Genomic DNA, 45,657 nt, shown 5'->3' on the forward strand with positions numbered 1-45,657 from the left:
GTCCCCACCCCAACTATTTACAAAGAGCCATAATATTTTTGCCTGTAATACATTAAAAAGTCGATTTCTAAGTCATGGAGAAGCGAGTTGTGATAAAGGAAGAGTGAGTTGTGATAAAGAAGCTGAGTTGTGATAAAGGAAGCCTGAGTTGTGATAAAGGAAGCCTGAGTTGTGATAAAGAGAGCCCGAGTTGTGATAAAGGAAGAGTGAGTTGTGATAAAGGNGAAGCTTGAGTTGTGATAAAAAGACACAGCTAATTGTAATAAACCCAGCAGAAACACCATCAACAATCCTTGCTGTTAAAACAAAACAAATACAATAATTTAAGAAAGCTTTCAATCTTGAATTACTCCCCACTTATAGAAGTCCACTTACTCATTGAGCTAGGCTCTTACACATTCCTTGAAGAGGGAGTCCTCTGTCGGAAAATGATAAAAAGTAATTTAAAAATGCATATAACAGTATTGACCTTTACGTTACGTCAATCTGTATATTGAAGGTATGGGGTGATTATATGGAATATACCATTCAGCAACTTGCTATACTTTCTGGAGTTACTACTAGGACTCTACGTTATTACGATCAAATTAATTTACTTAAACCATTAAGGTTTACTAAGTCGGGGTATCGTATATATGGAGAATACGAAGTGCAATTATTGCAACAAATTTTGTTGTATCGCGAACTAGGTTTGAAATTGGAAAAAATCAAAGAAATCGTAAATGAATCAAAATTTGATATAAAAAGTGCATTACAGGAACATCAAAAGAAATTACTAAAAGAACGATCAATAATCGAAAAAATGTTACTTAATGTTGAGAAGACAATTCAATCTTTGGAAGGAGAATATGAAATGAAAGATCATGAACGATTTGAAGGTTTAAAGGATAAAATGATTCAAGAAAATGAGAAATGTTATGGCGATGAAATTCGTGAAAAGTATGGTAATAATGTAGTAGATGAATCGAATAAAAAATTACTAGGAATGACCGAAGAAGTATTTGAAGAAAATCAAATTCTAGAAAAAAGAATAATTGATTTGTTAAAAGAGGCTATGATAAACGGTGATGTTCGGGATATAAAGGCACAGGAAGCTGTAAAATGTCACAAGGAATGGTTAACGCATTATTGGCCATCCTATTCTAAAGAAGCGCATAAGGGACTTGCGGATTTATATGTAGCAGACGAGAGATTTACGGCTTATTATGATCAACACCAAAAAGGTATGACCAAATTTTTACGAGATGCAATATATGCAAACGTTTAAAAAGAGAAAGGAACTCTGACTATAGAGTTCCTTTTTAATATACATATTCTTTCTTATTCAAATGTATTTCAATCATGAAAATAGATTATTCGTAAAAATATGTGCTTTGAAAAAAGAAATTTGGGGCATAAATAGTACAGAATGGAGGTTTAAGTTAATGACAGATCAACAATTACACACATTAAAAAAATTATTAACAGATGAACAAAAAAGGATTAAAGCAAGACCAGATAACGATGAAATATTTGAGTCGACAGAGTTATCTAATTATGATAATCATCCAGCCGACCAAGCTACTGACATGATGGATTCAGCAACTGAATTGGCGATGGACAAGTTTAACGAATTTCAATTAGATAATATTGAAAAAGCTCTAAAAGCAATAGATGATGGCACCTATGGACATTGCATAGTGTGTGGCATCGAAATCCCCTTTGAGCGGATGGAAGCAATGCCAACTACATTAACTTGTATAGAGCATTCCGAAAGAACTGCTGGTACACAAGAACGCCCTGTAGAAGAAGAAATTTTAAATGCGACAACTTCTGATCCAAGTAATTTAAAGGACTACCGAATAGATGGTGAAGATAGTTTCCTTGTAGTCGAGGAATATGGCTCTTCAGACACTCCATCTGATGTAGGATACGATTAAAGACAACCCATACATTTATTATAAAATTAGGTAAAGCCAACTGAAAGTAAATTTTCTGTTGGTTTTTCTTATGGATATCTAATATGTAGCTAGAAAGTTCTAATATAATAATATAAAAAAGTAGGTGCATATATGAAGATTATCGATTTACATTGTGATGTATTAGGTAAGTTAACGAAAGCTGACCCACCCATTAAATTTTCCTCTGCTATTCAACTACAAGCAAGTAAGGAAAAACTACAAGCAGGTCAGGTCGTGATACAAGATTTTGCTATCTTTATAGGAGAAGATGTTCCACAAGCCGATAAATTTACCGAGGCTATGCGACAAGTTGAGTTATTTTATACAAATGTATTACAGCCCAATCCTGATGTAATCCATATAACAGATTGGAAACAGGTATATACATTAAAAGAAGGACAAATAGGGGCAATATTAAGTTTAGAGGGCTGTGATGCAATTGGAGAAGACCTTTTAAAGTTGCAAACCCTTCTAGATGCAGGTGTAAAATTAGTTGGTCTAACATGGAATTTTGAAAATAGTGTGGCTTATGGGGCAGAAGAAAATCCGAATCAGGGACTGAAGCCATTCGGTAAAGAAGTCATTGAATTATTAAATGATAAAGATATTATTATTGATGTATCACATCTCAACGAAAAAAGTTTTTGGGATGTTTTGCCTTTATCAAAGCATTTGATAGCGAGTCATTCAAATGCAAGAGCCTTGTGTAATCATACTAGAAATTTATCAGATGAGCAGGCAATCGCATTAGTAAAACAAGGTGGTCATATTCACGTTGTATATTATCCACCGTTTATTAAAGAAGGTACAGACGATGTCACTATTGATGATTTGGTTAAACATGTGAAATATTTGGCTGAATTAGTGGGGATTGAGCATATAGGGTTAGGATCTGATTTTGATGGGATTGATAGAACGGTTATTGGTCTTGAAAATGCATCCAAATCGCAAAATTTAATCTTAACATTATTACAGCACTTTTCAGAAGATGAAGTGAAGATGATTGCAAATGAGAATTTTCTTCGATATATACAAAAACAGGGTATATAGAATTATCTATATGCCTTATTTATTTTGTAGAAATAAAAAGGTAAATAAGTGCTGAATTTTATAGAAAGATGTATGATAGTATAGGATAACGAAGGATGTACGAGTAGATAAGTATATCAATCTACTGACGGAGGGAATTTTCATGAATCGTAAGTTGTCGACAACAACCGGCGACCAAATTGAAACTGAGACAGAAAAGTCGACACTAAAATTTTTTACAGAAACAATTGAAGTGAATCGATTATCAGCGTTGGCATTTTTTGAAGCAGGGGAAGAGTCCTTTGCAAATCAGAGATATTATTGGCAAAATCGCGAGAAAACGTTTACATTAGTAGGTTTGGGTTATGCACATATTATAACAAGTCATTCAACAGACCAACGTTTTGATGATGTGGAACAACAATGGAAAAAGCTAACACAGCATATTGTAACAAATGACAAAGAGTTACAACCGATTCTGTTTGGCGGTTTTACCTTTGATCCTGAAAATGGTGTTTCAGGTGAATGGGAAGGCATGCCACCAGCATTTTTTGTAGTTGCTACATATCAACTAGTTATACGTAATGATCATGTTTATATTAGTACAAACTATATTGCAGAACAGGAAAATCCGCAAATATTAAACGAACTATGTAAAAAACGTGACGAACTTATGCATACGGCACAAGTAAAAGCATTGAAAACATATGCTAAACCAAAAGTGAAAAGTAGTTTTGAACCTTTTAAAGAAGAATATTTAGAATCTATTCATCAAGTGACTTCTTTAATTCGTCAAAAAGAAGCTGATAAAGTGGTAATCGCACGGTCACTTGCTTTAGAATTCGAAAAAGAAGTATCATCACCAAATGTTTTGTCTCAAATAATTTTAGAACAACCAGAAAGTTATTTGTTTGGGCTAGAACACAATGAAAAGTTGTTTTTTGGTGCTTCGCCTGAACGCTTAGTAAAAGTCGAAAATTCTTATGCTTACTCTTCGTGTGTTGCAGGTTCTGTAAAACGTGGTAAAACTGCAGAAGAAGATGAAGGCTTAGGACAAAGTTTGTTAAATGATGCAAAGAATCGTTCAGAACATCAATATGTTGTGGATATGATTGGACATACATTTAAAGAAAACTGCGCAAGCTATACTATTCCATCAGAGCCAAGACTTTTGAAGATAAGAGATATTCAACATTTATATACACCTGTAGAAGGACACTTAAAAAATGGTGCGACAATTTTACAATTAGTAAAAACATTGCATCCAACACCAGCATTAGGCGGTGTACCACGTATGAAAGCTATGGAAGTCATTCGTAAATATGAACCGATGAATCGTGGTTTGTATGCAGCACCGATTGGCTGGTTAGATGCAAATGGAAATGGAGAATTTGCAGTTGCAATTCGTTCTGCATTATTGCATCAAGATAAAGCTTATTTATATGCAGGTGGTGGAATTGTTGCAGATTCACAGCCGCAAAGTGAATATGAAGAAACACTTGTGAAATTCCGTCCGATGATTCGTGCTTTAGGAGGACAATTACATGAATAACAAAGAGATTCTAACAAGCTATGTATATAAGCTTGTTGCATCTTTATATCAAGCAGGGGTAAAGGATGTTGTAGTAAGTCCAGGTTCACGTTCAACACCTTTAGCATATGCTTTTGCACATACAAAAGAATTTAAAATGTACAGACAAGTTGACGAAAGATCAGCTGCATTTCTAGCTTTAGGGATAGCGAAAGTAAGTGCAAATCCAGTTGTTCTTATTTGTACATCAGGTACTGCAGCGGCTAATTATTTTCCAGCAATTGTAGAAGCGAAGTTAGCTAGAACACCTTTAATCGTATTAACCGCAGACAGACCTCATGAGCTTCGTGAGGTAGGAGCACCGCAAGCAATAACACAACCTAATTTATATGGCAATCAAGTAAAATGGTCAGTTGATTTTCCAATACCGGACGAGTCACCAAACACTTTGCCATTTATCGAACGTCATATTGCGCGAGCTGTTGCAATTGCGACAACAGCACCAGTAGGACCTGTACATGTCAACGTACCATTCAGAGAGCCTTTGTTAATAGACTTTCCTAAACAATTACCAACAGTGTCATTCATAGAAAGTATGCCACAAGAAATTCGTCCAAATGAGCATGCTATGAATATGTTGAAAACTATAATTGGACATGCCGAAAAAGGGATTCTAATTATGGGAGAAATGGCTCAAAATACAGATTTGAATATTATTTGGGACTTTATTCGCCATTTGAAATGGCCGGTTCTTGTAGAAAGTCTTTCTCATCTACGTGGAAATGTGCCAAATGATTGCGCAGATTTTGTCATTGACCAGTATGATGCTCTTTTGAAAAATTCAACATTTAAACAAGTAGCAGCTGCAGATACTGTAATACGTTTTGGTGCACAACCAGTTTCAAAACCGTTGATGCAATTTTTAAGTAATGTTCAGCCAAAAACTTACTTGGTTATTGATGAGGATCCAATGTTTAGGGACTCATTAGCTATTACGACACATCATATTCAAGCACAAATAGGCAGCTGGTTAAATGATGTTACGATCACCAATTTAAGCACTGATAGCGACTATGTACAAAACTGGTTGGAAGCCAATGAAATAGCCTCTCACCATGTGAAAGAATACATCCAAAGTGAATCTGATGAAGGCGCTTTAGCAGCAACGTTATTTGAGCATTTACCTGACCATTGTAATTTATTTGCAAGTAGTAGTATGCCAATCCGTGATGTAGATACGTTTTTCTATAAAACAAATAAAGATGTGCGTATTTATGCTAATCGCGGTGCAAACGGAATTGATGGCGTTGTTTCAACAGCAATTGGTACACAATTAGCAACAAATAGACATTCGTATTTATTAATAGGAGATTTAGCATTTTTACATGATTCAAATGGATTAATAGCTAGCCGTTATCAAAATTGTGATATCACAATTGTTGTGATGAATAATAATGGTGGTGGCATTTTCTCTTATCTTTCACAGGCAACTGTAGAAGATTATTATGAAGAGTTATTTGGTACCCCTTCTGATTTGCAATTTTCGGATTTAGCAAGAATGTACGATGCTCAATATGATGTCATTCACTCAAAAGAAAAGTTTGTACAGGTACTTGAATCCCCTAAAGTAAAACCTGTCCGTATTATCGAAGTGGTAACAAATCGATCAGTTAATGTCCAATCTCATCGAAATTTATGGGACTCTATTAGTAAGGAGTTAGATGAAAAATGGCAAGCGTAATGACATCTGTAAGAGATTTAAATGTACATTACCAAATTATAAATCCTCAAGCTGAAAAAACGCTTGTTTTCTTACATGGCTTCACAGGTAGTACAAAGACATGGGATGAGGTAATTGAGTCATTTGAAGAAACTTATCGTATTATTACTATAGATTTGATTGGTCATGGGTTATCGGATGCTCCATATATCGTCAAAAGATATTCGATGGAAGAACAAGTTGAATTATTGCATGACTTTTTTGAAGCAAGACGTATTCCGTCATTTACTCTAATTGGTTATTCAATGGGAGGACGTGTAGCGCTCGCTTTTACGATGAAATATGCGGAAATGGTTGACCAGCTAATTTTAGAAAGTTCTTCACCTGGACTTAAAACAGAAGAAGAACGTGAAGCGAGAAGAAAAAGTGATCGTGCATTAGCAGAAAAAATTGAAAAGTATGGACTAGATGCTTTTGTGGAACAATGGGAGAACATTCCTCTTTTTGAATCACAAAAAAAATTGTCAGAATCAAAACAACAAGCAATACGAGAAGAAAGATTAAGCCAACGTGTAGTTGGTTTAGCCAATAGTTTGCGTGGCATGGGAACTGGATCACAACCATCCTTTTGGGGTGATTTGCAGAACTTTACAAAGTCTGTACTATTGATAACAGGTGAATTAGATAAAAAATTCCAACAAAAGGCCAATGATATGAAGGAAAGATTCTTATATTGCAAAAATGTAATCGTATCAGGTGTTGGCCATGCAATACATGTGGAAAATCCACAAATCTTTGCTACAATAATAGAGAAACACCTAGAAACAATATAGGAGGATTTATAATGACTCGTGAATGGATAACAGAACATGTCTACGAAGATATCAAATATGAATCTTATAACGGCATTGCTAAAATTACTATTAACCGTCCAGAAGTAAGAAATGCATTTCGTCCAAAAACAACTGCAGAAATGATCGATGCATTTACTCGTGCTCGCGACGATGCAAAAATTGGTGCAATTATCTTAACTGGTGAAGGCGAAAAAGCATTCTGCTCAGGCGGAGACCAAAAAGTACGTGGTAACGGTGGTTATGTTGGTGAAGACAATATTCCTCGCCTAAATGTACTTGATCTACAAACTTTAATCCGTAAAATTCCAAAACCAGTAGTAGCAATGGTTGCAGGATATGCAATCGGCGGTGGACATGTACTGCATATCGTATGTGATTTAACAATCGCTGCTGAAAATGCTCGTTTTGGACAAACTGGACCAAAAGTAGGTTCATTTGACGCTGGTTACGGTGCAGGCTATTTAGCACGTATCGTTGGACATAAAAAAGCTCGTGAAATTTGGTATTTATGTCGTCAATACGACGCGCAAGAAGCATTAGACATGGGTCTTGTAAATACAGTAGTACCTTATGAAAAACTTGAAGATACTACAGTAGAATGGTGTGAAGAAATGCTTAAAAAATCACCAACTGCTCTACGTTTCTTAAAAGCTTCATTTAACGCAGATACAGATGGTCTTGCTGGTTTACAACAATTAGGTGGAGACGCTACTTTACTTTACTACACAACAGATGAAGCAAAAGAAGGTCGCGACGCATTTAAAGAAAAACGTGATCCAGACTTCGGTCAATTCCCACGTTTCCCATAATAGAATGAATTGTCTATAGAAAGCTACTCTCGTTTGAGAGTAGTTTTTTATTTACTGCTTAAATTGTAGCAATAATAGTAAAAGTAATATCCTTGCACGTATACCTTTGATACGAGCTTTTTCATTTTCTGTTACTATAATGATATGATTATCTTAATGATTTTTTTATAAGGGTGACAAAAAATGATTCCAAATTGGATTTTACAGCGTTCAACACTAACCCCGGAACAAGTAGCAGTAAGTTTCGAAGGTCAGTCTTGGACATATAAAGAGATAAATGATTTAGCATTACGATATGCTTCAAAACTAGAAGCACTAGGCATTAAAGCGCATGATCGTGTAGCTATTTTTGCAACATCTACACCACAAATTATTTTCATGATTTGTGGCTGTATGCATTTACAATGTGAAATGGTACTTCTCAATCTGCGTTTAAGTAAAACAGAATTAGCTTATCAAATTCAAGATTCAGAGGCAGTTGCAATATTAGTAGAAGATGAATTGCTAAATAAGTTGCCGGAAACAGCTTCACCAATTCATTCATTTTCTAAAGTCTCAGATGTATCTGCAATAGCATTTACACCAACAGATGAATGGGATGAAAATGATACAATGACGATTATGTATACATCTGGTACAACAGGTTTTCCAAAAGGGGTCCGTCAAACTGTGGGCAATCATGTATCAAGTGCAACATCCTCCCTCTATAATACAGGTCTTGTTGAAGATGATACATGGTTATGTACAGTTCCACTTTTTCATATTAGTGGGTTTTCTATGTTGTGTAAATGTTTACTGCATGGTGTACGCTTAGAACTTTTGAAAAAATTTGATGTTGAAAAGGTAGTCGATTTTCTAGTAGATGGTACTGTAACACGTATGTCTGTTGTAGCTTTCACATTAGAGCGCATATTAACAGAATTAGAGCATCGTGATGCATACGTATCTGATAAATTCCAAACAATGCTTGCAGGGGGCGGACCTGTACCAATCGATTATTTAAAACGCGCTATCAAACGACATATTCAAATTTCACAGACATATGGCATGACCGAAACATCCTCACAAACAGCAACTTTATCAAGTAAAGATGCATTGCGGAAAATTGGTTCTGCAGGAAAACCATTATTTTTTAATCAAATCCGAATAGAAAATGCAAAGGCAACATTTGAGCAAGGCGAAATATTAATACGAGGGAAACATGTAACACCTGGTTATGTGGGACGTTTTTCAGATAAACCTTCTCAACAAGATGGTTGGTTGCATAGTGGAGATATTGGTTATTTTGATGATGAAGGGTACTTATTTGTAGTGGATCGCCGGTCAGATTTAATCATTTCTGGTGGAGAAAATATATATCCCGCAGAAATAGAAAACGTCTTAACATCTCATCCATCTGTTCGAGAAGTAGGTGTTTGTGGAGTAGAAGATGACAAATGGGGACAAGTTCCAAATGCATTTGTGGTATTGAATAATAATGTAGAAGTGAACGAACTCCTGGTATACTGCAAAGAACATTTGGCGGGTTACAAAGTGCCAAATAAAATTTATATTGTTGATGAACTTCCTAGAAACGGTTCAAATAAACTATTACGTAGGAAATTGAAGGAATTAATATAAAAATATAGAATTGAATAATAAGCCCATAGATATGAAAAAGTCATCTATGGGCTTTTTTATATGAAATATGGACTAATCAAGCTAATGGGGGTTTTTGCTTTATATACATATTTCAAAATAAACACGAAAGGATTTTGAATATTATGGAAAAATTTCAACAACCAATTAAAATTCCTACAATAACAACATTTGATGGTAGAATGCTTTTACCATCTTTTCAATTACCATTAACTTCAGGTGAAATTGTAGGAATGCATTTAGATGTTTTTCAAATTGATTGTCTCCTAAAATATCTTCAACATTATTCTAATATGAATATATTCTTTCGACAGGAAGGACATTACGAAAGAATGACTATATTCGAAAGTCTGAAATTCGAGAAAAAATTATATAACTCTAATATTGAAATCGATGATGCTCTGAACATTACGGGATTATTAAAAGCGAAAAAATTGAAAATAAAAAATTTATCCTATTCACAATTGCAAAGAGTTAAACTTGCTAAATTACTTATTCATGAAAAGCCAATACATATTATTGAAGAGCCATATCAAAATTTAGATATTGAAACAAAGCGTATTGTAGAACGTACTTTGAATTTCTTGAAGGAGAAAGGATACACAATATGTCTTTTGTCTGCAAGTTTAGAAGACTTAATGATTTCGACAAATAGTGTATTTCGTATAGAAGATACAGGGTTAGAAAAGTTTGATTTGCAAGAGGAAAATTCGATTGATATGAAGGTAGATAAGCAAGCTATTAAATTAGAGAAGATTCCAACGAAGATCAAAGATAAATTGGTATTATTTAATCCACCTGAAATTGATTATATTGAAAGCGTCGAAGGAGAAGTGAATGTATTTGTTACTGGAGTAGCGTATCCGTGTTCCTTAACGTTAAGTGAGTTAGAAAGACGATTAATACACTTTGGCTTTTTTAGATGCCACCGTTCATATATTGTAAATCTGCAAAAAGTAAGAGAAGTTATAACATGGTCAAAAAACAGTTATAGCTTGGTTTTATCAGGTAAAGAAAGACTAAATGTACCACTTTCAAGATCTAAATTAGTCGAATTAAAGGAAATCATAGGAATATAAATATTTCTCAGGAAATAATTGTTGCTAATCACGGATTAAATGGTACTGTTCATCGACATATAATGCAATTCATCAATATTTTGATGTGTAATGATTAAATCTTATGTATGCTAATTTCAAGGACATATTAGGAGGTTTATAAAATGGGGGAAGTTATAAAAGTAAATCATTTACAAAAGAAGTTTAAAAGTGAGTACGCATTACAGGATGTTTCTTTTGAAATAGAAAAGGGAGAAATTTTTGGCTTTCTTGGTCCAAGTGGATCTGGAAAAACGACTACGATTAAAATTTTGACGGGGCAGTTATCACCGACAAATGGTGATGTAAAAGTCTTTAAGCAGGATATTTCTTTTTTAAAATCACCTGAAGCACGGCAACGATTGGGTATTTTATCAGATAATAGCGGTCTATATGATCGGTTAACTATTGAAGAAAATTTGGATTTATATAGAAAAATATATAACTTGAAGGAAAATTCTGTTAAAAAATCTCTTGAATTTGTGAATTTATATAGCGATAGAAAAAAACACATTAACAAGCTATCAAAAGGTATGAGACAGCGTGTACTGCTAGCTCGTACAATCTTGCATCAACCAGATCTATTATTTTTAGATGAGCCTACATCTGCTTTAGATCCTGTAAATAAGTTTCATATTTATGAAGGGCTAAGGAGATTAAATGCAGAAGGTACTACAGTTTTTTTAACAACTCATGATATGGCTGAAGCAGATACTCTTTGCAATCGAATTGCCTTTTTAAACAACGGTAAGATTTGTGCGATTGGAACACCGAAAGAGTTAAAAAAGCAATATGCCGATGATACCTTAACGGTTGAATTAAAAAATGGTCAACAAGAAACAATCAGTAAAGGGGCAACAGATGCTAATAAAATGTTCGACTGGATGCAAAAAAATCTGGTTGAAAGAGTGTCTACAAATGAACCTAGCTTAGGGGAAATATTCGTCCAAGTAACAGGGAGGAAATTAGTATGAATTTATCTATGAAAAGAATGCAAGCAATCTTAGTAAAAGATTATAAAGAATTCTCGCGAAATCTAGCTGTATCTTCAACAATTTTGGTACCTTTGGTCATTGCTCTTTTTTACTCGCGAATGGGTATTGATACAATCCAAGTGCATCTTATGGCTATTAATATGACTTTTTCTCTTGTTGCAACCTACATTCAATGTTGTTTAATCGCAGAAGAGAAAGAAAAAAACACATTAAGAAATTTGATGTTATCTCCTGCAACAATTCCTGAAATTTTAATAGGGAAAAGTATGTTAACATTTATCATTACGATTCTAATTTTAACAGGTTCAATCCTTTTAACGGGATATAATCCTGGAAATACGTTGATTATGATTATAGCGTTCCTATTATCAAGTATATTCTATATTACTATAGGAACATTACTAGGTTTGATTGCTAAAACTGTTATGGAATCTTCTGTTATTGTAATGCCTGTTTTCTTCCTATTTTCAATAGGACCTTTTGCAAGTGCATTTGTAGAAAAGTATCCGGTATTAAAAGTGATTGAATGGCTACCTAGTACACAACTAATCAATCTAGCAGAATCGCTCGAAAATAATTTTAAAGTCGGAGATTTAGTCCAACCATTTGGTCTTATAAGCTTGTGGATAATTATCGTGATGATCCTGACTGTTATTGTGTATAACAAGCGGATGAAGGATGATATATAGTGAGATTTTTAAGGGGCTTATTTATTTCAAGAATAAGCCTCTTAATTTAAGTATTATTATATGTGCCAATCCACGAATATCAGGGGTTAATCCACGCAAAATGATGAGTAATCCACGCTGTTCAGCATCCAATCCACGCAAATTGGAAATCAATCCACGCGTTATCAAATTGAATCCACGTTCCGAACAATTTAAGTGATTTTTGTCAGAATTGTGACAGCAACTATGTTTATCATGTTTCTTAACATATTTGTACATTATATGATTGCAAAATTAGTAGTTCAAAAAAATTAATAGTCATAGGATGATGGTTTGTCCCATACAACTATATTAATGGATGTTATATGGAAAAGTTTCTATATAGAATTGCTAATAGTCTTAGAAAAATACGTAATCATCATTGGAGGAGATACTATCATTAAAAAAATCTTACTTGAATTTCGAAATGAATTATCTGTAATCGTAACAGGTGTAGCTATTTTACTTTTCACATCTTTAAAAACGCATCAGATTCACCCAGAGATTATATTAGCAGCAATTTTTTTAATGATTGTACAATACATTTGTTTAATAATGGTGCAACCTAAAAGGGCTCGTATGGACATTGAAATACAAAGCTTCTTGACCATTTTTACATGGGTTTTATATATTCCGATATTCGTTACTTCTGCAGAATATTTAGTTAATCCAAGCTTGTTTTACTTTATTAGATTTTGTGCAATTGTTGAGTTGTCTTATGTACTTATAACGGTTTGCGTGATTGCTACCGTCAACTATCAATCAAAAAAACAAGCACCATCTAAAAAAGAAATCCTAGGTGAATAAGATAAAAAGGCGTGTCTGATTTTAGATACGTCTTTTGTTACAATAATGGAGCAAATACTTATAGCAGGAAAGTCGTTATCAAAGGAAGGTTGCCCTTTAAGCTTTTCTAAGTACGGGACACCCCTGGACATAAGCCCTTTTATGCATGTTAATAATTTTCTTGAACCCAATCTTGTAAAAAAGGAATGAATTTTTTAGTCGATGGGGAGAGATTATTTACAGTTGAGGTCGTTAGAATACCGAGTGTCCGAACATAATTCCCCTCAATCGGCTTAGCGCAAAGCTCTGGTAGATGTTCTTTTATCAATAATTCGGAAAGTAAACTAATACCTAAACCCTTTTTTACCATGGCAATAATTGCTTCATCACCACGAATTTGATACGCAATATGGGGAGTGATTTTAGCTTGCTTGAAGATAAATTGCACATCATGATGGGAATCTTCATAAGGCATGATGCAAGGTTCTTCTGAAAAAGCTTTAAGTGGAATGGAATCACATGTAGCTAACCGATGATCTTTAGGTAGAATGGCAAGCATTCGATCCTGCATTAAAGGGATAAAATGAGGATGTTCGTCGATTTGTGTTGTTCCAATTGCAAAGTCAATCTTCCCGCTCTCTAACCATAGTTTAATCTCTTGAGAATTTCCTTCGTATAATTGAACTTCAATTTTGGGGTATTTTGTATTGAATAAATTTAAAACCGTTGGCATCCAGTGTACACAAACACTTGTATATGCCCCAATTTGAATTTTCCCACTATCTAAGCCGTTAATATCATTGACCATTTCGTTTAGAAGTTGTGAACCTTTCAGTATTTCGTGCATGATTGGCAACAGCGCTTTTCCGTTTTCTGTAGGTTTGACTCCATTTTTCCCTCTTATTAAAAGTGAAAATCCATAGTCCATTTCCAAACTGCTAATCATATGACTAATACTAGGTTGTGTGTAATCAAGTTGTTCGGCAGCTTTTGTTAAGCTTCCATATTCGACTGCAGTTACGAATGCTTTTATTTTATTGATCGACATGATATCACCATCTATAAATTTTTTCTATACTTATCATTCAAAACATTAAGTTTACTTATGAAAAAAATAACATTACAATGGCAACAAATCAATAATAGTTGTTAGGAGTAATAGTCGTGGGATATGTAATACAATTTATCATCGGTGGCACTGTCATGATGCTTGCTGCTATGTTAAGCAAATCGAAATTCTTGTTTTTATCAGGCATCATAACACTTTTACCGATCATGACCTTAATGAACCTAAATTTACAAGTGCATAATATGACGCCAAAAGCTTTTCATATTACACAACGCAATGGGATTGTTGGAGCAGTAGGTATGGTTGTTTTAGTAGTTGGAATCTATTTATTGACTAATTGGTTTAAACCAGGTCAATCTGTATTAATCGGTTGTGCTGTATATATCTTGTTTATGGTCGGATCGAAATTTTTAATAGCATAAGGGGAAAAGGATTAAGAAGATTTTAGCTTCTAAATCCTTTTTTTACATTCATTATAATTTGGAGAGCAAAAAATTTATCCCTGCATATGATGAGTTGAGTGCGTTACAAATAGGGAGGATTCTATGCATTGGATTACGATTATTTTAGTTGGAATTGCTGCAAATTTAGATAATTTAGGTATAGGTCTTGCTTATGGTGTCAAAAAGACGAAAATACCTTTTGCGTCTAATCTGACAATTGCAGTAGTATCAATGATTGTTACTTATTTATCGGTTTTGCTTGGGAGTGTGTTGATAGAATTTATCTCACAAGAAAAAGCGAATATTGTAGGATGTATTTTGTTGTGTGTAATTGGTTTATATACGATTGTCTCGAATAATTTTGCATGTGCAAAATCAGAGGAGAATTTAGAAAAAATTGATAAGGATCAAAATAATATTATCTCGATTAGAGAAGCAATTGTTTTAGGTCTAATTTTATCAATAAATTGTATTGGTGGAGGAATAGGAATAGGTGCGAATGGTATTTCAGCTATCTTTACAGTGATATCTATAGGATTCTTTTCGCTTTTGACATTTGCAATTGGAGGACATTTTGGACTTATTCTCTCAAAGACGTTTATTGGCAAAAATTCTACATTAATATCAGGAGTAATCTTAATCGGCATTGGAATTTTTGAAATGTTTATATAAAACTTTTCTTAAATGTGTTGTAAGAGACGAGTTGTTGTTACTAATAATTAGAATTATTTCTTTTTGATTTCTTATGTTTAGCTTCCGAATATTAGTGGAATATTAAATAAGAAATTAAAAAAGAAATAGGAGTGTTTTAATGATGTCTGAATTACAGCTTCAACTAAACCAACTCGTTGCATCGTGGTCTGTACTGTATACAAAGCTTCATAATTTCCATTGGTATGTAAAAGGACCTTCTTTTTTCACATTACATGAAAAATTTGAGGAATTGTACAATGAAGCGTCAAGTCATCTGGATGATATTGCAGAGCGCATATTAGCTTTAGGAGGACAACCCGTTGCCACTTTAAAAGAGCATCTCGAAATTTCAGAGATAAAAGAGGTATCAGGAAGTGAAACTGCTGAACAAATGGTCAAGATTTTGATTCAAGATTTTGAAATTATGATGAAGAATCTTAAAAAGGGAATGTCTGAAGCAGCAAATGAAAATGATGACATGACTGAGGATTTGTTAAATTCGATTAATCAGAGCTTAGAAAAGCATGTGTGGATGTTGAAAGCATTTGTATCTTAAAGTCATTTTTCAATGAGGATGGTAGAATCTTGATTCGACCACCGAAGAAGTAATACACATAAAAATTTATATAAAAATAGGGGCAGCCACGTAAGTTTTTGACTTATTGGACGCCCCTTTTCTATATTATTTCTCCAAAGCTTTCTTAAATGTTTCGATATTTTGATGCATTATTGTAAAATAGTCTTCCTTGTTTTTAATGTTATCGGTTGTAAGTACGCTTAAATTATTTAATGTAAGCGGCTCAGCACCAATATCTTTTTCAATAACTTTTGCTAAATTAGATGAGACATTTTGTTCGAATAATACATAGTGAATATCTTCTTTTTTGGCTTGGTCGACGATTTTAGTAAGTTCTTTTTGTGATGGTTCGTCTTGTGAATTTAAACCAGCTACTGAGATTTGGCTAAGGCCATATGTTCCAGCAATATAACCAAAGGCTGCATGTGAGACAAAGAATGTCTTTCTCTTTGCTTGATCTGACATAGCTTTAAAGTCTTTATCTAATGCTTTTAAGTCTTTTACAAGTGAATCATAGTTTTTTTCGAAATCTGCTTTGTTATCTGGTTGAGCTTTTACTAGTTCATCTTTAATAGAAAGAGCAAGGTCTTGGCTAATAATGGGCGATAGCCAGACATGTGGATCGACTTGGTCATTGCCATGATGATGTTCTTCAGTAGCATGATCCTCATCTTCATGACCGGTACTTACAGCTAGTTTATCCTTAGATACATTTGCAGCTGTTTCTACAAATTGAACATTTTCACTTTTTAAAGATTTTTGTGCGTTTTCTACGAATCCTTCAAGTCCTAGTCCGATATAGAAAAAGTAGTCTGCATCGGCGATATTCATCATATCTCTTTGTGTAGGCTCAAAAGTATGCTCGTTTGATCCTGGTGGGTAAATAGAAGATACTTCTACATGATTGCCACCAATACGTTTTGCGAAGTATTCTAGTGGATATACGGTTGTATAAATTTTCAGTTTGCCATTTTGGTCTTTTGTAGTATTAGCTTTTTTGTCTGCTCCGCATGCAGCAGTGAAAACAGCTAATAGGGCAATTAAAAAAATGGAAAAGAATTTTTTCATTTTCACACCTCGTAAATAGTAATGATTACGGTTTATTTTTAGAACAATTACTACTATACAAGATTTCTAGTAAAAAGACAATAGAAAAACCTCCAAAATTATTTCTTTTTTGGAGGCCATTCTTCAGGTACCGGATCATATCCACCTTTACAAAATGGTTGGCAGCGTAAAATCCTATTGATTGTTAAATATCCGCCTTTCAATACACCATGTTTTTCAATAGCTTCAATTCCGTAATTGGAACATGTTGGATAGAAGCGACAGCTTGGTGGTTTCAAAGGTGAAATCACCTTTTGATAAAAGCGAATTGGTAATATAAATAGCTTTTTCACTTCAACTCTTCTTTCTTCGAATAGTTATTGAAATTCTCAGCTGGTTTCGGATCAATTGTTTTATGGGAATTTTTTTTATTGTTTTTGGCTATAAAGTATATTAATACGCTAGCCAATACCACTGTCAGTACGACAACTGGCATAATTGCAATCCACGCAACAGACATTATGATCACTCCATTTTTAATTCATCTTTATTTTACTAAAATTTTAAATATAGTTATAGTATAGTGCTTAGTGAATGATATGAACTGTGAACGTTTCATGAAAGCTAACTGAAAATTTTACTTACTGAAGATTATTTTTAGATAATATAGTGAAATGTGAGATTGCATACAATTATTTCAAAAAGTAAAATGGATAATATAAATACTATATAAAGAAATTAGAGGCGGATTTTGTGAAAATAATGACATTACTGATTGCAGGTTGTTTAAGTTTTACACTATTAATGGGAGGAGTTGAGTCGGGAGTGATTTCTTCAACAACAGCAGAGGCAGCAACAATACAAAAAGTAGAAAAAACTTTAAAAGCAACAGCGCAATTGAATATTCGTAAAGGTGCTGGGGTAAAATATTCGAAGATTGGTCAAATAGATCAAGGCGTTTTCGTTAAAGCAACGCAGTATTATAAAGGTTGGTACAAGGTAACTTATAATGGAAAAACAGGTTGGGCCTCTGCAAAATATTTAAAAAATGCGCCGGCCGATTATAAAGAAGCTGGATTAGTGGAGTTAACTGAAAAAGATGGTTTTGTTATTGACCTACACTATGCGACGAAGAGTAATTTTATGGGATACCGATTATATCCAAAAAAAGCGAAGGCACTAATGACAAAATCTACAGCAAAAAAATTAAAAAAAGCTAACAAGCTGGCAAATAAAAAAGGGTATAAGATTAAAATTTGGGATGCATATCGTCCCTTAAGTGTGCAGTGGGAAATGTGGTATAAGATTCAAAATCATATGTATGTAGCTTACCCATTATTGGATTCAAAACACAGTAAGGGAGTAAGTGTTGATGTAACATTGGTTGATAAAAAGGGCAGAGAACTAACTATGCCAACTAAATTTGATTCATTTTCAAAAAAGGCTGGTCGTACATATAAAAAGAATTCTAAAAAGGCACAGAAAAATATGAATTTCTTAACAAGAATCATGACTGAAGTTGGTTTTACAACAATTAGTTCTGAATGGTGGCATTACAATGACAAAAATGTTAATCATCCTACACTTGATGTACCCGTAAAATAATACAACAGTCCGCATAATATCTACATTTTAAAAGCGATGTTTAATTTCACGGAAACGGGGAATACATAAGCAGAGTCGAAAGAAAGGAAGTCGATATTATGTTTAGTTTCATTTGGTATTTAATTATTGGCGGTATTTTAGGCTGGTTAGCTGGCCTTATGTTAGGTAAAGATATTCCAGGCGGCATTATAGGAAACATAATTGCAGGTATTATTGGTGCTTGGATCGGTAGTTTAATATTTGGCTCATGGGGACCAAAAATAAGCGATTTCTATATAATACCAGCTTTAATAGGAGCAATTATATTAATTTTTGTTGTTAGCTTCATTTTTAAAGCGATGCGGAAATAGTTAGGTAGCGCGAATTCTAAGTTGGAATTCGCGTTTTATTGTTGTTTTAAGTTATTACCTGTCATTTAGTTTGTACGGAATTTATGTAGAGTAATGAAAGGCTGGGTTTTATTTTCTCAATACATTCGTATAAATTGTTTTTAAAGGGTCATTATAAAAAAGAATTATCAAAATGTCCAATGTGACGTTATGCTTCACTAGGAGTGAATAGATCATGAAACTAAATGCCCTATTAGAACGCATAGAAGAAAATGTTAATGACTCTATGGGTGATTTGGACATCGATGGGATTTCTACTAATTCCGCTGAAATCCAACCCAATGAAATCTTTGTTGCAATCAACGGTTATCGTGTAGATGGACATGATTTTATACAAAATGCAATTGATGCAGGTGCTAAAATTGTTATTGGAGAGAAAAATTTAACAGGATTACCCGTCCCGTATATTAAGGTAGATAATAGTCGCTTTGCACTTGCACAGTTAGCCTGTGAATTTTATGGGAATCCATCGAAAAATAAGAAGATGATCGGTATTACTGGTACAAACGGGAAAACCACCACTTCTTATATGCTTAAACATATTTTAGAATCAGCTGGTAAAAAATGCTCTCTGTTTGGTACGGTTAAAAATGTGATTAATGGAAAAGCTGCTCCTTCATCTAATACTACCCCTGATGCCCTCGAATTAAACAAACAACTTTCTTTAAGTGAAGATGAATATATCATTATGGAAATTTCTTCACATGGCCTTTCGCAATATCGTGTCAATGGTGTTGAATTTGATTTTTGCTTATTTACAAATTTAGACCAAGATCATTTAGATTATCATCGAGATATGGATGAATATTTCTCTGTAAAGGCAAGTCTCTTTGATCAATTGAAGCCTGAAGGTAAAGCAATTATTAATCAATATTGCAATTGGGGTCAAAAACTAGCTGAACAACTAATGGCTAACAATCGTACAATCCATGTAATTGGCGATCAAAATCATCATGATTTACAAATTAATCTTCTAAAATCCGGAAATTCCATCATTACATTTGAAAATACACCTAATATCAATTTAAAGCTCAATATTTTGGGGAAACACAATATATTAAATGCTGCAATGGCTTTTCTAACAGCAAGTAAAATAGGTATTTCACCAGAAGAGATATTACAAGCATTAGAATTATTCCCTGGAGTTCCAGGACGGTTTGAAATGTTTCAACACCCTAAAGGGGCAACAATTGTTGTGGATTATGCACATACGGCAGATGCCTTCAATCATTGTTTACAAACAGCCAAAGAAGAAGGTGCAAATCGCATTTTCCATATCTTTGGCTTCAGGGGAAATCGTGATATTTCCAAAAGAGGTGGAATGGTCAATGTATCGAAAGAAATTAGTGATGTCCATATTCTCACATTTGATGATCTAAATGACGTTAGTTATGAAGAAATGGAAGAAGCATTGAATGTTCTAAGTCAGGGAGGCTATATCATTCCTGATAGAACTTTAGCCATTAAGCAGGTGTTCGAGGATGCTAGCTCAGGTGATTGGGTATGTATAACCGGAAAAGGTGCAGAAAAGTATCAACAAGAGTTCGAAATACCAACAACTTCTGATATAGAAACGGTCCAATTTTTGATCGGACAAATGGAAGGATAATCATGTATACATCTCTAAGCATTTATAAAATGCCGGAGATTTTATATAAATGCCCTACAAAATAAACATTTTGTAGGGTTTTTAATGATGTTTATAAGTATAAAATTTCTGATTTATAAGAAGTAAACAATATAAAAGGTAGAAGTGACCAGAATAACTGCAATATATACATACTTTCTCCAAGAAGATTGAATTCCCGCTAAAGCTAAGGATAAAGCTGTTAGATATATACCTAGGCTGATAAACCCAATCGAATTCCCGATTGTATTACCTATTAAAAGGCTAATTATAAATAAAATAATCGCAATGATGAAGATGACAGTAATTCTGTTATTATGTTTCGTATTCACGAAACATAAATTAGTTAACCCATCTAAAACAAGTCCTAAGAGCAGTCCAGTAAAGAACATATGAGAATACAGATACATGAATCCTCACCACTTTCGAAATTTTCTAACTTCTATAAAGTAATATATGAGAAGTTGACAAGGCGTTTCTAATGAAAACGCCTAGAGGTGAAAAATCCATATATTTGTCTACATTAATTTTAAAAATTTTTATATGTCTTTACTTCAGAAAAAATAAAATTTGTTTTTGTATGAGCTAATGGTTGTAATTCATCTATTGTTTTTTCTGCATCTTCAAAAGTGGTGAAATTCATCTTCAACATAAAACAGGCATCTCCCGCAATTCTATAACAAAAGTCTACATGATTATATGTTTGAATAAGTTCTTTAAAATCGTTATAACGATTATTTTTGATAGTGGCTTCGATAATACACTGTATAGAGTAACCTAAACATTTATCATTAATTTTGACTGTGTATGTTTCGATAACTCCTTTTTCCTCAAGTTGCTTTACTCTTTCTTTAACAGCGGGTGCAGATAAATGAATGCGACGACCTAATTCACTCATTGAGAAACGACTGTCATTAGAAAGCTCTTTTAATATCGATTTATCGATTAAATCTATCATGTGTTTTTACCTTCTTTCTTAAAAGTATTTTTGAAAAATACCTTTAATGTATAATGTGAAATTTCTATTATTAATCTTACAATATTTTATAGGAGGGATACAAAATGACATTAATTTCATATTCAAAAATAGGCTCTACACCATTTCAAAAATTGTTAGGGCATAATACAAGGATTATGGAAAAGTGGAATAATTTAAGCGAAGAATTAGAGAAGGATGGTTTTCTATCTGCAATGTTAAAGGAGCAAGTAAGAAGAACGCTTGCACAGGAAAATGGTTGTGAATATTGTAAAGCAAAGGGGAAACCTGATAACAAATACTATGATGAGAAAATAACGGTGAGTGTTGGATTTGCACAAGCTTTTCTTACTTACAAAGGGAAAACCCCCTCTGCTATTGTCAATATTTTAAAGGATTGTCTTTGTGATGAGGAAATAAGTGAACTTATTGCTTTCATATGTTTTACAACAGCATCACAATACTTTGGCGCATTGATGCAATTAGAGGCTTGAGATGAAATATTGTTTAGAATGAGATTGTTTCTAAAATATTAGCAGACAGAAAAGGAACAACGAGATCATCGTTGTTCCTTTTCTTTCAAACTATACTTTACTCCATCATTGGATGATCTAATGTATATAACCTTCGATATCGAGCATTACTTGAAAGTAATTGTTGATGTGTGCCTTCTAAGTAAACTGAACCATCTTCTATGAACATAACTCGATCCATATGATCGACACCGGCTAAGTGGTGCGTTATCCAAATAATTGTTTTTCCTTGTAAGGCTTTAAAAATAGTATCGATTAGCTTTTGTTCAGTAATTGCATCAAGACCTACTGTCGGTTCGTCAAGAATTACAATGGGGGTATCTTGTAACAAAATTCGTGCTAATGCAATACGTTGGCGTTCTCCTCCTGAAAAGCGTTCTCCAAGTTCTTGCATGCGAGTATTGTAGCCATCTGGAAGCGATTCGATATAACTATGCATTTGTACTTTTTTAGCCGCTTCCATAACCTCTTCATCAGTAGCATGTATATTTCCTAAACGAATATTATTCATCACAGTAGAGTCAAATAAGTGTGGCTTTTGTTCGAGAACCCCAACGTAAGTAGCTATGTCCTCCTGAATTGAAGATGAATTTTGACCATTCAGTTGTACTGTGCCATCAGATGGAGGAATGACGCCCAATATAAGTTTTGCAATTGTACTTTTACCAGATCCTGTTTTCCCTAAAATAGCGATTTTCTCACCTTGCTTAAATTGTAGATTAAGCTTCTTTAAGACGGCACTCTGTTCTTTGTCATATTTAAATGAAACATCGTTAAATGTGATGTTAATAGGTTGCCCTTTCATAGTATTGACATGTTCTTTTGTGCCAACATTAGCTGCTTCAATCTTATTTAATCGGTGTAGAGAAGTCTCGTAACTAGGAATATGGCTTATAGCATCTGGAACAGGTGAAAAAGCTTCTGCTAAAGGGAATACTACTAATACGAATGCAGCAATCCAAATATGAGCAAAGTCACCTGCATTTGCATTCGTTGCAGCAAAACAAATCATTACTAATGTCATGAGTACAACTATTACTTGAAATAACAAATTACGTCGACGATTAAAAGTGTCCATTTGATATTCTAAAATATCTTGTTTCTCTTCAATTTTTTCATAATCCGTTAAAAAGATTTGCTGTTTTCCACTAATCTTCCAATCGCTTAATCCCATTACTGCATCAGTAAGCGAAGCATATAATTCACTACGAATTACTTTCATCTGCATTAATCGTTTACGATTGGCTAACAACGATACAAGTGGAATGACGATTAATAGTACAAATAATAATAATGCTATTAATAACGCAAAGGGAATAGAGAAAAAACCTAACGCTACAACAGAAATGAAAAACAAAACAGTCGCAAATACACTAGGAAAAATAGTTTTCAAATAAAAGTTTTGCAAATGTTCGATATCATCAGCTAGAACACCAAGTAAATTACCCGTAGAAAAACGATTTGATAGTGTTAAAGCTTGTGATTCTAAATTTTTATATAATCGTACACGCATGTTTGACACGATTTTCAAGACAAATGAGTGGCTTGTCAGCTGATTTAAATAATTAAATACAGGACGAAAAATCCCAAATGTCCGTACGAGTACAATGGGTACGTATACTAGTAGAATGTTTTCTGGGCGTGTAGCAGATTTTGAAATCAAATACCCGGATGTGAACATGAGCGCGCTTGCGCATATAAATGTCATTGTTCCTAGGAAAAAGACTAGCAATAAATGTTTTTTATTTTGCTTTAAATAAGGCTTTACCCATGTATGTTTGAGGATATTTTGTTGTTTTGTCGTCATAACATTAAGCCTCCGTTCCATGGGATTGTTGTTTTACCAATTGATAGTAATACCCTTTTTTGGCTATAAGTTCTTTATGGGTACCTTGTTCAACAATTTCACCATGATCCATCACAAGTATTAAGTCCATATCCATCATCCAGTGTAGTCGGTGCGTAGCAAAGAAGACTAACCGATTTTTAAATAATGGTAACATCCTTTGTTTAATTTCCCATTCAGTTTCAATATCTAGATGAGCTGTTGGTTCGTCAAATAGTAAAATTTTGCGAGAATCATCCAAGAAGGCACGAGCTAGTGCAATTCGTTGTTCTTGGCCACCACTTAAAGTACGACCAGTTTCACCAATCATTTCATCATAGCCATTTGGTAGCGAAGCAATAACATCACTTAAACCGGCTCTTTCACAGGCATTCTCAATTTGTTTATTTGTTGAGTTTTTCGTGTAAAAAGCCACATTATTTCGAATTGTATTATGAAAAATATAGGGATGTTGAGGGATATAGTAAATTTGGTTTTGCCAATTTTTATTGTTAAAAGAACTAATGGTTTCACCGTTTAGTAAGATATCTGTATTTTTTGTTTCAACAAATCCGCTTAATGCATTGATTAACGTAGATTTACCAGAACCACTTGCACCAATAATTCCTACATTTTGAAAACCTCTAATCGTAAATTTTACATCATGTAATGAAGGCTGATTTGCCTCTTCATGCTGCACTGTTAAGTTTTTAATATTTAGGGTAGATTGTGCATCCCATTTCGTAATTTCTTTCTGGTCTTGTTTATATAAGGGCTTCGCTAATATAGATGAAATGGCTGTAAATGCATTTTTTCCATCTAATGTTGCGTGATAATCTGCTCCAAACTCCCGTATCGGAGCAAAGTATTCGGGTGCTAAAATTAGAATGATTAAGGATGGAAGAAGAACTAATGTACCTTTGATCAACCCCAATCCTAAAAATAGAGCCACAATAGCAATCGAAATGCTTGTAAAGAATTCTAATGCAAATGTGGAGAGAAAAGCGATGGCTAAAGTTCCCATTGTAGCTTTTCGATATTGTTCACTTACCTTCTTTATATTCCGATCGTATTTTTTACTTAGTCCTAAAAAGCGTAGTGTTTTTAATCCGCGAAGTGAGTCAACAAAATGGTTTGATAAAATTTGATACGATTCATATTGTTTATCAGCTTTTACGCGTGCAGCAATGCCTAATAAAATTAAGAAAAAGATGAGAACAGGAAGAACAAGTAAAAGTATTAGAGCTGACGTTGTATCAAGTGTTAACGTATAAATGAATATCAAAATAGGAATGACGCTCATATTAACTACTTTAGGTAAGAATAATTGAACATATTGTTCAACATTTGAGATACCTTCTAAATTTAAAGTGACCATATTTCCTGTACCTTCAGTAGCTGTAATATTCGGACCAAGATTAAATAATTTTGTATTTAGTTCCTTCCTTAAATCAGAACCTATCTTCATCGAAAAACGTTTCATATATTTTTCTCTAAAGTATATGATAGTTTGTTTTAACATGAAAAAGATAAAAAATAACGACATAGGGAGCAGCTGATTAGCCAGCTGCTCCTTATGGAATAGATTTGTAATTGTCATCGCTAGATAAATGGCTTGGAGTATAGTGAATACACCTTGCAAAGTGGCCATCACAAACAAGAAACCAATTGTTCTTTTAAAACCATTTAGTTTAAATAGCGCTTTGTCAATCATTTATGTCACCTATTTCTTAGGGCTAATACGTTTACGGAATACGTAGTAGCTCCAAATTTGGTAGCCTAAAACAAATGGTAATAATGTGAAGGCTACTTTTGTCATAACAGATAACGTGTAATGCCCACTTGCTGCATTTTCAATTGTTAGATTGAATGCAGGGTCAATTGAGCTGATCATAACACGAGGGAATAAGCCGATAAATAACATTGCTACTACAAAAGCAATGGCAAGTCCCGAAGACGTAAAAGCAATTTTTTCGTCTCTCTTATTGGCAAACAGCCAGCCCAGTATTGTAGCAATAACTGTTAATGCTAGTAATGCTGGAGTTGCGATTGGACGAACTGTGAATAAATCTGTTTGTAAATAAGTTAATACAGCAAAAACGATTTCTCCAACGAACAATAGAATATAAACTTTGTTTAATAATGAGATAGCTCTAGTATGAACATCACCAGTTGTACGTAAACCAATAAATGTTAAGCCGTGGACAAGTGAAAGTAGAACAACAGCAAGTCCACCAATAAGTGAGTAAATATTTACAAAATCACTAAATGAACCAAATAGATGCATGTCTTGGTTAATAGGCATTCCTTTAACAAGACTTGTAAATAACATTCCTAATAAGAATGGTGCACCGATACTACCGATAAAGAATAACCAATGCCAAATATTTTTTGCTTTGTCGGTTTTAACATGGTGACTATACTCAATTCCCACCCCACGAATAATTAGGACAAGTAGGAGGAGGACAAATAATGTATAGTATCCAGAGAACATCGTAGCGTACCAGTTTGGGAAGGCGGCAAAGAGCGCACCACCCGCTGTAATAAGCCATACTTCGTTTGCATCCCAGAATGGCCCTATAGTGTCCATTAATTGTTCACGTTCATGTTTATTTCTGGCAAGTAAGCGTGTTGACATCCCTACACCAAAGTCAAATCCTTCTAAGAAAAAGAATCCGATGAAGAGGACCGCGATTAATACGAACCATAGTTCTTCTAAAGTCATTCTTCAAACGCCTCCTTGTCCATTAAATCTACTTTTGAGTCGGATTTTTTATTAATAATCATATCTGGTCCTTGTTTGGCAATTCTAGCTACTAGGATGATTAAAACAATTGCAAGAATGACATACAAGGTACTAAAAGAAATTGTTGAGAATAGAATTTGTCCTTTCGATACGTTAGGTGAAATCGATTGGGCTGTAGTGTAATAGCCGAATACTGTCCAAGGTTGGCGACCAATTTCTGTCATGATCCAACCCGCAGTGTTCGCGATAAATGGTAAAGCAATTGATACTAATAAAACTTGTAAAAACCATTTTTTATCTTCTAATGTTTTACGGTTTGCAAACCATAAACCTAATAATGAAATAACGATCATTAAACCACCAAATCCAGCCATAATACGGAAACTCCAGAAAACGGTTTTGACAGGTGGAATATAGTTAATATTCTCTCCATATAATTTTTCATATTTTGCTTGGAGTGTTTTCATGCCTTCAACAGAACCATCAAATTCACTGTAAGCAAGATAACTTAATAGATAAGGAATATTTACCTCCCACTTATTTTCTTTGTTTTCTGTATAAATTCCTCCAACTATAGTCCAAGCTGCAGGATCACCGGAATCTTCCCATAATGCTTCAGAAGCAGCCATTTTCATCGGTTGTGATGACATTAAATGTTGGGCTTGTGTATGACCAGAAAGAGCAATCCCGATGCCGGCGATACAAGCGATTACCATTGCATAATTAAATGTTTTTTTGAAAAATTCTGTATTTCGTTTTTTTAATAAGTTATATGCGCAAATGCCGGCAACGACGAATGTACCTGTAGCAAGTGCACCAAAAATAGTATGTGGAAATTCGACTAATAATTGTGGGTTAGTTAATAACGCCATAAAGTCTGTTAAAACAGCTTTTCCATTTTCAATCTTGAATCCAACTGGCTCTTGCATGAAGGAATTAGCTGCTAAAATCCAAAGTGCAGATAATGTTGTTCCAAAAGTAACAAGCCATGCTGAAAGTGCAATAACCCACTTAGGCAATTTGTTTCGTCCAAACATCCAAACGCCTATAAAAGTAGATTCCATAAAGAATGCAAGTAAGGCTTCAACTGCTAATGGTGCTCCAAAAACGTCTCCCATGAAGCGAGAGTATTCTGACCAGTTCATCCCAAATTGGAATTCTTGCAAAATACCTGTGACAACCCCAATTGCAAAAGATATAAGGAAAATCTTCCCCCAATATAAAGACATGTCTAAGTAAATTTTCTTCTTCTTCCATACATACATAGTTTCAAATATAGATACTAGGAATATCATAGAAATTGAAAATGGAACGAAGAAAAAGTGGAAAATGGTTGTGATTGCATATTGAATTCTAGCTAAAATCAAAACATCCATTTAAACTTCCTCCTAAGAAAACTGTTATTTTAACTTCACTTACAGTATAAAACTTGTTTTTCTTAAAAGAAGAGGCGAATTAGTCCAAAGTGTAACGATATTGTGGTAAAAATGTGTCATTTTCTATTAGTTATTTTGAAATGATGGGTTTTAGTGATTATTACTCAAATTCTTCATATTTTCTTCATACTTATTTCATATTTTTGTTATTTCTTGTATGAAAGTGATAGTTTATCCAGATTTACAATAAACAATTAAGTGCTACTAATTGAGTAGATTAATGATCAATAATGTGTAGTATACTTACAATACTTCATAATAATAGAAGGGTGGTAGCTATGTTGTTTGAAAAGTTAAAACAAGGAGATACAATCGGTATTTTTTCATCATCTTCACCCGTCACTGTAACTTCAAAGGTTAGATATGAGCGTAGTAAACGATTTTTAGAAGAAAAGGGATTCTACATAAAAGAGGGAAGTTTGACAGGAAAACAAGATTATTATCGTAGTGGCACTCCAAAAGAACGCGCTGAGGAACTAAATGAGTTGTTGCGAGATCCTAAAGTAAAGATGGTTATGTCAACGATAGGTGGTACGAATTCAAATAGTCTATTGCCTTATATAGATTATGAAGCATTTCGATGTTCACCAAAGTTGATCATTGGTTATTCTGATGCAACCGCTATTCTCCTAGCGTTATATGCAAAAACCAATATACCTGTATTCTATGGACCAGCTATAGTTCCTTCATTTGGTGAATTTGAACCACTCGTATCTGATACTTACCAGTATTTTGAAAATTTATTTGTAGCTAAAAAATCCCTTCCTTACAGTATTCCTACTCCTGACAAATGGTCTGATGAGTGTGTTAACTGGTTGGAAAAAACACAAGAAAAAACGTTATATAATAACGAATGGATTTGTGTTAATGGAGGTGTAGCAGAAGGCCGCCTTATTGGTGGTAATGTAAATACGATGTATGGATTTATAGGTACAGAATATTTTCCTGAGATCAAGAAAGGAGATATTCTGCTAATTGAAGATAGTGCGAAAGATGCTGCAACAGTGGAAAAGAATTTTGCAATGCTAAAATTACATGGTGTTTTTGATAAAGTGGCTGGTATTATTCTAGGAAAACATGAACTTTTTGATGATCTTGGCACAGGCAGAAGACCTTTTGAAATACTTGTGGAGCAAATTGATCAACTACATATTCCAATTTTAGCTGAGTTTGACTGTGCACATACGCATCCTATGCATGCTATGCCGATTGGAAGAAAGATTAAATTAGATACAAATAGAAAAGAAGTTTTACTAGTAGAAGATTGGCTATAGCAAGAGTTTAAAAAATGGTTTTATAAATAACTGAATAGTTAGAAATAATTCATTTTAAATGAAACATTATTCAGATACATATCGTTTATTCCTGTGATTGGTGTAGAAAACAACTTACGCTGATTGATTTTCGCTTTATTTTAGAGAGGGAAAGGGGAAATCATATGGGATATGTATCGGAATTAAGAGCGCTAGTAGGTAGTCGTCCACTAATACTTCCAGGAGCAAATGTGATTTTATTAAACTCTGATCACCAATTATTGTTGCAGTTAAGACAAGACAATAATTGTTGGGGATTGCCGGGTGGTGCATTAGAACCGGGCGAAACACTAGAACAAGCGGCAAAAAGGGAATTGTATGAAGAAACAGGATTAAAGGCAAAATCACTTAACTTGTTTAATATATTTTCTGGGGAAAACTTTTACTATCAATATCCACATGGCGATGAAGTTTATAATGTGATCACTTCATTCATATGTACCGACTATGATGGAGAACTCAAATTAGATATAGAAGAAGTAAAAGAACTTCGATTTTTTGATATAAAGCAATTACCTGAAAAGATAAGTCCTCCGGAATTGCCGATTATAATGAAGTTCCTTGAACAAATAGATGATGAAAAATCAATCAAAAAATGTAGATAGATTATTTTCTCCCGATATAAATACTATAAAGGGGGAATTGAAAATTGGAATTGAATTCAATTATGAATACACAACTTTTAGAACTACAACAAACAGTTCAAATGAGTGTTTTGCAAAATGCCATGAATATGGAAACAACTTCAGCAGTTCAATTGTTAGAACAAATGCCAGAACAACCAGCAGTTCATCCGTACAAAGGTTCCGTTATAGATATTCAAGTATAAATGACTTCAAACGTAAAGCTTAGTGGACATCCTATTTCGATTATAGGATGTCTTTTTTGTATAAAAATATTTTAAATAAACCAAGCTATGAAAAAAGGAGAATTCAAATGTCTAATAATGTTGATGTTTATATATCTGTCATGCACAAATATTATAATTTTGCACCACAACTTGCCCCATATGAATTTCACATAAATGTAGATCCATCTATGTTAAGAATTTTTGATGTATTGTTCGAACAAATGACTAGTTGGGATAATGATGGAATGTGGAGAGCCCAACTTCCTGCTGTTCCGTATCATTTTGATGAGCAAAATGATGAGGTAGATTTCCGTTTGATGAAGATATATGCTCTTATTCATGAGTTTGGAGATAAAGAAACGAAAAAATTCATTGAACAAATGCCTTACTATAGTTGATAGTTGATGGCTCCTTCGCTACACTAAAGGTAATAAGGAGTGAGCGAAGGTATGTTTACATATACAGATTTAAATGGTAATGGCTGTGAATTGTCATTTAAGAAAAATGCATTTTCTATTGCACCAAAACATGTGCTTGTATTAGCAAAGTATGAAGGAAAATGGTTACTTACAGATCATCCAAAACGCGGGTATGAATTTCCTGGTGGTAAAGTAGAACAAGGTGAAACTATAGAGGATGCTGCAAAAAGGGAAGTATTTGAGGAAACGGGAGCTTCAATTGGACAATTAGAGTGGTTAGCGACTTATATGGTTCAAGAGGAAATGCCTTTTACAAAAGCAGTTTTTACTGCATCTGTAGAAACGATTGATCGAAACCATCCAAATGTAGAAACAAGAGGCGTCATATTAATGACTGAAGAAGAATTATTAGCAAATGAGCATTTAAGTTTCTACATGAAAGATTTGGGCATGAAGAAGATTCTTGAAAAGGTGAGTGAACGTGAAGATAAATGGGAAAATTGAAAGCTTAAGGGATTATCCATCGCCTAATCCACGTGTTACATTAAAAGAAATAACATATTGGTCTGATGGTTTACGTGTAAAAGGCTTACTTGCTACTCCTGTTACTCATGCAAATTATGAAGGTATACTTTATTTGCGCGGTGGTATGCAGGGAGTAGGTATGGTGCGTCCTGCTAGAATCACTCAACTTGCTTCACATGGTTTCACTGTATTTGCACCATACTACAGAGGAACACGTGGTGGTGAAGGACGAGATGAATTCGGTGGTAAAGACCGATTAGATGCAGTTAATGCAGTGGAGGTTTTAAAGGAGTTTTGTAAAAAGGATCGTATTCATCTTTTCGCTTTCTCAAGAGGTGGTATTATGGCGCTATGGACGGGAATATTGCGCGATGATATTACTTCAATCGTGACATGGGGTGGCGTATCAAATGTAACCTATACGTACGAAGAAAGAACAGATATGCGAAGAATGATGAAAAGAGTATTTGGCGGTTCACCTCGGACAAATCCAATAGCATACGAAGAACGTACACCAATTGTCCATTTAAAAGACCTACATGCTTCAGTATTAATCATACATGGAATGCATGATGAGAATGTTGGATTCAAACATGCGCAGTTGTTAGAAAAAAATTTGAAAAATTTAAATAAACATGTAGAGACTTGGTATTATCCCGAATATACGCATTTTTTCCCGAGCGATATTAATCGGAGAGTTGTAGATGATGCCTGTCAGTGGATGAAGTTACAACATTCATAGGGGTGGCGAATTGTGGGCTATATTAAAGCGAGGGTGGACCCTGAAAAGCTAAAAAATAATAAATTGAAGTTTGAAGAAAAGTATCCTTATTGGGAAGAATTGTGGACCAATTACACAGAACCTTATTCTGAAGTTCAAATTCAAAATTGGAAAGAAGAAAAACAAGCAATCGAAGAATTAGAACAAATTAGTTATGTTTCAAGAAGTGAAGGACTTGTGAAAATCCAACTGGTTGTGTTGGAAGAAGATACACGAAATTACTTTAAAAATAAGCCACATATTGAGGGTAAGCTCAAATGGTTTTCCATTCTCTTTCATGATGATGAAATGAGAGAGGGTATAGAGATCCGTAATTATGGAGAAGAAGTTTTCTTTAACCAAGTAACAAAGGATGAAGCTGAAGGAATTGTCCATATGTTTGAAGAGTTTAAATTGATCGTCGAATTTGTACCAGATGATACAGATTAATGAAAACATTACACATTTGTTGTAATGTTTTTTTGTTGTGCAGAAATGTGGGGGAGATTTTATGACGTAAATTGCTTAGAGAGCGGATAAAATTTGAATTCGAGCGGATAAATGGATCACAGGAGCGGATAAAACCGTCTCAGGAGCGAATAAAACTATCTCAAGAGCGGATAAACCAATCACAGGAGCGGATAAACGGACCACCAGAGCGTATAAACCCATCCCAGGAGAAAATAAATTCATTTCACCATAAACGCTAAAGTCTCTCCAGATAAAAAATGCACAAAAAAACGAGCAGTTGAATATACTGCTCGTTTTTCATACGATTTTGGATTTACTTATAGGTTTTTAAATAATTTTTAGTTAAGCGAGTGGTGCACCATTTTTAGTGATTTCTTCTGCTGCTGCACCGAATTTTTTAAAGTTTTCATGGAACATACCAGCTAATTCTGTTGCTTTTTTATCATAAGCTTCTTTATTAGCCCAAGCATTACGTGGATTTAAAAGATTTGTTGGTACACCTTCGATTGCAGTTGGCATTGCAAGACCGAAGATAGGGTCTTTGTCAGTAAATACATCATTAAGTTTACCGTCGATAGCATCGCGTACCATTTTACGAGTGTAAGAAAGTTTCATACGACTACCTTCACCATAACTTCCGCCAGTCCAACCAGTGTTTACTAAGAATACATTTACTTGGTGTTCATCAATTTTCTTCCCTAACATTTCTGCATAAACAGTAGCGTGTAATGGGAAGAAAGGAGCTCCGAAGCAAGTTGAAAATACAGGTTCAGGTTCTACAACACCACGTTCTGTACCAGGTGTTTTTGAAGTGAAACCTGATAAGAAGTGATACATTGCCTGTTCTTTCGTTAACTTACTAATAGGAGGTAAAACTCCAAAAGCATCTGCTGTTAAGAAAATAACAGTTTTTGGATGACCTGCAATAGAAGGATCAACGATATTTTCGATGTTTTGGATTGGGTATGCAACACGAGTATTTTGTGTTAGTGTCTCATCATCGTAGTCAGGAATTCGAGTTTCGGAATCTACGATAACATTTTCAAGCACTGTACCGAATGTGATAGCATTATAAATTTCAGGTTCTTTTTCAGCTGAAAGGTTGATTGTTTTTGCATAGCAACCACCTTCAATATTGAACACGCCGTTATCAGACCAACCATGTTCATCGTCACCGATTAGTTTACGATTACCATCAGCTGATAACGTTGTTTTACCAGTACCTGATAAACCAAAGAATAGAGCAACGTCACCTTGTTCGCCTACATTTGCAGAACAATGCATTGGCAGGATTCCGTTTTGTGGTAATAAGTAATTCATAATACCGAAGATAGATTTTTTCATTTCCCCAGCGTATTCAGTGCCGCCGATTAAAATAATACGTTTTTCTAAAGATACGATGATGAAAGTTTCTGAAGCTGTACCATCAACTTTTGGGTCCGCTTTAAAAGTAGGAGCGGATAAAATAGTGAAATCAGCTTCATGTGCATTTAGTTCTTCATCAGTAGGACGGATGAATAGTTGGTGAGCAAATAGATTATGCCAAGCGTATTCATTAACAACGCGGATTGCTAAGCGAGAATCTTTGTCTGCACCTGCAAAGCCTTTAAACACAAAAACTTCTTCTTTTTGTTTTAAATAGTTAACAACTTTGTTATATAATGAATCAAATACTTCTGCAGAAATTGGTTGGTTAATCTTACCCCAATCAATTTGATCTTTAGAAGATTCTTCGACTACCATAAATTTATCTTTAGGTGAACGACCTGTATATTTGCCTGTTACTGCACGAACAGCGCCATCTACTGTTAAGATTGCTTCACCGCGGGAAGTTGCTTTTTCCACTAATTGTGGGACTGAAATTTGTTCTGAAATGTTATTTCCTTGTAATAAACCCTTCAGTTCATTCGCAATTTCTACTGAATTCATCTTTGTTCGTACCTTCCTTTTTATGTTATTACCCTTTAAAAGGGTTTCTATTCTTCATCTCGAGAATTAGTATAACACATTGAAATGAATAGTCTATACTAATAGGGATTTATTTTTATGATTTTGATTTTTTTGTTACTATAAGAAAATAAGTTTGACTTTCATAGTAATATCACTTACTATATGCATTAGAACGGATACTCTTATCCCGAGCTGGTGGAGGGTCAGGCCCTATGAAGCCCGGCAACCTGCATTATCTTTCACGTGATGCGTTGGTGCTAATCTGATGCAAGGAAGATTCCTTGAACGATAAGAGTGAAAGGTGCTTACGAAACATATCCTTTCCTCATTGATTTTCGATGAGTGAAAGGTTTTTTTTTTTCAAAAAATAGAAGCAAATCTGATTTGTTTCATTATTATATGCGATTTGTTGCATTCTATTTATATTATGGCACTTTCTATATCCTCGTGTTAAAAAAGCAGCTTATAGCTGGCTTGACGTTTAGAACTTAAACGGACATGGGTAATGAGTACCGTATCTTTTTTTCGAGAGGATCTCGTTGATAATAGGAGGAAACCAAATGACAAACAGAAGATTATTTACTTCAGAAAGCGTAACAGAAGGACACCCAGATAAAATTTGTGACCAAATTTCAGATGCAATTTTGGATGCTGTTTTAGCAAAAGATCCAAATGCACGTGTAGCATGTGAAACAACGGTTACAACAGGTCTAGTACTTGTAACAGGTGAGTTAACAACTACTACGTATGTAGATATGAAAGGTATTGTTCGCGATACAGTAGCGGAAATTGGCTACACTCGTGGTAAATACGGTTTTGATGCAGAAAACCTAGCAGTACTTGTTGCTGTAGGTGAACAATCACCTGATATCGCACAAGGTGTTGACAAAGCATTAGAAGCACGTGAAGGATCTATGACAGATGCAGACATTGAAGCAATTGGTGCAGGGGACCAAGGTTTAATGTTCGGCTATGCTTGCAACGAAACACCTGAGTTAATGCCACTTCCAATTAGCTTGGCACATAAATTAGCTCGTCGTTTAACAGAAGTTCGTAAATCAGGCCAATTAGATTACTTACGTCCTGATGGTAAAACACAAGTAACCATCGAGTATGATGAAAATAACCATCCAGTTAGAGTAGACACAATTGTTATTTCTACTCAACACGATGAAGAAGTATCTTTAGACCAAATTAAAAAAGATTTAAAAGCAGAAGTTATTGCCAAAGTTGTACCGGCAGAACTTCTAGATGACAACACAAAATACTTCATCAATCCAACAGGCCGTTTCGTAATTGGTGGCCCTAAAGGTGATGCAGGTCTTACTGGTCGTAAAATCATCGTCGATACTTACGGTGGATATGCTCGTCATGGTGGCGGTGCTTTCTCTGGGAAAGATGCTACAAAAGTTGACCGTTCTGGTGCATATGCAGCTCGTTATGTTGCGAAAAATATTGTTGCCGCAGGTCTTGCAGAACGTGCAGAAGTACAACTTGCATATGCAATCGGTGTTGCACAACCAGTATCAATCGCAGTCGATACTTTCGGTACTGGGAAAGTTAAAGAGAGTGATCTAGTAGAAGCAGTTCGAGAATTCTTTGACTTACGTCCAGCAGGAATTATAAAAATGCTTGACCTACGTCGCCCAATTTACAAACAAACAGCAGCTTACGGTCACTTTGGTCGTACAGACTTGAATGTGCCTTGGGAAAATACAGACAAAGCAGCAGCATTAAAAGCTAAATTTGCTGTTTCTCCAAAATAAAAGTGAAGTTTTAACAAAATAAAAAAGTCGTTCACAAAAAAGTGATCGACTTTTTTATTTTTCATTAATCTTTTCAACAACATCAATTGCCTCATCAATTGTTGCTACATCAAAAATTTGAATATTACTATTAATCGCCTTTCGTATCTTAATAGCTTCTTTTTTATTTTCGCTTGGAATAATCATATAAGAAATGCCTGAAATACTAGCGATTTGGATTTTTTCTTTTAACGCACCAATTGGTTTTACGTCTCCATTTTTGTCAATTGATCCAGTTATGGCAATAGGGTGTTCGTTTTGCAAATCTCCATTTTTAACCTTTCCAGATAATACAAGTGCTAAACCTCCGCTATCTCCACCAATACGTTCTCTATTTAGAAATGCATCTATTTTTTGATTAGTTTTTTGATCAGTTTGATTTAAATAGTAACTAACATTTTTCTTCATTTGTTCAGTAGTGTCTTCTTTAAGATGAAGCCAGCTTAAAAGTTGTCTATTTTTACTAGCATAGCGATCTTTATTATCACCTTCAACGATAGCAAGTGGCTTGACATGTTGTCTTTCTAAGATTTTCGAAACATCTAATTTATTTTTTGTTAAAGAGAATTCTACACTATTCACACCAAGTAAATAGATATTAGTCCCTTCGATAATTTCCTCAGGTGGCTGATAAAGAAGTGCCACATGTGTTGTAGCATCATAAAAAATTAGCGGAAGCTCATAACAAAATAATATAAAAAGTATACAAACTGCATAGCTGATTTTTCTTTTGTATACTTTTTTCCTTTTTAAAATATGAACAGTTGTTAGAATAATTAGGCTAAGTAAAAAGAAAAGAATAAAAGATGAACCACTAATTTTGTTTTGAAGATATAGTAGTAGAAATATGGGATAAAATAAAATGCACAAAAAGCTAACTAAAAGAAAAGACATATTCTTTTTATTTCTAAAAATGAGAAATTCACTCCTTATATTACTTGATATGCCTATCTGGATTTTAATATTGAAACTGGAACATAATAGTATATAAAACTATTTATACTATTATGTTGGATGATAGAACGTAAAATAACATTCAAACTGTTTCAGATTCAACAGACATTAACGGGTAGTAAGAATAGCAAGCAAAATAAAAAGAAGATGAAGAAGAGTGATTCCTAGGAAAGAAGGCTGAATAAACACAGAATTACTGTTTAAAGTTTAATCCATAATAATTTCATTTTTAGGATCATGTTTTTTGAGTAAAATAACAAACAGACTGCCTAATGCACAAAATACCCCTGAAAGTATAAATGCCCATGTGTAAGAATCAAAGATATTGTAGATAAGTCCACCACCATAAGCAGCAACTGCTGCACCAACTTGATGAAATGCGACCATCCAACCGTACATCATAGCACTTTTCTTCATACCGAACTCGCGTCTTGCAAGGCCAATAGTAGGAGGTACTGTTGCAATCCAATCAAGGCCATAGAAAACTGAGAAAATAACAAGTAGAGTAATAGAGCCGTTATTTAATGCAAAAGGTAAAAACAATAGGGAAAGGCCCCGAAGCCCATAATAAGAAAATAATAGCCAACGATTATCAATTTTATCACTAAGCCAACCGGATAAAGTTGTACCAACCAGATCGAATATTCCCATAAAACTTAACATCGAAGCAGCAAGAACCATCGGAATACCATAACTCATGCAATATCCTACAAAATGAGTACCAATTAGACCAGTAGTTGAAAGACCACAAATAAAGAAACTGCCAGCTAAAAGCCAAAATGCTTTGCTTTTACTTCCCTCCATTAAAGAGATCCATACAATTTTAAAAGGGTTTTCATTTGAAGTAGTATTGGTACTGATTTTAAACTCATCCTTAACAGCTCCTAATGCTGTGATTCCAAGCTGTTTGGGCCAATCCTTCATGAAGAGTACTATTATTAAGAGCATAATAGTACTTAGACCAAAGATTAATGCAATAGCATGGTGCCAACTATACTGCTCTATTAACCTTGCGAGAATAGGTAGCAATACAAGTTGCCCGGTTGCTGTAGCAGCAGTTAAAATACCAACAGCTAGACCACGGTGTTTGACAAACCAACGATTTCCAATTTGTGTGCTTAATACGGTCAAAAATAAGCCAGAACCAATTCCAATCATGACACCCCAAATTAAAATAAGTTGCCATTCCTCTGTCATGACAAAAGTTAAGCCAAGGCCTAGTGTTAAAAGTGCCATGGATGCAATCATTGTTCTTTTTAATCCGAATCTTTCGACAAATGCAGCCATAAAAGGCCCTGAAAAACCATACAAAAAAAGTCCTACAGCAAAAGCGAAGGATATAACAGGTCTACTCCAACCAAACTCAGCTTCAAAGGGTTCTATAAAAACACCCGAAGACGAACGTATTATGCCTGCTACGATGATAGAAAAGAAAGTAATAACTAATATTACCCAACTATAGTGGATCTTTTTCATATAAGCATCTCCAATATAAAAGTTCATATAAGTACGGAAGGTTCAGAATACTAATCTGAACCTTCATAAGAAAATCTTCTATTAAGTAAAAGCTAACGTGTAAGTGGATTATTTTGTACTGATTTATAATATTGTCCTTTTTCATAGTATTCGTTAAGAATACGATCCATATCTTTTTTATCCTCATCTGTAAGTTCTCTAATAACTTTCGCAGGTCGGCCAAATGCTAATGTATTTGGTGGGATCTTCTTTCCTTGTGTAACAAGGCTACCAGCACCTATAAAAGCCCCTTCTCCGATTTCGGCACCATCTAAAACAATAGAAGCCATACCAATGAGTGCGCCTTTTTTAATATGACAGCTATGCAAAGTCACTTGATGTCCAACTGTTACTTCATCTTCTAGGATAAGTGGTGCTATAGGGCTTTGATGTAAACAACATAAATCTTGAACATTTACTTTTCGACCTATAATAGTAGGAGAAACATCTCCTCGAATAACGGTGTTATAAAAAATAGACGAATCTGGACCTATTGTCACATCTCCGGTTATAACTACATTGTCACCGATGAAAACAGATGGGTCAATAGATGGCTTTTTATCTTTAAAAGGATAAATCATTAAAAAACGCCTCTTTTCTAGCTCAGATTTTTTATAATAATCGTAACAAACTCATATAATAATTGGAACAGAAAAAAATAGAATACGTTAAAATAGAGATAGGATTTTATGAGGAGAGAAGTAATATGTGGAAATGGGAAGCTGAAGGTCAGGCGAAAGCTGTTGTAGTATTTATACATAGCGCATATGAGCATCATAGAAGATATGCATGGTTAATCGAAAAATTAAGAATGTCTGGAATGCATGTCATTACTGGTGATTTACCAGGACACGGTGAAGAGAGTAGAAGAAAAAAAGCGCATGACGAAGATTTTAGAGAGTATGGAAAATTTATTCGTCAAATGATGAAGGTAGCGTTAACTTACAATCTACCAATATTTATAATTGGTCACGGTTTAGGAGCAACTCTCGCTATTCAAATAGAAAGAAAACATAAATACGAATGTGCTGGAATAATTTTAACATCTCCGTGGATGCACTTAATACACCAACCATCAAAATTATCAAATGCTTTAACAGGGCTTAGTAAATTAACAGGAAATTTAAAAATTCACCATGACATTACGGTTAAACAACTAACACGTAGTTATGAATTTTATAAAGAAGAAAAAGATGATATTTACTATAATTCTGATATTACTGTGAACTGGTATCGAGAATTGCATCAATTTATGAAGAATATTGTTATGACTCAGGGTGATTTTCCAGATATACCTATATTATTAATGAATGGTGGCAATGATAAAGTTGTTTCCTCAGCCCATAGTAAAAAATGGCTGATGCAACAAAATGTATCAGAAATGCAATACAAGGAATGGATAGTTTGTTATCACGATCTTTATCAAGAACCAGAACGGGATGATATTTATAAGTATATGGAATCCTTTATGTATAATGCGTTGCGTAATATTGGCTATATTATTTAGTAAATAGAAGAATGGCTATTATAAGTAGATAATTTACTTATGATAGCCATTTTCTTTTTAAATATATTATTAATAACATATCTTTTTAAAAAGATATTCAGGAAATGTCTTGAAAATTATTGTATATTTATTAAATGAAATGAATATTAATTTACATCTTAATTATAAAGATATGCATTGATTTTTTCTGTTTGTATCATCACCAGTGGACAATTTTTGTATTTTGTGAACGATTTCAATGAGGATTGTCATAAAATACCTATATAAAGCCATTTTTGAAGGGTTAGATTATTAAAAAAATGTCACAATGTCCACTCTGGAAATACATATTGTGTCTATTTTGTGTCCATTCTTATGTAAACGGTTACAAATAATGCATAACTATATATATTTATATTAAAATAAAAAATGTAATGTAAAAGTTAAAATGATATTTAAAGAGAATTTTTAAATTCTTCCGAATGTTTTGGTATTAATAGTTGTAAAAAGTTATTATGATGGGAGACAACAAGATGAAAAACATTATTGATTCTATTTATGATGTTTTATGGGGACCTTGGATGATTTACGGCATTTTACTAGTTGGTTTGGTTTTTACCATCTTAACAAAAGGTGTACAAGTTAGGTTTCTAAAAGATATGTTTGGACAAATTTTTCATGGCGAAAAGTCAGAATCGGGTGTATCTTCATTCCAAGCAATGTCTATGGCGTTATCTGGTAGGATAGGTACCGGGAATATTGCTGGTACTGCTACAGCAATTGCCTTTGGTGGTCCAGGAGCTGTGTTCTGGATGTGGGTAACAGCGTTTATCGGATCTGCTACTGCTTACGTGGAGTCAACACTTGCTCAAATATATAAAGAAGAAAAAAATGGTCAATACCGTGGTGGTCCAGCTTATTATATCCATAAATTCACGGGTAAAAAATGGCTAGGGATGATTTTCGCGGTAGCAGCTCTTGTAGCGATGACACTACTTCAACCAACTGTTCAATCTAACGCAATTGCCGATGCTATGAATAACGCATTCGATATTCCACATTGGGTATCTGGCTTATTTGTTTGCTTAATCTTAGGAACGATCATTGTTGGCGGAGTAAAACGGATTGCTAATGCAGCATCTATTATCGTACCATTTATGGCTATAGGCTATATATTAGTAGCAGCTATTATTATCATTATTAATATAGATAAAGTACCAGATATATTTGCGTTAATATTCCGTAGTGCATTTGGCGCTGAACAAATGTTTAGTGGTATGTTAGGGGCAGCGATTGCATGGGGTGTTAAACGTGGGATTTATGCAAATGAGGCTGGTCAAGGGACTGGTCCTCACTCTGCTGCAGCTGCAGAAGTATCACATCCTGTTAAACAAGGTCTAGTGCAAGCAGCGTCTGTATACTTAGATACATTTTTAGTTTGTACAGCAACAGCCTTAATGATTTTGTTTACAGGAATGTTTAATGTTCAACTTGATGATGGTGCGGGTAAATTTATTGTTGAAAATATTCCAGGAATAGATGCAGGAACAGCTTATACGCAAGCAGCTGTAGATGCGGCGTTTCCAATAGGAGGATTTGGTGCAGCATTTGTTGCAATAGCATTATTCTTCTTTGCCTTCACAACAACAATGGCATATTATTATATTGCAGAAACAAACGTTGCCTTCATCTTTGATGGGAAAAAGCAAAAAATTGCAATTCGAGTTGTCCAATTATTGATCATTATCGCAACATATTTTGGTGCGGTAAGGACTTCAAAATCAGCATGGACTTTAGGCGATATTGGTCTAGGAATAATGGTTTGGGTGAATGTAATTTCTTTAGTATTTTTAGTCAAACCAACCCTCATTGCTCTTAAAGACTATGAACAACAGAAAAAAGACGGAAAAGATCCACAATTTAATCCTGAAAAGCTCGGTATTAAAAATGCTGATTTCTGGGAAGAAAAAAATAAAGGAAAAAATTAAATTAAATAAGGTTCAAATATAAAAAAACTAGGGGATTTATAATGACCCCTAGTTTTTTGCGTTGTATTGAATGTAAGGCATAGAATTTACATTTGATGTATCCCTTTATAAATGTTCCAAATTTCCCTCTTCATGATCAATGCTCTTTAATGCTGCTTCTTCAGCAGGGATACGAACTAGCATCATCACCATATTCAATATCGTAAAAATAACTGCAGTGAAGTATGCTTGGAAGATTAATGGAATAACTAAAATTTCTAAAGCAACAATGACATAATTAGGATGCGAGATCCATTTATAAGGTCCTTTTTTTACTAAGTTGGCATTTGGTAAAACAATAATTTTAGTATTCCAAAAATGTCCTAAAGATTTAATCACCCAAATACGACTAATTTGTAGAAGGAAGAATAACGTTAGAAGCAAGACCCAAAGGACGTTAAGTGATGGGCTTTTTACAAGATATTCTAGTAGAAGACTGCAGAGAAATAAAATATGTAGTGCAACGATAAATGGATAATGAGATTGGCCAAATTCAATTGCTCCTCGTTGTTTCATATACTGTTCGTTTCTTTTAGCAATTCGCAACTCTACTAATCTTTGGATACAAATTAATGTGAATACAATTACAAATAACATTTCATCACTCCCATTCAAGTAAAACCAGTTCACCACTGAATCCTGGTCCCAGTGAAGCCATGATCCCAATTTCACCGTAGTTTGGTTGTTGATCCATCACGTATTTCAATACATAAAGTACTGTTGGGGAAGACATATTGCCATGACGTTTTAAAACAATTGAACTTGGTGCAAGCAGTTCTTTTGGAAGTTCTAAAGCAGTTTCGTATGCTGCGAGAACTTTTTTTCCACCTGGATGTGCGATAAATTGAGAAATTTCATCTATTGAATGTTTATTTTTTGTGAGAAAGCTTTCTACAAATGGAGCAAACCATTTTTCGATTATACTTGGAATACTTTTTGCGAATATTACATGCAACCCGTTGTCCTCGATGCGCCAACCCATAACATCTTCAGAATTTGGCAGTAATTTTGATGCGGTTCCTTTAATACTAGGTAAAATTTTATTTGTGGATTTTTTTACTTGGTCCCCACTAACTAAAACACATGCGACTCCATCACCAAAAAGAGAAGTACCTATAAAGTTACTCTTATTTAAATCCTCTGGTTGAAAAGTGAGACTACAAAGTTCCAAACAAATAACTAATACCAATGAATCTGGGTGTGCTAAACAATAGTCATTTGCGCGACTAATGCCCGCTGCTCCACCACCACACCCAAGCCCCCATATCGGTATCCGAACAACGCTATCTGAGAAGGATAACTGATTGATCAATCTTGCTTCAATACTCGGTGTTGAAATACCAGTAGTTGAGACAAAAATTATAGCATCTATATCCTCGACATCTACACTAGGTACTTGTGCCAAACAATCTTGAATGACTTTTACACCATACTCTGTTGCCAATTCGATGTATAAATCATTTTTTTCTGAGAAAGTATGATTGGTTTGATACCATTCTATTGGCATGGCGAGTTGACGATTATGAATTTCAGCATTCTTAAATACTTTCAAATAACGTTCAAGCTTATTCATCTTTCCTGTAAATAGTTCTCCAATAAATTTCTCGGCAATGTCTTGCGTAAGCAAATGAGGAGGAGAATAGGTACTAACAGCTTGAATTTTTGGCAATTGTAAACTCCTTTTTTGATTGGATGTATCAGTCTATGCGCAATATTAAAAGTTTAAAACAAAAGAGTATATGACATTATTCGTTTCAAAAGTTTGAATAAAAGATCAAAACTAATTTTTATTAATAGATTTAGAAATACTAAATCTAAAAAAATTAGAAAATATTAAATACACATTTTGCATATAATAAGCAACAAAACAAAAAGGGGTGCTTATATGGGCAAAAGGAAAAGTCTTATATTTGTTGCGATCTTCGCTATAGTTGTTTCGACGTTTCTAGTAGCTTGTGGTAATTCAAATAGTAGTTCTGGGGATAAGAAGGATAAGAGTTTAGTAATCGCAATTGGTTCAGATATTATTTCTTTTGATATTCACAATCATAACAATACATCTACTGAATCGGTTCATCAAAATATGTTCGACTATTTGTTTAAACGAGATGAAAACAATGAGATAAAACCAGACTTAGTAGAAACTTATAAGATAGTAAATGACACTACGTTAGAAGCAAAGTTAAAAGAGGGTGTTAAATTCCACAATGGAGATCCATTAACTTCAGAAGATGTTAAGTACACATTAGAGCGTGTTGCTAAAGACGAGACCTTAAAAGAATACCCTAATTATAAACAGATAAAAGAAGTACAAATTATTGATGATTTAAACTTTAAAATAATTACTTATAAAGCTGAACCCTCGCTTCTCCACAGACTATCACGTCTAGGTTCAGGGATATTGCCAAGTAAATATATTAAAGAAAAAGGATTTGACTACTTTTTAGAACATCCAATTGGAACAGGACCTTATAAATTTAAAGAATGGGTACGTGATGAAAAGGTAGTATTTGAACCATTTAAAGATTATTTTAAAGGAAAAGTAGATACATGGGATAAAGTGACTTTCCGTGTTATTCCTGAGAATTCAACACGCGTGTCTGAATTACTAACGGGAGGGGTAGATATCGCAACGAATATTCCTCCAAGTGATTGGAAACGTGTTGAAGATAATGATGGAACATCTTTGAAACAGGAAATTTCAAACCGAACTATTATGTTGATACTACGGGCTACAAAAGGTTATCCAACATCAGATGTACGTGTCCGACAAGCTATCGACTATGCGATCGATGATAAATCATTAGCAGAAAATGCTCTTAAAGGCGGGGGCATTCCTACATTGACAAAAGTGGGGCCTGGCAACTTTGGGGCAAATCCAGATTTATATGACCAATATCATTTTGATATTGATAAAGCAAAAGCATTACTTAAAGAAGCTGGATACGAAAAAGGATTTGAAATGACGTTACATTCTCCTAAAGGACGTTATTTACAAGATGCCGAAGTGACAGAAATGATTGCTGGTATGCTATCAAAGGTGAATATTAAAGTAAAGATTGACTTTATGGAATGGAGCAAGTTTGTTGAAATGCGAACAGCTAAAAAGAATAAGGATGCATACTTGCTAGGTTTAGGTAATTCAATGTTTGATGGTGCATATGCAGTAGATTGGTATAGAGCTGAAAGAAATATCGGAGAAACAGATTATAAGAATAACAAAATTGAAAAGTTATTAGAAGAATCTGCTTCCAATATGGATGCTGAAAGTCGCACAAAACAGCTACAAGAAATCGAATCAATTGTTGCAGAGGATGTACCACATATACACCTTTACCAAGAGAAAATCTATACTGGCGTGAACGATAGAGTGGATTATACACCTACACAGGATGAAATGCTGTATGTGCCAACTATTAAACGAAAATAAAAGGGGATTAGATAGAGAGGCCAGGAAATAACTTCCTGGCTTCCCTTGTATAAAGCCCAGGGGTGAAATGTCAATCATAA

Annotated in this window: 46 protein-coding genes, 1 pseudogene and 1 riboswitch; of the genes and pseudogenes, 31 read left to right on the forward strand and 16 right to left on the reverse strand. The window is 34.2% G+C overall.

What is annotated here, in order from left to right:
• The first annotated feature begins 514 nt into the window (after positions 1 to 514).
• The 12 genes from CW357_RS13795 to CW357_RS13850 all read left to right on the forward strand — a co-directional run bounded on the left by CW357_RS13795 (position 515) and on the right by CW357_RS13850 (position 13,127).
• Positions 515 to 1,267: a MerR family transcriptional regulator gene (locus tag CW357_RS13795; protein WP_124218351.1), complete on the forward strand. Its 753-nt coding sequence runs from the start codon at positions 515 to 517 to the stop codon at positions 1,265 to 1,267.
• A gap of 157 nt (positions 1,268 to 1,424) precedes the next feature.
• Complete coding sequence (locus CW357_RS13800; protein WP_119416914.1) at positions 1,425 to 1,919, forward strand: TraR/DksA C4-type zinc finger protein; 495 nt, start codon at positions 1,425 to 1,427, stop codon at positions 1,917 to 1,919.
• A 132-nt stretch (positions 1,920 to 2,051) separates the two neighbouring features.
• Positions 2,052 to 2,990 (forward strand): dipeptidase, encoded by a 939-nt coding sequence (locus CW357_RS13805; RefSeq protein ID WP_119416913.1) that lies wholly within the window; start codon positions 2,052 to 2,054, stop codon positions 2,988 to 2,990.
• Between the two features lie 142 nt (positions 2,991 to 3,132).
• The gene (locus tag CW357_RS13810; RefSeq protein ID WP_124218352.1) at positions 3,133 to 4,521 is read left to right on the forward strand and encodes an isochorismate synthase; all 1,389 of its coding nucleotides are present in this window, start codon (positions 3,133 to 3,135) and stop codon (positions 4,519 to 4,521) included.
• Entirely contained in the window at positions 4,514 to 6,241 is a 1,728-nt protein-coding gene (gene menD / locus CW357_RS13815; RefSeq protein ID WP_124218353.1) for a 2-succinyl-5-enolpyruvyl-6-hydroxy-3-cyclohexene-1-carboxylic-acid synthase, read from the forward strand. The genes CW357_RS13810 and menD overlap by 8 nt, the downstream gene beginning before the upstream one ends.
• Positions 6,229 to 7,053, forward strand: coding sequence for a 2-succinyl-6-hydroxy-2,4-cyclohexadiene-1-carboxylate synthase (gene menH / locus CW357_RS13820; RefSeq protein ID WP_119416910.1), 825 nt, complete (start codon positions 6,229 to 6,231; stop codon positions 7,051 to 7,053). The genes menD and menH overlap by 13 nt, the downstream gene beginning before the upstream one ends.
• 11 nt (positions 7,054 to 7,064) lie before the next feature.
• Positions 7,065 to 7,883 (forward strand): 1,4-dihydroxy-2-naphthoyl-CoA synthase, encoded by an 819-nt coding sequence (gene menB, locus CW357_RS13825; protein ID WP_119416909.1) that lies wholly within the window; start codon positions 7,065 to 7,067, stop codon positions 7,881 to 7,883.
• 183 nt (positions 7,884 to 8,066) lie between these two features.
• On the forward strand, positions 8,067 to 9,503 hold the full coding sequence (locus CW357_RS13830; RefSeq protein ID WP_119416908.1) for an o-succinylbenzoate--CoA ligase: 1,437 nt from the start codon (positions 8,067 to 8,069) through the stop codon (positions 9,501 to 9,503).
• A 143-nt stretch (positions 9,504 to 9,646) separates the two neighbouring features.
• On the forward strand, positions 9,647 to 10,600 hold the full coding sequence (locus CW357_RS13835; protein WP_119416907.1) for a LytTR family transcriptional regulator DNA-binding domain-containing protein: 954 nt from the start codon (positions 9,647 to 9,649) through the stop codon (positions 10,598 to 10,600).
• A gap of 143 nt (positions 10,601 to 10,743) precedes the next feature.
• A complete protein-coding gene (locus CW357_RS13840) occupies positions 10,744 to 11,592 on the forward strand; it encodes an ABC transporter ATP-binding protein (RefSeq protein WP_119416906.1) in 849 nt (282 codons plus the stop codon).
• Entirely contained in the window at positions 11,589 to 12,302 is a 714-nt protein-coding gene (locus CW357_RS13845) for an ABC transporter permease (protein WP_124218354.1), read from the forward strand. The genes CW357_RS13840 and CW357_RS13845 overlap by 4 nt, the downstream gene beginning before the upstream one ends.
• A gap of 312 nt (positions 12,303 to 12,614) precedes the next feature.
• Entirely contained in the window at positions 12,615 to 13,127 is a 513-nt protein-coding gene (locus tag CW357_RS13850; protein ID WP_164489608.1) for a hypothetical protein, read from the forward strand.
• A gap of 148 nt (positions 13,128 to 13,275) precedes the next feature.
• Here CW357_RS13850 and CW357_RS13855 read toward each other — a convergent pair whose 3' ends face one another.
• The gene (locus CW357_RS13855; protein WP_124218356.1) at positions 13,276 to 14,154 is read right to left on the reverse strand and encodes a LysR family transcriptional regulator; all 879 of its coding nucleotides are present in this window, start codon (positions 14,152 to 14,154) and stop codon (positions 13,276 to 13,278) included.
• 116 nt (positions 14,155 to 14,270) lie between these two features.
• Here CW357_RS13855 and CW357_RS13860 point away from each other — a divergent pair, with 116 nt between their 5' ends.
• The 4 genes and pseudogenes from CW357_RS13860 to CW357_RS13870 all read left to right on the forward strand — a co-directional run bounded on the left by CW357_RS13860 (position 14,271) and on the right by CW357_RS13870 (position 15,867).
• Positions 14,271 to 14,597, forward strand: coding sequence for a GlpM family protein (locus CW357_RS13860; RefSeq protein ID WP_119416902.1), 327 nt, complete (start codon positions 14,271 to 14,273; stop codon positions 14,595 to 14,597).
• A gap of 120 nt (positions 14,598 to 14,717) precedes the next feature.
• Positions 14,718 to 14,948, forward strand: a pseudogene (locus tag CW357_RS18755) (manganese efflux pump); the annotation flags it as partial.
• A complete protein-coding gene (locus CW357_RS18760; protein ID WP_256386330.1) occupies positions 14,940 to 15,290 on the forward strand; it encodes a manganese efflux pump in 351 nt (116 codons plus the stop codon). The pseudogene CW357_RS18755 and the gene CW357_RS18760, both read left to right, overlap by 9 nt.
• Before the next feature lie 139 nt (positions 15,291 to 15,429).
• Positions 15,430 to 15,867, forward strand: a complete 438-nt coding sequence (locus tag CW357_RS13870) for a Dps family protein (protein ID WP_119416900.1) — start codon at positions 15,430 to 15,432, stop codon at positions 15,865 to 15,867.
• Between the two features lie 126 nt (positions 15,868 to 15,993).
• On the opposite strand, the gene CW357_RS13875 is transcribed toward CW357_RS13870, so the two are convergent.
• From CW357_RS13875 to CW357_RS18305, 3 genes are all read right to left on the reverse strand, one after another.
• Entirely contained in the window at positions 15,994 to 16,956 is a 963-nt protein-coding gene (locus tag CW357_RS13875; RefSeq protein WP_124218357.1) for a metal ABC transporter solute-binding protein, Zn/Mn family, read from the reverse strand.
• 98 nt (positions 16,957 to 17,054) lie between these two features.
• Entirely contained in the window at positions 17,055 to 17,288 is a 234-nt protein-coding gene (yidD, locus tag CW357_RS13880; protein WP_119416898.1) for a membrane protein insertion efficiency factor YidD, read from the reverse strand.
• Positions 17,285 to 17,455, reverse strand: a complete 171-nt coding sequence (locus CW357_RS18305; protein WP_164489609.1) for a hypothetical protein — start codon at positions 17,453 to 17,455, stop codon at positions 17,285 to 17,287. The genes yidD and CW357_RS18305 overlap by 4 nt, the downstream gene beginning before the upstream one ends.
• A gap of 242 nt (positions 17,456 to 17,697) precedes the next feature.
• Between CW357_RS18305 and CW357_RS13885 the strand changes: the two genes are divergently transcribed.
• The 3 genes from CW357_RS13885 to CW357_RS13895 all read left to right on the forward strand — a co-directional run bounded on the left by CW357_RS13885 (position 17,698) and on the right by CW357_RS13895 (position 20,538).
• Entirely contained in the window at positions 17,698 to 18,540 is an 843-nt protein-coding gene (locus tag CW357_RS13885; protein WP_241155105.1) for a M15 family metallopeptidase, read from the forward strand.
• Positions 18,541 to 18,638: 98 nt separating this feature from the next.
• Complete coding sequence (locus tag CW357_RS13890; protein ID WP_124218359.1) at positions 18,639 to 18,890, forward strand: GlsB/YeaQ/YmgE family stress response membrane protein; 252 nt, start codon at positions 18,639 to 18,641, stop codon at positions 18,888 to 18,890.
• A gap of 214 nt (positions 18,891 to 19,104) precedes the next feature.
• A complete protein-coding gene (locus CW357_RS13895) occupies positions 19,105 to 20,538 on the forward strand; it encodes a UDP-N-acetylmuramoyl-L-alanyl-D-glutamate--2,6-diaminopimelate ligase (protein WP_124218360.1) in 1,434 nt (477 codons plus the stop codon).
• Positions 20,539 to 20,651: 113 nt separating this feature from the next.
• Here the strand turns inward: CW357_RS13895 and CW357_RS13900 are convergent, their stop codons facing one another.
• Together CW357_RS13900 and CW357_RS13905 are read right to left on the reverse strand one after the other, a co-directional pair.
• Positions 20,652 to 20,966, reverse strand: coding sequence for a hypothetical protein (locus tag CW357_RS13900; protein ID WP_124218361.1), 315 nt, complete (start codon positions 20,964 to 20,966; stop codon positions 20,652 to 20,654).
• A 119-nt stretch (positions 20,967 to 21,085) separates the two neighbouring features.
• A complete protein-coding gene (locus CW357_RS13905; RefSeq protein ID WP_119417236.1) occupies positions 21,086 to 21,511 on the reverse strand; it encodes an Lrp/AsnC family transcriptional regulator in 426 nt (141 codons plus the stop codon).
• A 107-nt stretch (positions 21,512 to 21,618) separates the two neighbouring features.
• Between CW357_RS13905 and CW357_RS13910 the strand changes: the two genes are divergently transcribed.
• Positions 21,619 to 22,026, forward strand: a complete 408-nt coding sequence (locus tag CW357_RS13910; protein ID WP_124218362.1) for a carboxymuconolactone decarboxylase family protein — start codon at positions 21,619 to 21,621, stop codon at positions 22,024 to 22,026.
• Positions 22,027 to 22,123: 97 nt separating this feature from the next.
• On the opposite strand, the gene cydC is transcribed toward CW357_RS13910, so the two are convergent.
• Genes cydC through CW357_RS13930 form a run of 4 tightly spaced genes read right to left on the reverse strand, consistent with a single transcriptional unit; the run spans position 22,124 to position 28,012 of the window.
• Positions 22,124 to 23,851 (reverse strand): thiol reductant ABC exporter subunit CydC, encoded by a 1,728-nt coding sequence (gene cydC / locus CW357_RS13915; RefSeq protein ID WP_119417235.1) that lies wholly within the window; start codon positions 23,849 to 23,851, stop codon positions 22,124 to 22,126.
• A 25-nt stretch (positions 23,852 to 23,876) separates the two neighbouring features.
• A complete protein-coding gene (gene cydD / locus CW357_RS13920; RefSeq protein WP_124218370.1) occupies positions 23,877 to 25,601 on the reverse strand; it encodes a thiol reductant ABC exporter subunit CydD in 1,725 nt (574 codons plus the stop codon).
• A gap of 12 nt (positions 25,602 to 25,613) precedes the next feature.
• Entirely contained in the window at positions 25,614 to 26,615 is a 1,002-nt protein-coding gene (cydB, locus tag CW357_RS13925) for a cytochrome d ubiquinol oxidase subunit II (protein ID WP_119417232.1), read from the reverse strand.
• A complete protein-coding gene (locus tag CW357_RS13930) occupies positions 26,612 to 28,012 on the reverse strand; it encodes a cytochrome ubiquinol oxidase subunit I (RefSeq protein ID WP_124218363.1) in 1,401 nt (466 codons plus the stop codon). The genes cydB and CW357_RS13930 overlap by 4 nt, the downstream gene beginning before the upstream one ends.
• Positions 28,013 to 28,350: 338 nt before the next feature.
• Between CW357_RS13930 and CW357_RS13935 the strand changes: the two genes are divergently transcribed.
• From CW357_RS13935 to CW357_RS13965, 7 genes are all read left to right on the forward strand, one after another.
• Positions 28,351 to 29,346: a S66 family peptidase gene (locus CW357_RS13935; protein ID WP_119417230.1), complete on the forward strand. Its 996-nt coding sequence runs from the start codon at positions 28,351 to 28,353 to the stop codon at positions 29,344 to 29,346.
• A gap of 164 nt (positions 29,347 to 29,510) precedes the next feature.
• The gene (locus CW357_RS13940; protein ID WP_119417229.1) at positions 29,511 to 29,990 is read left to right on the forward strand and encodes an NUDIX hydrolase; all 480 of its coding nucleotides are present in this window, start codon (positions 29,511 to 29,513) and stop codon (positions 29,988 to 29,990) included.
• Between the two features lie 44 nt (positions 29,991 to 30,034).
• On the forward strand, positions 30,035 to 30,214 hold the full coding sequence (locus tag CW357_RS13945; protein ID WP_119417228.1) for a YjfB family protein: 180 nt from the start codon (positions 30,035 to 30,037) through the stop codon (positions 30,212 to 30,214).
• A 107-nt stretch (positions 30,215 to 30,321) separates the two neighbouring features.
• On the forward strand, positions 30,322 to 30,633 hold the full coding sequence (locus tag CW357_RS13950) for a transposase (protein ID WP_119417227.1): 312 nt from the start codon (positions 30,322 to 30,324) through the stop codon (positions 30,631 to 30,633).
• Positions 30,634 to 30,684: 51 nt separating this feature from the next.
• Positions 30,685 to 31,158, forward strand: a complete 474-nt coding sequence (gene ytkD / locus CW357_RS13955) for an RNA deprotection pyrophosphohydrolase (RefSeq protein ID WP_119417226.1) — start codon at positions 30,685 to 30,687, stop codon at positions 31,156 to 31,158.
• Positions 31,136 to 31,921: an alpha/beta hydrolase family protein gene (locus tag CW357_RS13960; RefSeq protein WP_124218364.1), complete on the forward strand. Its 786-nt coding sequence runs from the start codon at positions 31,136 to 31,138 to the stop codon at positions 31,919 to 31,921. Before ytkD ends, CW357_RS13960 begins: the two co-directional genes overlap by 23 nt.
• Positions 31,922 to 31,933: 12 nt before the next feature.
• Entirely contained in the window at positions 31,934 to 32,389 is a 456-nt protein-coding gene (locus CW357_RS13965; RefSeq protein WP_119417224.1) for a hypothetical protein, read from the forward strand.
• Positions 32,390 to 32,752: 363 nt separating this feature from the next.
• Here the strand turns inward: CW357_RS13965 and pckA are convergent, their stop codons facing one another.
• Positions 32,753 to 34,339: a phosphoenolpyruvate carboxykinase (ATP) gene (gene pckA, locus CW357_RS13970; protein ID WP_124218365.1), complete on the reverse strand. Its 1,587-nt coding sequence runs from the start codon at positions 34,337 to 34,339 to the stop codon at positions 32,753 to 32,755.
• Between the two features lie 200 nt (positions 34,340 to 34,539).
• A riboswitch (SAM riboswitch) is annotated at positions 34,540 to 34,655 on the forward strand.
• Between the two features lie 265 nt (positions 34,656 to 34,920).
• Here pckA and metK point away from each other — a divergent pair.
• Positions 34,921 to 36,126 carry a methionine adenosyltransferase gene (gene metK / locus CW357_RS13975; RefSeq protein WP_124218366.1) on the forward strand — a complete coding sequence of 402 codons (1,206 nt, stop codon included), beginning with the start codon at positions 34,921 to 34,923 and terminating at the stop codon, positions 36,124 to 36,126.
• 54 nt (positions 36,127 to 36,180) lie between these two features.
• Here metK and CW357_RS13980 read toward each other — a convergent pair whose 3' ends face one another.
• From CW357_RS13980 to CW357_RS13990, 3 genes are all read right to left on the reverse strand, one after another.
• Complete coding sequence (locus CW357_RS13980; protein ID WP_164489611.1) at positions 36,181 to 36,810, reverse strand: S16 family serine protease; 630 nt, start codon at positions 36,808 to 36,810, stop codon at positions 36,181 to 36,183.
• 516 nt (positions 36,811 to 37,326) lie between these two features.
• On the reverse strand, positions 37,327 to 38,595 hold the full coding sequence (locus tag CW357_RS13985) for an MFS transporter (RefSeq protein WP_124218368.1): 1,269 nt from the start codon (positions 38,593 to 38,595) through the stop codon (positions 37,327 to 37,329).
• Positions 38,596 to 38,687: 92 nt separating this feature from the next.
• Entirely contained in the window at positions 38,688 to 39,215 is a 528-nt protein-coding gene (locus tag CW357_RS13990; protein WP_119417151.1) for a gamma carbonic anhydrase, read from the reverse strand.
• Positions 39,216 to 39,340: 125 nt separating this feature from the next.
• Here CW357_RS13990 and CW357_RS13995 point away from each other — a divergent pair, with 125 nt between their 5' ends.
• Positions 39,341 to 40,141 carry an alpha/beta hydrolase gene (locus tag CW357_RS13995; RefSeq protein WP_119417152.1) on the forward strand — a complete coding sequence of 267 codons (801 nt, stop codon included), beginning with the start codon at positions 39,341 to 39,343 and terminating at the stop codon, positions 40,139 to 40,141.
• Positions 40,142 to 40,653: 512 nt separating this feature from the next.
• Positions 40,654 to 42,108: an alanine/glycine:cation symporter family protein gene (locus CW357_RS14000; RefSeq protein WP_119417153.1), complete on the forward strand. Its 1,455-nt coding sequence runs from the start codon at positions 40,654 to 40,656 to the stop codon at positions 42,106 to 42,108.
• A 105-nt stretch (positions 42,109 to 42,213) separates the two neighbouring features.
• On the opposite strand, the gene CW357_RS14005 is transcribed toward CW357_RS14000, so the two are convergent.
• Together CW357_RS14005 and CW357_RS14010 are read right to left on the reverse strand one after the other, a co-directional pair.
• Entirely contained in the window at positions 42,214 to 42,744 is a 531-nt protein-coding gene (locus tag CW357_RS14005) for an isoprenylcysteine carboxyl methyltransferase family protein (RefSeq protein ID WP_119417154.1), read from the reverse strand.
• 4 nt (positions 42,745 to 42,748) lie between these two features.
• Positions 42,749 to 43,816 (reverse strand): type III polyketide synthase, encoded by a 1,068-nt coding sequence (locus CW357_RS14010; RefSeq protein ID WP_119417155.1) that lies wholly within the window; start codon positions 43,814 to 43,816, stop codon positions 42,749 to 42,751.
• Between the two features lie 216 nt (positions 43,817 to 44,032).
• Between CW357_RS14010 and CW357_RS14015 the strand changes: the two genes are divergently transcribed.
• Positions 44,033 to 45,577, forward strand: coding sequence for an ABC transporter substrate-binding protein (locus CW357_RS14015; RefSeq protein ID WP_124218369.1), 1,545 nt, complete (start codon positions 44,033 to 44,035; stop codon positions 45,575 to 45,577).
• Positions 45,578 to 45,657: the final 80 nt, after the last annotated feature.

The organism is Rummeliibacillus sp. TYF005 (genome assembly GCF_003844195.1).
Classification (GTDB): Bacteria; Bacillota; Bacilli; order Bacillales_A; family Planococcaceae; genus Rummeliibacillus.

Coding starts and splice junctions, on each gene's coding strand:
- menB (WP_119416909.1), top strand. CDS start 7,065: ATGACTCGTGAATGGATAACAGAACATGTCTACGAAGATATCAAATAT.
- CW357_RS13895 (WP_124218360.1), top strand. CDS start 19,105: ATGAAACTAAATGCCCTATTAGAACGCATAGAAGAAAATGTTAATGAC.
- CW357_RS13805 (WP_119416913.1), top strand. CDS start 2,052: ATGAAGATTATCGATTTACATTGTGATGTATTAGGTAAGTTAACGAAA.
- CW357_RS18305 (WP_164489609.1), bottom strand. CDS start 17,455: ATGTCTGTTGCGTGGATTGCAATTATGCCAGTTGTCGTACTGACAGTG.
- CW357_RS13795 (WP_124218351.1), top strand. CDS start 515: ATGGAATATACCATTCAGCAACTTGCTATACTTTCTGGAGTTACTACT.
- CW357_RS13830 (WP_119416908.1), top strand. CDS start 8,067: ATGATTCCAAATTGGATTTTACAGCGTTCAACACTAACCCCGGAACAA.
- ytkD (WP_119417226.1), top strand. CDS start 30,685: ATGTTTACATATACAGATTTAAATGGTAATGGCTGTGAATTGTCATTT.
- CW357_RS13940 (WP_119417229.1), top strand. CDS start 29,511: ATGGGATATGTATCGGAATTAAGAGCGCTAGTAGGTAGTCGTCCACTA.
- CW357_RS13800 (WP_119416914.1), top strand. CDS start 1,425: ATGACAGATCAACAATTACACACATTAAAAAAATTATTAACAGATGAA.
- CW357_RS13855 (WP_124218356.1), bottom strand. CDS start 14,154: ATGTCGATCAATAAAATAAAAGCATTCGTAACTGCAGTCGAATATGGA.
- cydB (WP_119417232.1), bottom strand. CDS start 26,615: ATGACTTTAGAAGAACTATGGTTCGTATTAATCGCGGTCCTCTTCATC.
- CW357_RS13995 (WP_119417152.1), top strand. CDS start 39,341: ATGTGGAAATGGGAAGCTGAAGGTCAGGCGAAAGCTGTTGTAGTATTT.
- CW357_RS13890 (WP_124218359.1), top strand. CDS start 18,639: ATGTTTAGTTTCATTTGGTATTTAATTATTGGCGGTATTTTAGGCTGG.
- CW357_RS13930 (WP_124218363.1), bottom strand. CDS start 28,012: ATGGATGTTTTGATTTTAGCTAGAATTCAATATGCAATCACAACCATT.
- CW357_RS13900 (WP_124218361.1), bottom strand. CDS start 20,966: ATGTATCTGTATTCTCATATGTTCTTTACTGGACTGCTCTTAGGACTT.
- CW357_RS14000 (WP_119417153.1), top strand. CDS start 40,654: ATGAAAAACATTATTGATTCTATTTATGATGTTTTATGGGGACCTTGG.
- CW357_RS13910 (WP_124218362.1), top strand. CDS start 21,619: ATGACATTAATTTCATATTCAAAAATAGGCTCTACACCATTTCAAAAA.
- CW357_RS14015 (WP_124218369.1), top strand. CDS start 44,033: ATGGGCAAAAGGAAAAGTCTTATATTTGTTGCGATCTTCGCTATAGTT.
- CW357_RS13985 (WP_124218368.1), bottom strand. CDS start 38,595: ATGAAAAAGATCCACTATAGTTGGGTAATATTAGTTATTACTTTCTTT.
- CW357_RS13990 (WP_119417151.1), bottom strand. CDS start 39,215: ATGATTTATCCTTTTAAAGATAAAAAGCCATCTATTGACCCATCTGTT.
- metK (WP_124218366.1), top strand. CDS start 34,921: ATGACAAACAGAAGATTATTTACTTCAGAAAGCGTAACAGAAGGACAC.
- CW357_RS14005 (WP_119417154.1), bottom strand. CDS start 42,744: ATGTTATTTGTAATTGTATTCACATTAATTTGTATCCAAAGATTAGTA.
- pckA (WP_124218365.1), bottom strand. CDS start 34,339: ATGAATTCAGTAGAAATTGCGAATGAACTGAAGGGTTTATTACAAGGA.
- CW357_RS13835 (WP_119416907.1), top strand. CDS start 9,647: ATGGAAAAATTTCAACAACCAATTAAAATTCCTACAATAACAACATTT.
- CW357_RS13870 (WP_119416900.1), top strand. CDS start 15,430: ATGATGTCTGAATTACAGCTTCAACTAAACCAACTCGTTGCATCGTGG.
- CW357_RS13935 (WP_119417230.1), top strand. CDS start 28,351: ATGTTGTTTGAAAAGTTAAAACAAGGAGATACAATCGGTATTTTTTCA.
- menD (WP_124218353.1), top strand. CDS start 4,514: ATGAATAACAAAGAGATTCTAACAAGCTATGTATATAAGCTTGTTGCA.
- CW357_RS13810 (WP_124218352.1), top strand. CDS start 3,133: ATGAATCGTAAGTTGTCGACAACAACCGGCGACCAAATTGAAACTGAG.
- CW357_RS13845 (WP_124218354.1), top strand. CDS start 11,589: ATGAATTTATCTATGAAAAGAATGCAAGCAATCTTAGTAAAAGATTAT.
- CW357_RS13950 (WP_119417227.1), top strand. CDS start 30,322: ATGTCTAATAATGTTGATGTTTATATATCTGTCATGCACAAATATTAT.
- menH (WP_119416910.1), top strand. CDS start 6,229: ATGGCAAGCGTAATGACATCTGTAAGAGATTTAAATGTACATTACCAA.
- CW357_RS13875 (WP_124218357.1), bottom strand. CDS start 16,956: ATGAAAAAATTCTTTTCCATTTTTTTAATTGCCCTATTAGCTGTTTTC.
- CW357_RS13840 (WP_119416906.1), top strand. CDS start 10,744: ATGGGGGAAGTTATAAAAGTAAATCATTTACAAAAGAAGTTTAAAAGT.
- CW357_RS13885 (WP_241155105.1), top strand. CDS start 17,698: ATGACATTACTGATTGCAGGTTGTTTAAGTTTTACACTATTAATGGGA.